This window comes from Salimicrobium humidisoli (assembly GCF_002295105.1).
GTDB classification, from domain to species: Bacteria; Bacillota; Bacilli; order Bacillales; family Halobacillaceae; genus Salimicrobium; species Salimicrobium humidisoli.
Map to the genome: position 1 here is coordinate 1 of NZ_NSGH01000013.1, position 57,671 is coordinate 57,671.

The 57,671-nt window shown below is 47.3% G+C and carries 50 protein-coding genes, 16 tRNA genes and 2 rRNA genes (1 of these 68 running past the window's edge); 57 read left to right on the forward strand and 11 right to left on the reverse strand.

Annotated features, from left to right (window positions below; genetic code table 11):
• From CKW00_RS08965 to CKW00_RS09075, 23 genes are all read left to right on the forward strand, one after another.
• A 23S ribosomal RNA gene (locus CKW00_RS08965) occupies nt 1–90 on the forward strand; the annotation flags it as partial.
• 100 nt (nt 91–190) lie between these two features.
• Nucleotides 191–305 (forward strand): 5S ribosomal RNA (gene rrf, locus CKW00_RS08970).
• Between the two features lie 11 nt (nt 306–316).
• Nucleotides 317–391: transfer RNA gene (locus CKW00_RS08975), tRNA-Asn, on the forward strand.
• 5 nt (nt 392–396) lie between these two features.
• Nucleotides 397–488: transfer RNA gene (locus CKW00_RS08980), tRNA-Ser, on the forward strand.
• A gap of 1 nt (nt 489) precedes the next feature.
• Nucleotides 490–564, forward strand: a tRNA-Glu gene (locus CKW00_RS08985).
• 10 nt (nt 565–574) lie between these two features.
• Nucleotides 575–650 (forward strand) — tRNA-Val (locus CKW00_RS08990).
• 20 nt (nt 651–670) lie between these two features.
• Nucleotides 671–747 (forward strand) — tRNA-Met (locus CKW00_RS08995).
• A gap of 6 nt (nt 748–753) precedes the next feature.
• Nucleotides 754–830, forward strand: a tRNA-Asp gene (locus tag CKW00_RS09000).
• 15 nt (nt 831–845) lie between these two features.
• Nucleotides 846–921, forward strand: a tRNA-Phe gene (locus CKW00_RS09005).
• A gap of 5 nt (nt 922–926) precedes the next feature.
• A tRNA-Thr gene (locus tag CKW00_RS09010) sits at nt 927–1,002 on the forward strand.
• 18 nt (nt 1,003–1,020) lie between these two features.
• Nucleotides 1,021–1,106: transfer RNA gene (locus tag CKW00_RS09015), tRNA-Tyr, on the forward strand.
• Between the two features lie 5 nt (nt 1,107–1,111).
• A tRNA-Trp gene (locus CKW00_RS09020) sits at nt 1,112–1,182 on the forward strand.
• A gap of 15 nt (nt 1,183–1,197) precedes the next feature.
• Nucleotides 1,198–1,273: transfer RNA gene (locus tag CKW00_RS09025), tRNA-His, on the forward strand.
• Nucleotides 1,274–1,284: 11 nt separating this feature from the next.
• Nucleotides 1,285–1,359: transfer RNA gene (locus CKW00_RS09030), tRNA-Gln, on the forward strand.
• A 1-nt stretch (nt 1,360) separates the two neighbouring features.
• Nucleotides 1,361–1,432, forward strand: a tRNA-Gly gene (locus CKW00_RS09035).
• 12 nt (nt 1,433–1,444) lie between these two features.
• A tRNA-Cys gene (locus CKW00_RS09040) sits at nt 1,445–1,518 on the forward strand.
• Between the two features lie 20 nt (nt 1,519–1,538).
• Nucleotides 1,539–1,621: transfer RNA gene (locus CKW00_RS09045), tRNA-Leu, on the forward strand.
• Nucleotides 1,622–1,758: 137 nt separating this feature from the next.
• On the forward strand, nt 1,759–2,208 hold the full coding sequence (locus tag CKW00_RS09050; protein ID WP_095822308.1) for a hemerythrin domain-containing protein: 450 nt from the start codon (nt 1,759–1,761) through the stop codon (nt 2,206–2,208).
• Nucleotides 2,209–2,310: 102 nt separating this feature from the next.
• Nucleotides 2,311–2,384, forward strand: a tRNA-Gly gene (locus CKW00_RS09055).
• A 139-nt stretch (nt 2,385–2,523) separates the two neighbouring features.
• Nucleotides 2,524–4,230, forward strand: a complete 1,707-nt coding sequence (locus CKW00_RS09060; RefSeq protein ID WP_095822309.1) for an ABC-ATPase domain-containing protein — start codon at nt 2,524–2,526, stop codon at nt 4,228–4,230.
• Between the two features lie 21 nt (nt 4,231–4,251).
• Entirely contained in the window at nt 4,252–5,385 is a 1,134-nt protein-coding gene (gene queG, locus CKW00_RS09065) for a tRNA epoxyqueuosine(34) reductase QueG (RefSeq protein WP_095822310.1), read from the forward strand.
• A 17-nt stretch (nt 5,386–5,402) separates the two neighbouring features.
• Nucleotides 5,403–5,921 (forward strand): methylated-DNA--[protein]-cysteine S-methyltransferase, encoded by a 519-nt coding sequence (locus CKW00_RS09070; RefSeq protein WP_233129759.1) that lies wholly within the window; start codon nt 5,403–5,405, stop codon nt 5,919–5,921.
• 142 nt (nt 5,922–6,063) lie between these two features.
• Nucleotides 6,064–6,540, forward strand: a complete 477-nt coding sequence (locus CKW00_RS09075; RefSeq protein WP_095822311.1) for a tRNA (cytidine(34)-2'-O)-methyltransferase — start codon at nt 6,064–6,066, stop codon at nt 6,538–6,540.
• 243 nt (nt 6,541–6,783) lie between these two features.
• On the opposite strand, the gene lipA is transcribed toward CKW00_RS09075, so the two are convergent.
• Both lipA and CKW00_RS09085 read right to left on the reverse strand, forming a co-directional pair.
• On the reverse strand, nt 6,784–7,731 hold the full coding sequence (lipA, locus tag CKW00_RS09080) for a lipoyl synthase (RefSeq protein WP_095822312.1): 948 nt from the start codon (nt 7,729–7,731) through the stop codon (nt 6,784–6,786).
• Nucleotides 7,732–7,746: 15 nt separating this feature from the next.
• On the reverse strand, nt 7,747–8,565 hold the full coding sequence (locus tag CKW00_RS09085) for a lipoate--protein ligase family protein (protein WP_158221304.1): 819 nt from the start codon (nt 8,563–8,565) through the stop codon (nt 7,747–7,749).
• 496 nt (nt 8,566–9,061) lie between these two features.
• On the opposite strand from CKW00_RS09085, the gene CKW00_RS09090 reads away from it, so the two are divergent.
• From CKW00_RS09090 to CKW00_RS09160, 15 genes are all read left to right on the forward strand, one after another.
• A complete protein-coding gene (locus tag CKW00_RS09090; RefSeq protein ID WP_233129761.1) occupies nt 9,062–11,872 on the forward strand; it encodes a 2-oxoglutarate dehydrogenase E1 component in 2,811 nt (936 codons plus the stop codon).
• Nucleotides 11,869–13,173 (forward strand): 2-oxoglutarate dehydrogenase complex dihydrolipoyllysine-residue succinyltransferase, encoded by a 1,305-nt coding sequence (odhB, locus tag CKW00_RS09095; RefSeq protein ID WP_095822315.1) that lies wholly within the window; start codon nt 11,869–11,871, stop codon nt 13,171–13,173. Before CKW00_RS09090 ends, odhB begins: the two co-directional genes overlap by 4 nt.
• Nucleotides 13,174–13,326: 153 nt before the next feature.
• Complete coding sequence (locus tag CKW00_RS09100) at nt 13,327–14,805, forward strand: potassium/proton antiporter (protein WP_095822316.1); 1,479 nt, start codon at nt 13,327–13,329, stop codon at nt 14,803–14,805.
• Nucleotides 14,806–15,020: 215 nt separating this feature from the next.
• Nucleotides 15,021–15,830: a pyrroline-5-carboxylate reductase gene (gene proC, locus CKW00_RS09105; protein ID WP_040609862.1), complete on the forward strand. Its 810-nt coding sequence runs from the start codon at nt 15,021–15,023 to the stop codon at nt 15,828–15,830.
• A gap of 172 nt (nt 15,831–16,002) precedes the next feature.
• On the forward strand, nt 16,003–16,941 hold the full coding sequence (locus tag CKW00_RS09110; RefSeq protein ID WP_095822317.1) for an ABC transporter substrate-binding protein: 939 nt from the start codon (nt 16,003–16,005) through the stop codon (nt 16,939–16,941).
• Nucleotides 16,942–17,131: 190 nt separating this feature from the next.
• Nucleotides 17,132–18,127, forward strand: a complete 996-nt coding sequence (locus CKW00_RS09115; RefSeq protein ID WP_095822318.1) for a FecCD family ABC transporter permease — start codon at nt 17,132–17,134, stop codon at nt 18,125–18,127.
• Nucleotides 18,124–19,089 (forward strand): FecCD family ABC transporter permease, encoded by a 966-nt coding sequence (locus tag CKW00_RS09120; RefSeq protein WP_095822319.1) that lies wholly within the window; start codon nt 18,124–18,126, stop codon nt 19,087–19,089. Before CKW00_RS09115 ends, CKW00_RS09120 begins: the two co-directional genes overlap by 4 nt.
• Nucleotides 19,090–19,221: 132 nt before the next feature.
• Nucleotides 19,222–20,415 (forward strand): NupC/NupG family nucleoside CNT transporter, encoded by a 1,194-nt coding sequence (locus CKW00_RS09125; protein ID WP_095822320.1) that lies wholly within the window; start codon nt 19,222–19,224, stop codon nt 20,413–20,415.
• Between the two features lie 134 nt (nt 20,416–20,549).
• Nucleotides 20,550–21,980 (forward strand): aldehyde dehydrogenase family protein, encoded by a 1,431-nt coding sequence (locus CKW00_RS09130; protein ID WP_095822321.1) that lies wholly within the window; start codon nt 20,550–20,552, stop codon nt 21,978–21,980.
• 188 nt (nt 21,981–22,168) lie between these two features.
• Nucleotides 22,169–23,242, forward strand: a complete 1,074-nt coding sequence (locus CKW00_RS09135) for an undecaprenyldiphospho-muramoylpentapeptide beta-N-acetylglucosaminyltransferase (RefSeq protein WP_095822322.1) — start codon at nt 22,169–22,171, stop codon at nt 23,240–23,242.
• Between the two features lie 3 nt (nt 23,243–23,245).
• Complete coding sequence (locus CKW00_RS09140) at nt 23,246–23,590, forward strand: hypothetical protein (RefSeq protein WP_095822323.1); 345 nt, start codon at nt 23,246–23,248, stop codon at nt 23,588–23,590.
• 15 nt (nt 23,591–23,605) lie between these two features.
• Nucleotides 23,606–24,430: an aldo/keto reductase gene (locus CKW00_RS09145; protein ID WP_095822324.1), complete on the forward strand. Its 825-nt coding sequence runs from the start codon at nt 23,606–23,608 to the stop codon at nt 24,428–24,430.
• 165 nt (nt 24,431–24,595) lie between these two features.
• Entirely contained in the window at nt 24,596–25,396 is an 801-nt protein-coding gene (locus tag CKW00_RS09150; RefSeq protein ID WP_332889061.1) for a S1C family serine protease, read from the forward strand.
• Between the two features lie 234 nt (nt 25,397–25,630).
• Nucleotides 25,631–26,350, forward strand: a complete 720-nt coding sequence (gene sigI / locus CKW00_RS09155; RefSeq protein WP_233129760.1) for an RNA polymerase sigma-I factor — start codon at nt 25,631–25,633, stop codon at nt 26,348–26,350.
• Nucleotides 26,347–27,057: an anti-sigma factor domain-containing protein gene (locus tag CKW00_RS09160; RefSeq protein ID WP_158221303.1), complete on the forward strand. Its 711-nt coding sequence runs from the start codon at nt 26,347–26,349 to the stop codon at nt 27,055–27,057. Before sigI ends, CKW00_RS09160 begins: the two co-directional genes overlap by 4 nt.
• A gap of 154 nt (nt 27,058–27,211) precedes the next feature.
• Here CKW00_RS09160 and CKW00_RS09165 read toward each other — a convergent pair whose 3' ends face one another.
• Entirely contained in the window at nt 27,212–27,934 is a 723-nt protein-coding gene (locus tag CKW00_RS09165) for an SDR family oxidoreductase (protein ID WP_008592202.1), read from the reverse strand.
• Nucleotides 27,935–28,217: 283 nt separating this feature from the next.
• Between CKW00_RS09165 and CKW00_RS09170 the strand changes: the two genes are divergently transcribed.
• The 6 genes from CKW00_RS09170 to CKW00_RS09195 all read left to right on the forward strand — a co-directional run bounded on the left by CKW00_RS09170 (nt 28,218) and on the right by CKW00_RS09195 (nt 33,985).
• Nucleotides 28,218–28,682, forward strand: a complete 465-nt coding sequence (locus CKW00_RS09170) for a hypothetical protein (protein WP_095822327.1) — start codon at nt 28,218–28,220, stop codon at nt 28,680–28,682.
• 79 nt (nt 28,683–28,761) lie between these two features.
• Nucleotides 28,762–29,640, forward strand: a complete 879-nt coding sequence (gene dat, locus CKW00_RS09175; protein ID WP_095822328.1) for a D-amino-acid transaminase — start codon at nt 28,762–28,764, stop codon at nt 29,638–29,640.
• Nucleotides 29,641–29,665: 25 nt separating this feature from the next.
• Nucleotides 29,666–30,109 (forward strand): hypothetical protein, encoded by a 444-nt coding sequence (locus CKW00_RS09180; protein WP_143544242.1) that lies wholly within the window; start codon nt 29,666–29,668, stop codon nt 30,107–30,109.
• A gap of 186 nt (nt 30,110–30,295) precedes the next feature.
• A complete protein-coding gene (locus CKW00_RS09185; protein ID WP_095822330.1) occupies nt 30,296–31,285 on the forward strand; it encodes a TAXI family TRAP transporter solute-binding subunit in 990 nt (329 codons plus the stop codon).
• Nucleotides 31,286–31,379: 94 nt separating this feature from the next.
• Nucleotides 31,380–31,889: a DUF1850 domain-containing protein gene (locus CKW00_RS09190; protein ID WP_095822331.1), complete on the forward strand. Its 510-nt coding sequence runs from the start codon at nt 31,380–31,382 to the stop codon at nt 31,887–31,889.
• Nucleotides 31,886–33,985, forward strand: a complete 2,100-nt coding sequence (locus CKW00_RS09195) for a TRAP transporter permease (RefSeq protein ID WP_095822332.1) — start codon at nt 31,886–31,888, stop codon at nt 33,983–33,985. Before CKW00_RS09190 ends, CKW00_RS09195 begins: the two co-directional genes overlap by 4 nt.
• A 46-nt stretch (nt 33,986–34,031) precedes the next feature.
• Here the strand turns inward: CKW00_RS09195 and CKW00_RS09200 are convergent, their stop codons facing one another.
• Nucleotides 34,032–34,664 carry a YczE/YyaS/YitT family protein gene (locus CKW00_RS09200; protein WP_095822333.1) on the reverse strand — a complete coding sequence of 211 codons (633 nt, stop codon included), beginning with the start codon at nt 34,662–34,664 and terminating at the stop codon, nt 34,032–34,034.
• Between the two features lie 75 nt (nt 34,665–34,739).
• Here CKW00_RS09200 and CKW00_RS09205 point away from each other — a divergent pair, with 75 nt between their 5' ends.
• Nucleotides 34,740–35,498 carry an SDR family NAD(P)-dependent oxidoreductase gene (locus CKW00_RS09205; protein WP_095822334.1) on the forward strand — a complete coding sequence of 253 codons (759 nt, stop codon included), beginning with the start codon at nt 34,740–34,742 and terminating at the stop codon, nt 35,496–35,498.
• Nucleotides 35,499–35,629: 131 nt separating this feature from the next.
• On the opposite strand, the gene CKW00_RS09210 is transcribed toward CKW00_RS09205, so the two are convergent.
• The 3 genes from CKW00_RS09210 to CKW00_RS09220 form a co-directional block, all read right to left on the reverse strand.
• Nucleotides 35,630–36,529, reverse strand: a complete 900-nt coding sequence (locus tag CKW00_RS09210; protein ID WP_095822335.1) for a DMT family transporter — start codon at nt 36,527–36,529, stop codon at nt 35,630–35,632.
• A 97-nt stretch (nt 36,530–36,626) separates the two neighbouring features.
• Nucleotides 36,627–38,252: a putative ABC transporter permease subunit gene (locus tag CKW00_RS09215; protein WP_095822336.1), complete on the reverse strand. Its 1,626-nt coding sequence runs from the start codon at nt 38,250–38,252 to the stop codon at nt 36,627–36,629.
• Entirely contained in the window at nt 38,245–38,967 is a 723-nt protein-coding gene (locus tag CKW00_RS09220) for an ABC transporter ATP-binding protein (protein WP_095822337.1), read from the reverse strand. The genes CKW00_RS09215 and CKW00_RS09220 overlap by 8 nt, the downstream gene beginning before the upstream one ends.
• Before the next feature lie 141 nt (nt 38,968–39,108).
• On the opposite strand from CKW00_RS09220, the gene map reads away from it, so the two are divergent.
• Nucleotides 39,109–39,864 (forward strand): type I methionyl aminopeptidase, encoded by a 756-nt coding sequence (map, locus tag CKW00_RS09225; protein ID WP_095822358.1) that lies wholly within the window; start codon nt 39,109–39,111, stop codon nt 39,862–39,864.
• Between the two features lie 92 nt (nt 39,865–39,956).
• Here the strand turns inward: map and CKW00_RS09230 are convergent, their stop codons facing one another.
• Nucleotides 39,957–40,157 carry a cold-shock protein gene (locus CKW00_RS09230; RefSeq protein WP_008592224.1) on the reverse strand — a complete coding sequence of 67 codons (201 nt, stop codon included), beginning with the start codon at nt 40,155–40,157 and terminating at the stop codon, nt 39,957–39,959.
• A 111-nt stretch (nt 40,158–40,268) separates the two neighbouring features.
• A complete protein-coding gene (gene nhaC / locus CKW00_RS09235; RefSeq protein WP_095822338.1) occupies nt 40,269–41,663 on the reverse strand; it encodes a Na+/H+ antiporter NhaC in 1,395 nt (464 codons plus the stop codon).
• A gap of 202 nt (nt 41,664–41,865) precedes the next feature.
• Here nhaC and CKW00_RS09240 point away from each other — a divergent pair, with 202 nt between their 5' ends.
• Nucleotides 41,866–42,603: an AzlC family ABC transporter permease gene (locus tag CKW00_RS09240; RefSeq protein ID WP_095822339.1), complete on the forward strand. Its 738-nt coding sequence runs from the start codon at nt 41,866–41,868 to the stop codon at nt 42,601–42,603.
• The gene (locus tag CKW00_RS09245) at nt 42,600–42,896 is read left to right on the forward strand and encodes an AzlD domain-containing protein (protein WP_095822340.1); all 297 of its coding nucleotides are present in this window, start codon (nt 42,600–42,602) and stop codon (nt 42,894–42,896) included. The genes CKW00_RS09240 and CKW00_RS09245 overlap by 4 nt, the downstream gene beginning before the upstream one ends.
• Here the strand turns inward: CKW00_RS09245 and CKW00_RS09250 are convergent.
• Complete coding sequence (locus CKW00_RS09250) at nt 42,893–43,759, reverse strand: cation diffusion facilitator family transporter (RefSeq protein ID WP_095822341.1); 867 nt, start codon at nt 43,757–43,759, stop codon at nt 42,893–42,895. The two genes, CKW00_RS09245 and CKW00_RS09250, sit on opposite strands and share 4 nt — an antisense overlap.
• A 271-nt stretch (nt 43,760–44,030) precedes the next feature.
• Between CKW00_RS09250 and wrbA the strand changes: the two genes are divergently transcribed.
• The 3 genes from wrbA to CKW00_RS09265 all read left to right on the forward strand — a co-directional run bounded on the left by wrbA (nt 44,031) and on the right by CKW00_RS09265 (nt 46,043).
• On the forward strand, nt 44,031–44,633 hold the full coding sequence (wrbA, locus tag CKW00_RS09255) for an NAD(P)H:quinone oxidoreductase (protein WP_076569035.1): 603 nt from the start codon (nt 44,031–44,033) through the stop codon (nt 44,631–44,633).
• Between the two features lie 155 nt (nt 44,634–44,788).
• Nucleotides 44,789–45,031 carry an IDEAL domain-containing protein gene (locus tag CKW00_RS09260; RefSeq protein ID WP_076569037.1) on the forward strand — a complete coding sequence of 81 codons (243 nt, stop codon included), beginning with the start codon at nt 44,789–44,791 and terminating at the stop codon, nt 45,029–45,031.
• A gap of 139 nt (nt 45,032–45,170) precedes the next feature.
• Entirely contained in the window at nt 45,171–46,043 is an 873-nt protein-coding gene (locus CKW00_RS09265; RefSeq protein ID WP_095822342.1) for a M15 family metallopeptidase, read from the forward strand.
• Nucleotides 46,044–46,097: 54 nt separating this feature from the next.
• On the opposite strand, the gene CKW00_RS09270 is transcribed toward CKW00_RS09265, so the two are convergent.
• On the reverse strand, nt 46,098–46,718 hold the full coding sequence (locus CKW00_RS09270; RefSeq protein WP_095822343.1) for an NAD(P)-dependent oxidoreductase: 621 nt from the start codon (nt 46,716–46,718) through the stop codon (nt 46,098–46,100).
• A 148-nt stretch (nt 46,719–46,866) separates the two neighbouring features.
• Here CKW00_RS09270 and fumC point away from each other — a divergent pair, with 148 nt between their 5' ends.
• The 6 genes from fumC to argB form a co-directional block, all read left to right on the forward strand.
• Nucleotides 46,867–48,258 (forward strand): class II fumarate hydratase, encoded by a 1,392-nt coding sequence (gene fumC / locus CKW00_RS09275; RefSeq protein ID WP_095822344.1) that lies wholly within the window; start codon nt 46,867–46,869, stop codon nt 48,256–48,258.
• Between the two features lie 326 nt (nt 48,259–48,584).
• Complete coding sequence (gltB, locus tag CKW00_RS09280) at nt 48,585–53,228, forward strand: glutamate synthase large subunit (protein WP_095822345.1); 4,644 nt, start codon at nt 48,585–48,587, stop codon at nt 53,226–53,228.
• Entirely contained in the window at nt 53,197–54,684 is a 1,488-nt protein-coding gene (locus CKW00_RS09285) for a glutamate synthase subunit beta (protein WP_095822346.1), read from the forward strand. The genes gltB and CKW00_RS09285 overlap by 32 nt, the downstream gene beginning before the upstream one ends.
• 237 nt (nt 54,685–54,921) lie before the next feature.
• Nucleotides 54,922–55,956 carry an N-acetyl-gamma-glutamyl-phosphate reductase gene (argC, locus tag CKW00_RS09290; protein WP_095822347.1) on the forward strand — a complete coding sequence of 345 codons (1,035 nt, stop codon included), beginning with the start codon at nt 54,922–54,924 and terminating at the stop codon, nt 55,954–55,956.
• A 26-nt stretch (nt 55,957–55,982) separates the two neighbouring features.
• The gene (argJ, locus tag CKW00_RS09295) at nt 55,983–57,200 is read left to right on the forward strand and encodes a bifunctional glutamate N-acetyltransferase/amino-acid acetyltransferase ArgJ (RefSeq protein ID WP_008592242.1); all 1,218 of its coding nucleotides are present in this window, start codon (nt 55,983–55,985) and stop codon (nt 57,198–57,200) included.
• A protein-coding gene (gene argB / locus CKW00_RS09300; protein ID WP_095822348.1) for an acetylglutamate kinase crosses the window boundary here: on the forward strand, nt 57,163–57,671 show its 5' portion. It continues 298 nt past the right edge of the window; 509 of the gene's 807 nt are visible here — the first part of the coding sequence; its start codon is at nt 57,163–57,165; the stop codon falls past the right edge of the window. The genes argJ and argB overlap by 38 nt, the downstream gene beginning before the upstream one ends.

Here is a 57,671-nt window from a genome sequence, read left to right on the forward strand (position 1 = left end):
GCCTCTGAGACGAAGAGGTTGATAGGTCCGGTGTGGAAGCGTGGCGACACGTGCAGCAGACGGATACTAATCCATCGAGATCTTCTCTATACGTTGGTCGTATGTTTCTTATCCAGTTTTGAAGGTTTTTCAAAAAACCTCTTGAAATTTGTTCGAAAGAACAATATAATAATCTTTGTCCTTGAAAAGGTTTGGTGGCAATAGCGAAGAGGTCACACCTGTTCCCATGCCGAACACAGAAGTTAAGTTCTTCCGCGCCGATGGTAGTCGGGGTTACCCCCCGCAAGAGTAGGGCGCTGCCAGGTCGTTTCAATATTCCACCGTAGCTCAGTGGTAGAGCAATCGGCTGTTAACCGATTTGTCGTAGGTTCGAATCCTACCGGTGGAGCCATTTCTGGAGAGATGTCCGAGTCTGGCTTAAGGAGCACGATTGGAACTCGTGTAGGCCCTTTCGGGTCTCGAGGGTTCGAATCCCTCTCTCTCCGCCATGGCCCGTTGGTCAAGTGGTTAAGACACCGCCCTTTCACGGCGGTAACACGGGTTCGAATCCCGTACGGGTCACCACTATTTTACTGGAGGATTAGCTCAGCTGGGAGAGCACTTGCCTTACAAGCAAGGGGTCGCAGGTTCGAGCCCTGCATCCTCCACCATAGAAGTTATACTTCAACATCGCGGGGTGGAGCAGTCTGGCAGCTCGTCGGGCTCATAACCCGGAGGTCGCAGGTTCAAATCCTGCCCCCGCAACCAATTTTTGGTCCGGTAGTTCAGTTGGTTAGAATGCCTGCCTGTCACGCAGGAGGTCGCGGGTTCGAGTCCCGTCCGGACCGCCATTAATACATAAAAGTGGCTCGGTAGCTCAGTCGGTAGAGCAACGGACTGAAAATCCGTGTGTCGGCGGTTCGATTCCGTCCCGAGCCACCACTTTTGCCGGCCTAGCTCAATTGGTAGAGCAACTGATTTGTAATCAGTAGGTTGGGGGTTCAAGTCCTCTGGCCGGCACCAGATACTTTAATAAAAAATGGAGGGATAGCGAAGTTGGCCAAACGCGGCGGACTGTAAATCCGCTCCCATCGGGTTCGCAGGTTCGAGTCCTGCTCCCTCCACCATTTTTAGGGGTATAGTTCAAAGGCAGAACAGCGGTCTCCAAAACCGCCGATGTGGGTTCGAGTCCTACTACCCCTGTTTTTTCAATCTATGGCGACTGTGGCGAAGTGGTTAACGCACCGGATTGTGGCTCCGGCATTCGTGGGTTCGATTCCCATCAGTCGCCCCATTTTTTATTGTTGGGCTATGGCCAAGCGGTAAGGCAACGGTTTTTGGTACCGTCATGCGCTGGTTCGAATCCAGCTAGCCCAGCCATGCGAGAGTAGTTCAGTGGTAGAACACCACCTTGCCAAGGTGGGGGTCGCGGGTTCGAATCCCGTCTCTCGCTCTTTGAGGTTATGGCGGCATAGCCAAGTGGCAAGGCAGAGGACTGCAACTCCTTTATCACCGGTTCGAATCCGGTTGCCGCCTCCAAAAATAAACATAAAAATCGTGGCGAAGTGGTGGAACTGGCAGACACGCAGCACTCAAAATGCTGTGCCTTCTGGGCGTGTGGGTTCGAATCCCACCTTCGCTATATATAATGAAAACTACCAGGATCCTGGTAGTTTTTTTGTAATGAATGCATAAAGTCAGCTCTCTCCTCCCAGAAGACGGAAGCATAGATGATTTATTACCCCGATGTGTGGTATAAAGAGGGTAGGAGGGATGAAAATGAAACGACACGAAGCGTTAGTTCCTTTGTCTCATCACCATCACCATGGCCTTGTACTTGCTCAGAAGTTACAAAAAACAGAAGAAAAAGACAAGTTCAGAGAGATTATGAAGGATATTGAAGATTTCTGGGAAAACGATGGGGAAGCACACTTCAGGGAAGAAGAGGAAATCCTTCTCCCGCTGTACGCCTGCTATGCAGAGATAGAAGATGATGAAGATATAGAGAAAATGCTTATCGATCATACAGTGATACGTGGACTTATCGTTAAACTGCGTAAGCTGGAAAGATTCGATTATAAAGTGTTTCAGGAACTGGGAGAGAAGCTTCATGATCACATTAGAATGGAAGAAAGGGCTATCTTTCCGAAAATAGAAAGTGCAGTTCCTGATAAAGAACTATATAAAGTGGAAGGCAAGTTTCACATCGACAGTTACAGTGGTAAGTAACGCAACTTTTCAAGTTGCGTTTTTTTAAATAAAAAGGTTGAAACCCTTCCTGGTCGTTGTTACAATGTAAACTATCCCTTGAAGTTGTCCTGACCTCTTCGGGCGGGTGTAGTTTAGTGGTAAAACCTCAGCCTTCCAAGCTGATGACGGGAGTTCGATTCTCCTCACCCGCTCCACTAGTGTTTGAAATTATGTTTTCATACCACGTGCCAACGCAGTGTTTCGTTAATGAATAACGAAGCATTGCGTTTTTTCATGAATGAAAATGGATACATACATATAGATGAGACAGATTCAATGAAAGGAAGTGCTACCATGCAACAGCTGAAAAAATATTTAAAAGAAATAGATGGGAAAAGTTATAAGGGATATAAACAGATCCAGGGGACTTATTCTTTCCGGGATTACAAACTTCACATCGATTATGTGCAGGGAGACCCTTTTGCGGCCCCTTCCAAAATAAGAATAAGAGTTCCGGAAGCGACCCGCTCCATTAAAAAGGAATGGACGACCTCCAGATCACGAAGAATTTATACGGAAGACACACTCACCCGACACGTTTCAGAAACGGTGAAGAAGCATAAATCGAACGTGAAAGGTTCGGGAAAAAGTGGAGATGTAGGAATGGATCAGCCGGGCCAAGAAGTTCTTGAACGTACCGCGGTCATGATAGAGCAGGGTTCTACAGTGCTCTGTTTCACGGTAGGCCTGCCGGCGAATGGACGCCGTATTAACGGAAAGGAAGCTGAAAAACTTTTTTTCGAAGTCCTTCCTGCGATAGTGGAGCAGTCGATTATGTCTATAAAAGACGAGGAGATCGAACAGGCATGTGAACTTGCCGATCAGTACGATGCAATCCGTGAGGAAATGGATAAAAATGACTGGGAAGCGTTCATAGCTGACGGGTCCATTCTCCCGAGGGAGAGCGGGATCAGCCAGCGACCGATGAAAAACGCAGTACCTTTTGAAAGTCCGGAAGAGAACCGGGTTTCCATCTCCCTGCCGCATCGCACAGAACCGCTCACAGGTATGGCGATCAAAAAAGGTATCACGCTGATAGTAGGTGGCGGCTATCACGGAAAAAGTACCCTGCTGCAGGCCATCGAGAGAGGGGTATACCCTCATAAACAGGGAGATGGACGTGAATATGTCATCACTGCTCCGGACGCCGTTAAAGTGAGGGCGGAAGATGGAAGGAAAGTTACAAACGTCGATATCTCCTCTTTCATTAAGAATTTACCGCACGGCACCGATACCTCCACTTTTACAACGGAGGATGCGAGCGGAAGTACATCGCAGGCTGCGAATGTGGTCGAGGCGCTTGAGACAGGTGCCGGAGCTCTATTGATAGACGAAGACACCAGTGCCACGAACTTTATGATCCGGGATGAACGTATGCAGGAGCTTGTGGCGAAAGAGAAAGAACCGATCACTCCTTTCATCGATAAAATCGAGCAGATGAGGGATGAGCTCGATGTCTCGACGATCCTCGTCATGGGCGGATCCGGTGAATATTTCCACGCTGCCGATCACGTTATTATGATGGACCAGTACGTTCCGCATGATGTGACGGCCAGGGCCAGGGAAATAGCTTCCCGTTACCCGAGCGAACGTAAGAAAGAGGAAACTTCTTTCGGTTCCCTGCCGGCGCGGTCTTTTCTTCCATCTACCATTCAGGCTCAGCGCGGGAAGAAGGAGAAAGTGCAGGCTAAGGGGCTGTATCATATAATTATGGGAAGGCACGACATACGCATGGAAGGACTTGAGCAGCTCGTTGATGCTTCTCAGACGAGGTTCATCGCTGATTTGATTACCCATATGAATAAACAGGGGATGCTGAAGAAAAAAGAGACGCTGAAAGAACTGGTAGATGCGATTGATAAACAGATTGATGCAGAAGGACTTTCCTTCGCGGCACCTTTCAGGAATCAGCATCCCGGAGAACTGGCCAGACCGAGAAAGTTTGAAATTGCAGCAACCTTAAACAGAATCCGTACCGCAAAAGTGGAGGATTTAAGGTAAGGGAGAAGGAGGAGCGAACGTATGGATGCCGAACAGTTAAAGAAGGAAACGATTGCCTACAGCAAAGAAATAGGAATCGATAAAATAGGTTTTGCCAGCGCAGACGTATTCGGCGAATTGAAATCCCGGCTGATACGACAGGAACAGCTGGGATACCACTCGGGGTTCGAAAAGGGGAGTCCGGAAGAACGTACGGAACCTGAACGTCTCCTTCCCTCTTCCCAATCTATCATTTCTATCGCGCTCGCCTATCCTTCAAAAATGGAAAATCCCCCAAAAAATGAGAAAGGGGCGCGACGCGGACAGTTCGCCCGTGCTTCGTGGGGGGAGGATTACCACACGGTATTACGCGAAAAACTGCAGCTGCTCGGTTCTTTTCTCCGTGAAAAGGTTCCGGAAGTTGAGTTGAAGCTGATGGTAGATACAGGAGAGCTGTCAGACCGTGCCGTAGCCGAGAGGGCAGGGATAGGATTCAGCGGAAAAAACTGTGCGATAATTACCCCCGAGTTCGGCTCCTACGTTTATCTCGGCGAACTGGTGACGAATCTTCCGTTCGCTCCGGATGAACCGATCCAGGAAGGGTGCGGCGACTGTAATATTTGCGTAGATTCGTGTCCGACGGATGCTCTTGTCCAGGGCGGCCAGCTGAATGCCGGTCGATGCATCGCTTTTCTGACGCAGACAAAAGGTTTTCTCGAAGATGAGTACCGTACGAAAATAGGGAACAGAGTCTACGGTTGTGACACATGTCAGACAGTTTGCCCGTTCAACCGCAAGAAAGATTTCCATCTTCACGAAGAATTCGAGCCGGACCCGGAGAAAGTCAAACCTGTACTCCGCCCTATTCTTCGCATATCCAACCGGGAGTTCAAAGAAAAGTTCGGCAGAATGGCAGGATCGTGGCGCGGGAAGAAACCGATTCAGCGTAATGCTATTCTGGCTCTCGGGCATTACCGGGAAACAGAGGCGGTAGAGGACCTTGTATATCTTATGAAGAACGACCCCCGTCCTGTAATCAGGGGTACGGCTGCGTACAGTCTCGGAAAAATCGGAACGCCGGAATGTTTCGAGGAACTCGAGGTGGCCAGAGGGCACGAGACTGATGAAAAAGTGAAAGAAGAAATGGAAAAAGGTTTAGCTTTTCAGATGAATTGAAAAGGAGAAGTGAAGAAATGATATTTTATCAGAAGGAAATGAGCACTCCGCTCGGTCCTATGCTCGCAACGGCCGATGAGGAGCGGCTGATCCGCCTGGACTACGGGTCCCTCTCCGAAAAAGGGGAACTTCATAAGAACCACATCCACTCCTTTATCGATAAATCTCCTGAGTTGATAGAAAAAGAAACAAAGCTGCTGCAGGAAACGGAGAGGCAGCTAAAGGAGTATTTTAACAGGGAAAGGTACTTGTTCAGCCTTCCTTATAAATTTTACGGCACCTCCTTTCAAAAGAATATTTGGGAAGCGCTCGCGATGGAAGTTCCGTACGGGGAGACGATCACTTATAAAGGTCTGGCGGAGAGCGCCGGTAACCGAAAAGCCGTACGTGCCGTAGGAGGAGCCATGAACAAAAACCCTTTCTCTATCGTGGTGCCGTGCCACCGCGTGGTAGGTCAGAACGGAAAAATGACCGGGTATGGCGGGGGTGTCGATAAAAAAGTGTATCTGTTGAATCTCGAAAACACCCGTAGCTAAAGGGTGGTTTTACTGTGCAGAAATTTTTCCGGGACCTTCCTGTTGTTACGGCTGCGTGGTTCGTTACGGTCTCTTTAAGATAAATACACTTTTATGTGATATAATATCCGGGTTGACTAAAATAATTTCAGAGGTGAAACGAATGCCTAATCACGTGGTATTATTTCAGCCGGAAATCCCTGCAAACACCGGAAATATAGCCAGGACCTGTCTTGCTACGGACACCACTCTGCACCTCATACACCCGCTCGGATTTTCCACGGAAGACCGCATGGTGAAACGAGCAGGACTTGATTACTGGTATGACGTAACTATTTATCATTATGATTCCCTCGAGGAACTCTACGGAAAGTTTCCGGAAGGCGAGTATTATTATGTCGAGAACTTCGGAGGCAGTTCATTCGTGGAGATGGACTATACGGATACGGCGAAAGATCAGCTGTTCGTATTTGGAAGGGAAAGCGACGGAATTCCGCATGAACTGCTGGAAGGAATGGAAGACAGGTGCGTGCGCATACCTATGACAGATAAAGTGAGGTCACTGAATCTTGCGAATACTGTTTCTATTATGCTTTTCCACGTATTGCACGAGCAGGGGTTTCCCGGTCTTATAAAATAAAGGAAGAACAGGAGGCACTCGACCTCTTTCTTCCAAACAAAAAAAGATCGCCTTTTAAGGGCGATCTCTTTAGTATATTACTTCGGCGCACCTGGCTTTTCGTCGCGTCCCGCGGCGAAAATAGATGTAAGAAAAGAAATGCTCACCATCATGATCAATGTCATTTTCATGTGTAATTCCTCCTTCATATTCCGTTCAGGCTATTTTCATTATACATGAGTGAAATTCCAAAGGAAATACCATTTAGAAGTTTGTATTCGTTAACGGTTCCCCGGAGCTTTCTTCGTACCCTTTAGCATATTCCAATCTTCTTTGCACGGTCGTTTTGTTTACCTGTTCGTCTGCGTGATAGGAGGAACGCACCAGTGGTCCCGCTTCACAGTGACTGAACCCTTTTTCTAAAGCTATTTGTTTTAACTCTTCGAACTCATCCGGATGGTAATATCTCTCTACGTTCAGGTGTTTTTTCGTTGGCTGCAGATACTGGCCGAGTGTGAGGATGTCCACGTTGTTCGCCCGTAAATCATCCATTGCTTCAATAAGTTCTTCCTTTGTTTCTCCAAGTCCGACCATAATACTTGATTTCGTAGGAGTGTTTGGCCGCATTTCCTTCACTCGACGAAGCAATTCGAGAGAACGGTCGTACATAGCAATAGCACGGACGCGTTTCGTGAGCCGACGCACTGTTTCGATATTATGGTTAAAGATGTCCGGTTCCCCTGCGAGCAGAGTAGACAGGCTTTCGTAGTCGCCTTTCATATCAGAAGGGAGGATTTCCACGGAACATCCTGGAACTCTTTTTCGGATAGCACGTACTGTTTCCCCGAAAACAGCTGCACCTCCATCTTTCAGGTCGTCACGTGCCACGGAAGTGACGACTACGTGTTTTAATCCCATGATTTCTACCGATTCTGCCACCCGCTCGGGTTCTCCCCAATCGAGTTCATTCGGGAGTCCGGTTTTGACGGCACAAAAACGGCACCCGCGCGTACATGTATCCCCCAGAATCATGAAAGTAGCGGTTTTCCGTTCGCTCCAGCACTCATGAATATTCGGACATCTCGCTTCTTCACAGACGGTATTCAGTTTTTTATCTTTCATCAGTTTTTTCAGTTTCATATAGGACTGGTTGGTGTTCAGCTTAATTTTCAGCCATTCGGGTTTTTTGATGTGCTCATAATTTTTACTCATAGCTCCACTCCTCTTTTAACGTTTAAGGTTCCATTCTTCACTCATGTATTTGGTTTCTGCTAAAATTTCAACTTCCTTCCAGTCTTCTTTCGACAGGTTCAAAGATTCGAATGTTACATCCAATCCTTCGCGGAACCCCTGGAGAAAGGCCTCGTGTACGTGTTTTACAGTTACACGTTCATTTAGGGCTGCCTCAATACTGACAGCCTTGTTATGAAAACTTTTTTTAGCTCTCTGTTTCATTCTTTCACTAGGGTAAATGAACATATCAAAGAGTTTTTCTTCATCCGTACGGATCGGTATAGACCCGTGCTGAAGAAGAATCCCTTTTTGTCGGACCTGTGCACTTCCGGCAGCTTTTTTCCCTTCTACGATCAGTTCATACCATGATGATTCTTCGAAGCATACTGCTGAAGGCTCGTTCATCCGTTTCTCCGGAATGGCATATTCCGCTTTTATACCAAGTATCGAGTAGCCTTTCATGAGCCCCTTCGATAAGACGAGGCAGGCTTCTTTGACCGTCTTTGGAATTCCGGGGTAACGTTCGTCTACGATGATGCTATATGTAAGTTCGTTATCATGGAGCACAGCCCGTCCGCCCGTGAGTCGCCTTACTATTTCGACTTTGTGCTTATTTATACCTTCTTCGCTCACTTTGTTCAGTGTTTTTTGGAAATGGCCTACAGAAAGACCGGCAGGACTCCAAGTGTAAAAGCGCAGTACAGGCGGGAATCTTTTCTCGCGATGCCATTCCATCAATTTCTCGTCCAGAGCCATGTTCATCGCAGGTGTCAAATCAGGAGTATAAAGAAACTTCCATGTTCCCAACCTAATTACCTCCCTTCATTTAAGGTATTAAACGATTTGAGTGTAGCAGGGCATGGAATATTTGTCAAAAGAAGGGAAAAAATCAAAGAACGTATAAATTCATTTACTATGTAAACTGTTTTTTAAAATGTACAGACATATATTCAGAAATTCGGTTTGAAAATTGACACCGTAGTTTTTTGAAGTGTTTATTTCTATATAAAATCCTCATTCATTCAAAAGGAAAAAGAATGTTGTTAAATAGTAGAGGATAATTACTCAATTCGTGTGCATATCCATCTTTTCTTGTTATAATGATAGATGGAATAAAAGAGTATGTATGAAAGTCAGAAAAAAAGAAAATGTTTACAGCTATTGAACGTTACCATGTACAGTTCTATAATAGAGTTTGAATTTGCAAACGTTTACGTTTCATACATCATCGAAGACTAATTTGGGGGTAATTTTCGTGTCGAATACAGAATCCAAAGTATCTTTTTGGTCGAACTTCCATGGTCCCAACATGGGATACATAGAAGAGCAATATGAACGTTATCAGGAAGATGAAAATGCAGTCGACGCTTCTCTGAAGGAACTTTTTGAAAAGCACGGGGCTCCGGTAGAATCAGAGCGCCCTGCTGCCGAATCTGCCGGCGGCAGCGCCCCTTCTGCCCAGGACATAAGTAAAATTGCTGCTGCCTTAAAACTGGTGGAAGCAACCCGTCGTGATGGTCATCTTGCTGCCGATATTTATGCGGTAGGTGGGTTTGACCGCCCTGACACCGAATTACTCGAACCGGAAACGTACGGCACTTCCAAGGAAGAGCTCGAACAACTCCCGGCCGAGTGGGTTTGGCCTGAGGCTAACGTTAAGCTCAATAATGCGTGGCAGGCGATTGAGACGCTGAAAGAAAGGTACGCAGGCACGCTTTCTTTCGAATATGAACACGTGCATAACGAAAGGGAAAGATCCTGGTTAAGGGAAAGAATCGAATCCGGTTCCTACACTGTCAACCTGTCCACGGAAGAACGGAAGCAACTTTTGTATCGGCTGATAGAAGTCGAGAATTTCGAACAGTTTCTCGGGAAGACATTCGTGGCTCAGAAGAGATTTTCCATCGAAGGCATGGATGCCATGGTACCTATGCTGGATAAAATCGTCCAGTCAGCGGCAGTCGACCATATTCAGCACGTTATGCTTGGAATGGCGCACCGCGGCCGTCTGAACGTACTGGCTCACGTACTTGGAAAGCCTTATGAAAAAATCTTTTCGGAATTTAATCACTCCCCGGAAAAGGAACTCATGCCTTCGGAAGGATCACAGGGAATCAACTACGGATGGACCGGAGATGTGAAATATCATTTCGGTGCCAAACGGGAAGTGAAAAACGGGGATGACAGTCACGCCACGCGCGTAACGTTAAGCCATAACCCTTCTCACCTTGAGTTTGTAAATCCGGTAGTGCAGGGCTTCACAAGAGCCGCTCAGGATTACCGGGAAGAGCGCGGTAATTCAGTAATTGATGAAGATGCTGCTCTCGGCGTGCTCATTCACGGAGATGCCGCTTTTATAGGGGAAGGTGTCGTAGCTGAAACCTTAAACTTGAGTGACCTTGAAGGGTACCGTTCTGGAGGGACGGTGCATATTATTGCGAATAACCTTGTCGGCTTCACTACGAACCGGAAAGACGGAAGGTCCACCCGCTATGCCAGTGACCTGGCCAAAGGGTTTGAAATTCCTATCATGCACGTGAATGCTGACGATCCGGAAGCGTGCCTCTCGGCGATTGCTCTTGCATACGAATATCGCCAGACTTTTCATAAGGACGTATTAATCGATCTTGTCGGTTACCGGCGTTATGGTCATAACGAAATAGACGAGCCACGTGCTACCCAGCCCCGTCTTTACAGTGAAATAGATGAACATCCTACCATCGCCAATGTGTACGGGGAGAATCTATTGAATCAGGGGGTTATCCAGGACGGAGAGCTTGATGAGTATAAAGAAAAAGCGACTTCGAACCTGAGAGACATTTATAACAGTATGAAAGAAGAACAGACAGAGGAACCGGACGTCCAGGGTCGCCCGCAGGGAGTGGAACGGTCACTCGAGGAGTTTGAAACTGTGGTGGACCTTGATCGTCTGAAAACGCTCAACAAACAGATGCTTGAGCGTCCTGAAGGCTTCAACGGGTTCAAGAAGCTCGAAAAAATCCTGAACAAACGTGAGAATATGTTGGAAGAAGGGAATAAAGTTGACTGGGCTACAGCGGAAGCACTGGCGTTCGCTTCTATCCTTGAAGAAGGTCAGCCGATCCGGGTCACCGGTCAGGACACGGAACGTGGGACATTTGCTCACCGGCACATGGTTCTTCATGATGTGGAAACCGGAGAAACTTATTGCCCGCTGCACGGTATTGAACAGGCGAAAGCTTCGTTTGATATATTCAACAGTCCACTGTCGGAAGCCGGAGTGCTCGGTTTTGAATACGGGTACAGCGTACACTCCCAGGAAACCCTTGTCGTATGGGAAGCGCAGTTCGGTGACTTCGCGAACGCGGCTCAGGTTGTTTTCGATCAGTTCGTTTCTTCTGGACGCGCGAAGTGGAACGAACAGTCGAATATGGTATTTCTGCTTCCGCACGGTTATGAAGGACAGGGGCCTGAACACTCCAGTGCCCGTCTGGAACGTTTCCTGCAGATGTCAGCTGAAAACAACTGGACAGTGGCAAACGTGACGTCAGCCGCCCAATACTTCCATCTTCTCAGAAGGCAGTCAGCCATCAGCTGTAAAGAGGAAGAAAGGCCACTTGTGCTGATGACGCCGAAGAGTCTGTTGCGTAATCAGCGTGTAGCTTCAGAAGCGAAAGAATTTACGGACAGCGGCTTCCATCCTCTTGTTCGTCAGCCCGGCCTGACGAAAACGAAGAAAAAAGACAAATCTAAAGTGAAAACACTGCTTCTCGGCAGCGGTAAAATCATGGTGGATATCGAAGATCGTACTGAACAGGAAGAAAGTTCTTTTGAAACAATTGATGCGGTCCGCGTTGAACAGATTTATCCGTTCCCGGATCAGAAACTGAAAGAGATTATGAAGGAATATCCTAACTTGAAAGAACTCGTATGGGTACAGGAAGAACCGCAAAATATGGGAAGCTGGTATTTTGTCGAAGGCATTCTTTACAACCTGCTCGAGGAAGGTCAGATATACCGTTACGTGGGACGCCCTCATCGTGCATCGCCTTCTGTCGGGGAACCTAACATTCATAAAACCGAACAGAACCGCATAATCAAGGAAGCTCTTCAAATCTCTAAAGGAGGCAACTCACAATGAAGGAAATAAAAGTACCAGAACTGGCAGAATCAATTACGGAGGGGACTATAGCCGAATGGCTCGTGAATAAAGGAGACCAGGTGGAAAAAGGCGACCCTGTTCTCGAGCTTGAAACCGACAAAGTCAACGTCGAGGTGAACGCGGATACCGGCGGTGTCATTACCGAACTCCTGAAAGAAGCAGGGGAAGACGTAGAAGTCGGGGACGTAATTGCGAAAGTTGACGAAACCGGGGAAGCCTCCGGAAACGAAGATGATTCTTCCGGAGAAGATGCTTCCGAAGAGAAACCGGACGAAGGCGAACAGGAAGCGAAAGAGGAGAAAACAGAAGATAAGAAAGAAGAAAAAGAAGATAAGAAAGAAAAATCTTCCGATGATGATTCGAAGAAAGAAGATGTCATCGCTACTCCGGCTGCCCGCAAACGGGCCAGAGAACTCGGTATCGATTTAAGCGAAATCTCTGCACGTGACCCTTACGGCCGCGTACGTCCGGAAGACGTGGACGAACATGCAAATGGCGGTTCGAAAGAGGAGAAGAAACAGACTTCCGGCGCTTCGTCTTCCGATAAAAAAGAAGAAGAATCGAAAGAAGAGTTCAGTAAGCCGGTAGAGCGCGAGAAAATGTCCCGCCGCCGTCAGACTATCGCAAAACGTCTGGTGGAAGTCCAGCAGGAATCTGCGATGCTCACCACTTTCAACGAAGTGGATATGACCAATATCATGAACTTGCGTAAAGAACGGAAAGAGGCGTTCCAGGATAAACACGGAGTAAAACTTGGATTTATGTCCTTCTTTACGAAAGCTGCAGTCGGTGCCCTCAAAGAATTCCCGCTGCTTAATGCGGAAATCCAGGGCAAAGAAGTAGTGAAAAAGAAATTCTATGATATCGGAATGGCTGTTTCCACAGATGAAGGTCTGGTCGTACCTGTCGTACGTGATGCGGATCGCATCGGTTTCGCAGGCATCGAAAGCGAAATCATCCGTTTGGCTGAGATGGCCCGTAATAAAGAACTTGGTCTTGATGATCTTCAGGGCGGGTCTTTCACGATCACAAACGGCGGTATCTTCGGTTCCATGCTTTCCACGCCTATTCTGAACTCCCCTCAGGTAGGGATTCTCGGGCTTCACAATATTGAAAAGCGTCCGAAAGTAATGCCGGACGATTCCATTGAAGCCAGACCAATGATGTATATTGCACTTTCCTACGACCATCGTATCGTTGATGGTAAAGAAGCGGTGCAATTCCTTCGTCGAATTAAAGAAATGATTGAAGACCCATACGATCTTCTGCTCGAAGGTTAATAAAAAGAGAACTACAAAAAGGCGGCCGGTTTCAAAAGGCCGCCTTTTTGTATCTGAGAAACTTCCGTAAAGGAAGAAAAGTGAGCGTCCTGCGAACGATACCAAAGAAAAATTGGTATAATTAAAAATACAAAATCTCTGGAGGCTCCATAAATGATACAGGAAATTTTAGAATCCAATCAGTTTCTTCTATTGGTAGCACTGCTTCTGATTGTCAGTGTGATAGTTACGAAATTCTCAAGTCGCCTCGGCGTGCCTTCACTGGTTTTATTTATAGCTGTAGGAATGATCGTTGGAAGCGATGGTCTCCAACTCGTGTATTTCAATAATGCTGAAGTTGCCCAGTTAATCGGGGTAATGGCTCTTGTAATTATTTTGTTTGAGGGTGGTATGCAGACGGAGTGGCGGGAAATCAAACCGGTAGCTGCGCCGTCTGTCATGCTTGCTACAATCGGGGTGCTGATGACCACTGCCATTGTAGCCGTAACGGCGAAATACATTATCGATTTACCGTGGCTCGAAGCATTTCTGTTAGGGTCCATCGTAGGTTCCACAGATGCTGCAGCCGTATTCGCCGTGCTGAAAGGAAAAAATATTAAGGATAAAGTTTCCTCCACGCTTGAAGCGGAATCAGGGACTAACGATCCGATGGCCGTTTTCCTGACGGTCACGTTCATACAGCTGCTTTCTCTCGAGGAGTCCAATATATGGATAGCTGTCGGTTCTTTCTTCTGGCAGATGGGTGCCGGTCTTCTCGCAGGAATCATTATCGGGTACGTGGCGAGCATATCCCTGAATAAAATCAACCTTGATTCAAGTGGACTGTATCCGCTGTTTGCTCTGGGTTTTGCCTTTCTTGCCTACAGTACAAGCTCACTCATTGAATCAAGTGGATTGCTGGCGGTCTATGTAAGTGCTGTTGTAATCGGCCACGGGGAGCTCGCCTATCGATACTCCATTCTCCGTTTCCATGAAGGGTTCGGCTGGATGGCGCAGATTTTGATGTTCGTCCTGCTTGGGCTGTTTGTTTCCCCTTCCGAGGTGTTTACGGGCAGCGTTATGTGGAGCGGAGTGCTTACAGCATTCGTACTGATATTCATCGCCCGCCCTGCCGCTGTGTTTTCGATGCTCGGTTTCTTCAAATTCTCGACCAAAGAAATGCTGTTCCTGTCCTGGGCGGGACTAAGAGGAGCTGTACCAATTGTTCTGGCAATATTCCCTATGCTCGCAGGCATCGGTCACAGCCAGACTATTTTTAACATCGTTTTCTTCATTGTTCTGATTTCAGCTCTGCTGCAGGGTTCGACTATTATGCAGGTGGCAGAGAAATTCAAATTGGTTTCAGAGAGGAGAATCAATCCTATCCATTCTCTCGAGGTGATATCTATGGGGAAAGCGAACGTGGAGATGCTGGAGTTTGAAGTAACGGACCAGAACCAGATCGCCGGGGAGACGCTTGAAGATTTATCTTTGCCTGACAGGGCTTTGATTAACGCTATTATAAGAGATGGGGATATGATCACCCCTTACGGTCAGACAACCATTAAACCGGGAGACACGCTGTACATTCTCGTAGCCCGGAAAGTGAAGAAACAGCTGAAGACACGTCTGCAGGCTTTAAAAGAAAATTGAACATAAGTAAGAGCCAGGTGTAGAAGGGTACCTGGCTCGATTGCAGTGGTTATGATATTTGGGGTGAAGCGTTATGATATGATTACGTATTTTATTATAAAGCAGGTCTTAAGCTTTGTAAACCCTTTCTCAGGAAATATAACCTTTTTCGTTAATGAGATTGTGAACGTGCACAGATTTCGTTAAAATGAAAACCATTAAAGGAGGCGATTGATTTGGTAAAGAACATTGGTTTTATAGGATGTGGCAGCATGGGTCAGGCAATGATCCAGGGGATGATCCGTTCCGGAAGTGTCTCTATCGATCAGATTTCTGCGACTGCAATAACCGAGGAGACTATCGATTTCGTAAGCGGGGAAATCGGTATCCGGATCTCTGATGACAACAAACGTCTGGCCGCGGACAGTGATATCCTGTTCCTGGCTGTGAAACCTTATGTTTATCAGGGGGTAATCGAACAGATCAAATCGGAACTTTCTGAAGATACTATTATAGTTACAATCGCCCCCGGCATAAACCTGGAAACGATGAGGAAGTATCTTGGCAAAAACGTCAAGGTGATCCGCTCCATGCCTAACACACCTTCTTTAGTAGGGGAAGGGATGAGTGTGTTGTGCCCGAATGAACTGGTGACAGAGACGGAACTGAATGCTGTTCTCGATCTTTATGAGAGTTTCGGGAAGGCGGAGGTCATTAAAGAAAATCTCATGGATGCTGTACCTGCCGTAAGCGGGTCTTCTCCTGCATTTGTCTATATGTTCATTGAAGCTATGGCCGATACTGCGGTACAACAGGGTTTTCCAAGAGATAAGGCGTATAAAATGGCTGCTCAGTCCGTGAGCGGCGCGGCAAAAATGATCCTTGAAACAGGAGAGCACCCGGGCAAGCTGAAAGACGATGTGTGTACGCCCGGGGGAGTCACCATCGAAGGCGTCACCGCTCTTGAGAAACACGGCCTTCGCAAGGCTGTAATCGAAGCGATGAATGCTACGACAGAACGTTCGGGATACTTATCGAAACAGTAAATCCTGTTTACGCCCCCGGCAGAAAACAGATTCCTCTGCTTTAAATAAACATTATAATTACTGTCTGAATTATAGTTACTGTTTATTAAAGTGAAAAATATCTTTACAACAGGGGGTGGAGCACATAAGATAATAGTGATAATGATTTTCAATTAAGGTCAGGAGTGAAGTAATGAAACGTTATGCAATACTTATAAGCATGTTTGCTTTTGTTATATTTTTAGCGGCCTGTGGAGGAAATGAAGAGGATTCTTCCGGGGAATCGCAGGAGGATAAGGAAGAAGCGCGTACAATTAAACATGAAATGGGCGAAACCGAAATTACAGGAACGCCGGAGAAAGTAGTGGCTCTGGAGTTTTCCTTTGTGGATAACCTTGCTTCTCTCGGTATCACCCCGGCGGGGATTGCAGATGATGAGGATCCGGAACGTATCATAGATCCCGTTAAAGAGAAAATAGGAGACTATACTTCGGTAGGTACGAGAAAGCAGCCGTCCCTCGAAGTGATCAGTTCTCTTCAGCCGGATTTGATCATAGCCGATTATGAAAGACATCAGGATATTTATGATCAGCTTTCGGAAATTGCACCGACGATTGTCCTGCCTTCTCTTTCAGCCGATTATGAAGGCATTATCGACAGTTTCGAAACGGTGGCAAAAGCTGTAGGGAAAGAGCAGAAAGGGGAGGAAGTTCTGAAGGAGCACAAAAACAGAATGGAAGAACTCCGCTCTCAGGTCCCGGAAGACGAATCGAGGACAGTGTTACCTGCCGTAGTGGCCGACAGCGGCTATTTCGCTCACAATTTCGAATCATATACCGGCTCCCTTCTTGAATCCATCGGCCTCGAAAACGCGATTCAGAGTGGAGACGACAGATATAATAAAATAAACCTCGAACAAATCGTAGAAGTCGACCCGGATGTGATGTTCCATATGGTGACCGGAGACAAGACGGTAGTGGACGAATGGAAAGAAAATGATCTGTACGGAAAAGTAAGTGCAGTAAAAGAAGATCAGGTGTACGAAGTGGACCGTAATATGTGGTCAAGATTCCGTGGATTAATCTCCTCCGAGAAAATTCTGGAAGACGCTATCAACCACTTATATGAGTGATTTCTGAAAGAACGGACGTCATAATCCGTTCTTTCTTGTTTTACATTAATTTACCTGCTCCGGTTAAACCGGAGTATAGCAAAGGAATCGAAACAGCCCGGCTCCTTTGCTATACTCGTATGCAGAGGTGCCTGTGTTTTAAATCGGCGTATGTTTGAATTCCATGTCTTCTCGAATAGGAAGGGTAGTTATGAAGAAGTCCAATCGTAAAATTATCATTACCGTACTTGCGGGTCTGCTGCTATTGACGGCTTCTGTTTATTTCAGTCTCAGTATAGGAGCTTACACCGTGTCCATGACGGATTTAATAGGAGGGGTTACGGGAGGATCATCGACCGAAGCTGCAGAAGTCGTACGAACATTAAGGCTTCCGAGGGCTCTCGTAGCTGTACTGATAGGAGCGGGACTTGCAGTAGCCGGGGCCATCATGCAGGCGATGACGAATAATCCTTTGGCCTCCCCCCAGATTTTCGGGGTGAATGCCGGAGGGTCTCTGCTCGTCGTACTCGCCGTCGTGCTGTTCCCTGACTTCTCCCCTTCCGAAATCGTTTATTTTGCTTTCATCGGTGCAGCCCTCGGAGGGGGTCTTGTATTTTTTACAGCTTCCTCGGGAGGTATGACCCCCGTCAAACTGGCTCTTGCCGGAATTACTATTCATATGTTTCTTACATCCCTGATTGAATCCGTAGTGATTTTTAACGAAACCTCCACTGAAGATGTATTATTCTGGCTGGCAGGAGGAGTGGATGGTACTGATTGGGGGGATGTACAGCTGCTCCTCGTATGGGTGGGAGCAGGCCTGGCAGCAGCCATGCTGTTATCTCCTTCCTTTACGATTATGAGTCTCGGCGAAGAAGTGGCAAGAGGGCTTGGACAGCGGGTGGTATGGATGAGAATGGCCGCTTCACTCATTGTAGTACTTCTTGCGGGTGCAGCAGTTTCTATTGCAGGTCCTATAGGGTTTGTCGGTCTCATTATTCCTCACATCGCCCGGAAGCTCGTGGGTACCGATTACAAAATTGTGCTGCCGGTCTGTGCGCTGTTCGGGGGTATCCTTCTGTCTGTTTCGGACGTTCTGTCGAGGTTTATCGCCTTTCCGGCCGAATCCCCTGTAGGAATCGTCACGGCATTGATTGGTGCTCCCTTCTTCTTATATTTGGCACAAAAAGGAGGGCAGACAACATGAAAAACAGATCTCCTTTTCTTATCATCAGTGTACTGGCTGTGGGTGTTCTCGTTGCCGGTATCCTCTCCGCAGGAGTAGGAGCCGTTTATGTCTCACCTGCTACCATCCTTAGCGGGGAGCAGTCATTTCTGTTCATGAACTTCAGACTCCCCCGCCTTGTTATAGCACTGCTTGTCGGTGCCGGCCTGGGCATATCCGGCGCGATTTTACAGGCAGTTATCCGTAATCCGCTTGCTTCTCCGGACGTCATCGGTATTACGAAAGGGGCAGGCTTTGCAGCAGCGTCCACCATCATAATCTTTCCCGGTCTCCCTCCACAGGCGGTACCGGTTGCGGCGTTTCTCGGTGCGGGGATCGTGACGGCAGGTCTTTACCTGTTCGCTTTTCGGCAGCGGGTGCAGCCGGCAACGCTTGCGCTTGTGGGGATAGCTCTGGGGGCCATTTTTCAGGCCGGAATCCAGTTTTTGACCGTACGATATCCGGTAGAGACGAATGCGGCTCTCGTATGGCTGACCGGAAGTCTGTGGGGGAAAGACTGGAGCGATATATGGATGCTCCTTCCCTGGATAATTGTATTCACCGGGATAGCGATGTTCCTTACCCGGAAAATGGACATTTTACAACTGGGGGATGACGTGGCTGAGGGCCTCGGGGAAAGTGTAAAAGCAGCACGCATTGTTCTTCTTCTTGTGTCCGTTGTGCTTGCAGGTGTGTCAGTAGCTATTGTAGGGACGCTCGGTTTTGTAGGGCTGGTAGCACCGCACATAGCGAGACAGCTGGTGGGGAACAAACATATCATACTGTTGCCTGCCTCTGCACTGACGGGAATGGTTCTTCTTCTGATCGCCGACGGGCTCGGAAGGGGACTGGTACCTCCAACGGAGATTCCTGCAGGGATTTTCACGGCTGTTATAGGGGCTCCATACTTTCTGTATCTTTTAAGAAAAATGCAGAAAGCGTAAGTGAAATTAGAATATTTTTTCTATTTGCAGGATTCTTGCATGACGTCTGACGACCTGTTACAATCCATATGTAAGCGTTATATGAAAATGTTTTCACTGCTTTTTTTATAAAATATTAAGGGGGACGCATCTGTGGTCAGTTTTCTTCTGAGCTTAGCATCCATCGCTGTCGTGATCGGCATTGCTTTTTTAATGTCCAATGATAAGAAAAACATTAATTTCATCGGTGTCGGTACAATGCTTCTGGCTCAACTAGTTACTACGTTTTTCATGTTCCAGACTCCGTGGGGAGAAGCGCTCATCAAGGGAATTTCGGCGGTTTTCAACAAACTGATAGAGTTCGGAACAGAAGGGGTCAATTTCATTCTCGGAGGAGTGGCAGTCGAAGAAGGCGGTTCCGTATTTTTCTTCAACGTACTTCTGCTTATTGTATTTTTCTCGACTCTCCTTTCCGTTTTGACACATCTGAAAATTCTTCCGTTTATCATCAAATATCTCGGCTTGGGTCTTTCGTTTATTACACGTCTCCCGAAAGTGGAGTCGTTCAACGCAGTAAACAGTATTTTCTTCGGCCAGTCGGAAGCGATTATTGCAATCAAATCCCAGTTTCAGCGACTGAACAATAACCGCCTTTATATTGTCAGTGCTTCAGCGATGGGATCTGTTTCGGCTTCGATCGTCGGAGCTTATCTGAACATACTTCCCGAGCAGTTCGTACTCGTCGCTCTGCCGCTAAACATGTTCAGCGCATTGATTGTAGCTTCTATTATCGCACCGGTGAAAGTGTCGAAAGAAGAGGACGAGGTGGACATCCAGGATGTTTCCCAGTCCAAAAGTATTTTTGAAGCGATGGGTAACGGGGCGCTCGATGGCGGAAAGATCGCACTTATCGTCGGGGCCATGCTTATCGCCTTCATCGCTTCCCTCGAACTTGTGAACTACGCTATATCTGCCATATTCGCAGGCGTTACGTTACAGGAGATTCTTGGTTATATATTTGCTCCTATCGGTTTCCTTATGGGTATCCCAGCCTCTGAAACCGTACAATCGGGTGCGATTATGGGTACGAAGATCATTACAAACGAATTCGTCGCTATGCTTCAGTTCGAACAGATGCTTGGTGAAGTCTCCGATAAAACAGTGGGAGTCGTCACCGTCTTCCTTACCAGTTTCGCTAACTTCTCCTCCATCGGTATCATTGCAGGTACAGTGCAGGGAATTGATGCTAAAAAAGGTGCGGAAGTTTCCAGTTTCGGTATGAAACTCCTTATCGGTGCCACACTCGGCTCCATTCTTTCCGGTACGATGGCCGGTATATTCCTTTAAAACGAAGGACCTGACTGCTTCATTCAGCAGTCAGGTTTTTTTGTGTGCAACTTTGCTTCGCCGGTAAATTGTTTATTATGAAAAAAATAAGGTAATACCGTGAGAAAGACTTAGTTAGGAAAAGGAGTGGAAATATGGAGGACTTCAAGCTTTATATTGATGGACAATGGGTGGATACGGAAGAAAAAGCGGAAGTACTGGATAAATATTCGATGGAGCCGTATGCAAGTGTGCCACAGGCTTCTGAAAAAGAAGTCGATCAGGCTGTGAAAGCGGCGGAGGATGCCTATAATGAAGGCCCGCTCCCGCCTTATGAACGCTTCAAAATATTGAAGAAGGTAAGCGAATTGATGCAGGAAAACAAAGAAGATCTGGCCCTGACGATCACAAAGGAAGCCGGGAAGCCCCTGAAACAGGCCCGGACAGAAATTGACCGTGCGACGCAGACGGTGGAATTATCTGCCGAAGAAGCGAAGCGTATCAGCGGAGAAGGTGTACCGGTGGAAGCATCTCCCGGGTCCGAAAATCGCATGGCTTTTACAATCAGAGTGCCGGTCGGGGTCGTAGGTGCGATAAGTCCTTTCAACTTCCCGATGAACCTCGTCTGTCACAAAATAGCTCCGGCGATTGCTGCAGGTAATGCGGTAGTACTCAAACCGGCCAGTAAAACCCCGGTGACCGCTCTTAAACTCGCCTCCCTGTTCCACGAGGCAGGCCTCAGGAAAGGCTTATTCAACGTTGTTATCGGGTCGGGATCAACTGTAGGGAATCAGATGATGCAGGATGAGAGAATCTCCCTTTACACATTCACCGGAAGTTCCAAAGTCGGTCTGAAGCTGAAACAGAATACAGGGATGAATAAACTTATTCTTGAACTCGGGAACAACTCTCCTGTAATTATAGACAAGCACGCAGATATAGATAAAGCGGCTGAGAATACCGCAGCTAAAAGTTATGCTTTCGCAGGTCAGACGTGTATTTCCGTTCAGCGTCTGTATGTGCACGAAGAAGTGAAAAAAGAGTTTGAAAATAAATTTATCGAAGCTCTCAGGAAATTGAAAGTCGGAGATCCGAATGATCCGGATACCGATGTGGGCCCTATGATAGGCGAGAAGGAAGCCGAGGCAGCGGTAGAATGGATAGAAGAGGCGAAATCGGGTGGAGCGACTGTTCTGCATGGAGGTACAAGAAAAGGAGCACTTCTTGAACCTACCGTGCTTACTGATGTTGACGAGTCGATGAAGGTTGTAAGTGAGGAAGTTTTTGCTCCGGTCGTAAGTATTTTGCCCTTCTCCAACCTTAAAGAAGGTGTGAAAGAGGTCAATAAATCGAAATACGGCCTGCAGGGAGGAATCTTTACCCAAAATGTCGACAATGCTTTCTATGCTGCAAGAAACGTGCAGGTAGGCGGGTTTATGGTGAATGATTCTTCCCAGTACCGCGTCGATCTGATGCCTTATGGCGGCGTGAAAGAAAGCGGCTGGGGTAAAGAAGGTCCTAAATATACTATCGAAGATATGACGGAAGAGCGTCTGGTAGTAATGAATCTTGATGACCCTTCCTAAAATGTTTTATCGAAAGCTGCCCTGCCCCGGGCAGCTTTTTTGTGTGGGAAATCGATGAATGACGTTCGTCTGTCGACTGTAATTTCTTTTTTGTATACGGTAAGATATGATTAAATGAGGGTGGCAGTGATGCGAGAGTCAATCAGCAGTGCTGGACTACGATTTTTACAAAGAAGGGGAAGATACATATGAAAAAAATGCTGTTCACAGGCGGGGGGACCGCCGGGCACGTAATAGTGAATACGGCACTGATTCCTGCCGTACAGAAAAAAGGATACGACATTGATTATATAGGTTCGTACAATGGAATAGAGAAAGAACTGATAACGCCTATGGAAGGAGTAGAGTACCACAGTATTTCGACAGGCAAGCTGAGAAGGTACATGTCGAAAGAGAATTTTAAAGATCCGTTCAAAGTGGCGAAGGGGACTTTCCAGGCGTTGTCAGTTATAAAAAGAAAGAAACCGGGAGTCATTTTCTCGAAAGGCGGATTTGTCAGCGTACCCGTAGTACTTGCTGCCAAGCTCGCGCGAGTGCCGGTTTTGATTCATGAATCGGACTACACCCCCGGACTTGCCAATAAATTGTCTTTTCCTTTTGCGGACAGAATTCTTACGACATTCCCGGAAACGATGAAGCATGTACCGGAGAAGAAGTCGGAATATATCGGCGCGATTATCCGGGAGGAACTTTTTCTCGGGGACGCCGATGTCGCCAGGGAGATGACCGGTTTCTCCGACGATAAACCTGTGCTTCTCGTAATGGGAGGGAGTACCGGATCCGAGACGATAAACACGGCTATACGGGACAACCTCGATCAGCTTCTTCTGAATTACAACATCATTCATCTGTGCGGAAAGGGGCACAGGGAGGAAGCTTATAACGTAAAAGGTTATATACAGTATGAGTATGTCAAAGATGAACTGAAGGATTTACTGAAACTGGCTGACCTCGTCGTCTCCCGCGCCGGGGCTAATGCGATTTTTGAATTCGTGGCATTGAAAAAACCTATGCTTCTCATCCCTCTCTCCCGCAAGGTGAGCCGGGGAGATCAGATTCTGAATGCCCAATCTTTTGAACGTCAGGGGTTTGCTCACAGTCTTGAAGAGGAACAGGTTACGAAGAAAAGCTTTCTGGAAGCCGTAAGAAAGCTGGACGAAGATCAGGAACAGTTGAAAACACATATGGAAAAATATGAGGTGGAAAAATCGAAGGAGCATGTCATCGAGCTGCTGGAGCAGTATGAGAAAAGAAAGGGGTAAGTTATGACACATGCCTGTCGGTACTGCCAAAAACCGATCCGTGACCGGGACGAGCTCGTTACCGCCGCAAAATGGTTCAGTATACGTCCGTACCACTACCTCTGTTACGATCAGGCGGCCCGGGAAGTAGAAAGGATCGGCGACAACGAAAAACCATTGAACAATATGCCGAACACTATTATTTCGATCCTTATGCTGGCGGTCAGTATATTTTTTCTTGCCGGTTCAGCTCTTGGTTCCATCGGTGATCTGCTCGGAGTGCTGACCCTGTATCCACCATTGATGAGAATTCTTTCCTATGTGAGATATGAACATCCGCTTCCGGTATTTTTGGAAAACAAACGTTAGAAGGAGGAAGAAATGATGAATTTGGAATCCACGGTTACATTATCAAATGGAGTGAAAATCCCTCAGCTGGGTCTGGGTGTTTACAAAGTGGAGCAGGAAGATGCGAAAGAAACTGTTTCCACAGCTCTTGACCTCGGATATCGCCATATCGACACTGCCTCTTTTTATGGAAATGAAAGGGAAGTGGGGAGTGCTATCGCAGAGTCGGACATACCGAGAGAAGAAATTTTTGTAACGACGAAGGTGTGGAACGATGAGCAGGGTTACGCAGAAACGATTAAAGCTTTTGAGCGCAGCCTTGATAAATTACAGACGGATTATGTCGATTTATACCTCATTCACTGGCCGGTTCCCGGTAAATTTCAGGATACGTGGAAAGCTCTTGAAGACCTTTATAACCAGGGACGTGCGAGAGCGATAGGCGTCTGTAATTTTCAGGAACATCACCTGGAAAAACTGCTGGAGACAGCGGAAGTAATGCCGGTCGTCGACCAGGTGGAATTCCACCCGCGCCTTTACCAGAAAGGCCTGCTTGACTTCTGTTCTGAAAAAGATATAAAGCTGGAAGCATGGGCTCCTCTCGGTAGAGCCAGATATTTGGATTCTCCCGTACTGCAATCACTGGCGGAGAAGCATAATAAAACGCCTGCTCAGATTATTATCCGCTGGGGGCTTCAGCACGGAATCATCACTATTCCGAAGTCCACCAGACGCAAACGTCAAAAAGAGAACGCCGACGTTTTCGATTTTGAACTAAGTCCCGAAGATATAAATGAAATTGACGAAATGGACCGGAATGAACGTCAGGGGAAACATCCGGATGAATTTCCATATGACTGACGTTCCCTGAACCACATAGCGGTTATACAGGACGCGTGGATCGAGATGAAATCGATCTGCGCGTCTGTTTTTGTAGCAAAAGACGAAAAATTTCCCGGGGAATATCCGGAAATGTTCAAAAGATGACTTCAGTGATAAAATTAACGTAAGAATCGAGGTGAGCCCGTGAGCTGGAGAGACGACGAGCAGATGGATGAAGATCTGAAAGAGGACCTGGATGAAGAAGAAATGGCAGAACTGATGGAAGAAGAAAATTCCTACCCCCGCAGGGACCGTACAGAAAAAAGGAAAAAAAGGAACCCTTTCTCGAAGTGGCTGATTATATTGATAGCTTTTTTCATGTTTTTAAGTGTAATCAGTGCCATCCCCCGTACGTTTTCCATCCCGGCTATAGACTTCCTTATTACTTCGGCCAAGTTATACACTGATGAAGACGTTCGTCAATACAAAGAATCTGTGGTAGTGGTGGAAGCGGGGGAAAAGAAAGGAACGGGCTTCTCTTACACGTCCGACGGGGAAATACTTACTAATCATCACGTCATAGAAGGGGAAAAAAGAATCTCGGTTTCCTTTGAAGAAGAAGGTCTTTATTCAGCGGAGGTCGTAGAAAAATATGAAAAAATAGACCTCGCTGTTTTGAAAGTATCAGGTAAGAGCCTGCCTCATCTCGAACTTGCGGACCGGGCCCAGTTTCAGGGGAACCCGCCTATCCGATTTATCGGAAACCCGCTGCGGTTCATAAGGATTGCGAATGAAGGGGAAATCATAGGGATGAAAGAACTTGAGGGGTGGGAAGAGAAAGTGCTGGTGCTGGATGCCCCTGTATACCGGGGGAATTCCGGGAGCCCGGTTATCAATGAGGAAGGGAAAGTCACAGGAATCGTATTTGCAACGTTGCAGACGGACGACCATGGGAAAGTGGGCCTGGCAGTCCCGGTGGATCATTTTCATGAAGTGAACAGATAATAATCATTATTGTCTGCAACAAAATTTTAAAAAAATGTAATCAGTGTGTTCTCGCTTACACCCCCGTCGTTTAGTAAAATAGTTTCATCAAGTTGTGAATCGCACGACTTAGTAACGAATATATGTTTGTTAAATTGATGAAACAATTCTAATAAAAATGCTGCCACTGTATTGGTGGTTGTAATGAAAACATTTAACAGCCGGGGGTGAAGAAGGTTGAGCGTACATCTGTTTATGAATAAAGAGTCTGCCCTGGAGACACAGGTGACTGCGGCCCAGTTCGGGGATGAGGAGATGAGACACGAATTAATCTCCAAATATCAACCTTTCGTTGCTAAATGTGTCTCGGAAGTATGCAAGAAATATATCAGTCCTTCCCGGGACGATGAATTCAGCATAGGGCTTATAGCATTCAATGATGCAATCGATTCCTATGTCATAGATAAAGGTGCTGCTTTCCTTTCCTTTGCAAAGCTGGTCATCAAACGGAGGGTAATCGATTACATCCGTCAGCAGACCTCCCCTATAATTATGACTTCTATAAATAATCTGAATGACCAGGAAGAAAAAACGGAAAGCCCTGCTGAAGTTCAGATTTCCAGAGAGAAATTCGAAGTGGAAACGGAAGCGTGGTACCGGAGAACGGAAATCGAAGAATTTCAGCAGCAGCTCCGTCATTTCCGCCTGTCTTTTAAGGAACTGACAGAAGCTGCCCCAAGGCACAGAGATGCAAGAGAATCTGCCCTCAAAGTAGCGCATATAGTTTTTCATAACGAGGAGTTACGTACTAAAGTATTAAGTAAAGGTCGTTTGCCGATCAAAGAATTGAGTGACAAAGTCACTGTAAGTAAAAAGACGTTAGAGCGGAATCGCAAGTATATTATTTCTCTTGTGCTTATACTGTCAGGTGACTACGTATATCTGAAAGATTATCTGAAGGGGGTAGATGTGTGAAGAAGGGAGTAGTCCTTGAACATAAAGTACGTTCGACTATTGTGCTCACCAGCGAAGGTGAGTTTGTAAAAGCCCGGAAAATCCCTGATGCAGAAGTAGGAGAAGAAGCTTTTTACGAAAAGAAGCCCGGCTTTTCATTCAACTGGATGCCTCCTAAAAAGTTCAGTGCTTTTGCGATTGTTCTGGCCTTTCTTCTCGCTTTCGTACCTGCTTATTTATGGTATGGAAATGATAAAACCTACGCTTACGTGAATATAGACATTAATCCGAGTTTCGAGGCGAAGATAAATCGGGAGCTTGAGGTTATCTCGTTGGAAGCTGCTGATGACGAAGCTCGGGTCATCATAAAAAACATGGAAGAATGGGAAGGAAAGAAACTGGCTGCCGTAACTTCAGAGTTATGTGAAGCTGTCAATGGTGACGGTACTTCCGAAGAAGAAAATGTACTTTTAGGTATTTCTTATTTAGCGGGGAAGGAAGAGCTGGATATCAGTAAAAAAGTAAAGCAATTTCTCGCTCAGGAAGAGGAAGCTTACGAGGCTGCTGTTTATACTGTTCCGTACAAGTGGAAGGAAGAAGCCGAAAAAGTCGGGAAGACTGTGAATTCTTTAGTTAATGAACGAATTACCGCAAGTGAAGAGGTTACTGAGATTGAAGATGATGTGAAAGATTTGATTCGGGTGTTTTTCGAGTCGAAGAAAGATTAAGCAGCTGTAGAGATGTTTCTCTGGAAGACGATTCGTATCGATGCATTAATACGTTCGTTATAATAGGAAAGAAGTAAAGAAGCAGCCAATAGAAGCAGTGTAATACTGCTTCTGCTGACTGCTTCTTTTGTTTAAGGACCGGATGCATATACACTTACGGTCTTGGATAGTCCTGGGCTAATGGATGGATATGCATTTCGTCCACCTGCATATGTTTCGGGGCAGAAGCCATGTGCAGTAGTCCTGCAGCTACATCATCAGCTTTCAACCAGTCTTTTTTCTCCGGATCACCTTCTGTACCTCCGGCAAAATTCGTGTCCGTCATGCCGGGGTTAATCGTCCCGACCCGTATACCAAAAGGTTTTAATTCCTGAGCGACGGATCCCATAAAGCCCTGCACGGCATATTTGGTGGCAGTATACAATGACCCGTTCTCCGGTATCGAATAACGGGAGACATCGGAAGCTACAGTCAGAATGGTACCTGATTGCTGTTTCTTCATTTGTGGGATGACAGATTTAGTAGCGAGGAATACGCCCTGTACGTTCACCTCGAACATTTTTTTCCATTCTTCGAGCGTGATATCCTCCAGAGCCTGAAATTTTCCCACACCGGCATTGTTGATGAGGACGTCTACACGACCATACGTATTGATGGTGGAGTGGATGATCTGTTCCATCGCACCTTCCCTGGTGACATCGCTTACGAGAGCAATTACGTCATTGAAGCCGGCCTCTTCAAGAGATTTCTTCGTATCATATATATCTTCGGAGCTTCCGGTTACAGTGAGCCGCGCTCCGGCTTTGGCGAAATGGAAAGCTGCGGCCCGGCCTATACCGCGTGAAGCACCAGTGATTACAACGATTTCATTCTTCATATAAAGCTCCTCCTCTGCAGGTTGTAAGTTTGGATAGATGATGACCAGTTGAAGTGTCGCTTCACCTGGTTACGCTACTATTATTTTCGTCATTTTCCGGAAAAGAATCAACCCCTGACTGCTCCCCCGGTAAAAGAGGGGATTCTTCCCTCCTATTTAACAGAATATCATATGATTGGAAATAACATGTTCAATTTCTTGAAAGAATAGCGTTCAGGTAAAGAAAGTTTTTTTCCTCCTGTGCTATAATGAATAAAGTTTGAACTGTAGGGAGAGATTCGCTTTGGCTATGAAAGAGAGGACCTGGTTAAGGCTGACGGTCGGTGGCATTTTTTTATTGGCATTTTTAATATTGCTGAGTATCGTCACTATGGAAACGGCTTCTGTGCAGAGAGTGTATGTTACCTTAAGTGAAGTGACGGGGGTAATGACTCTTGTTACGGCAGTTACTGCTGTAACAAAAGATGAGCGGAGAAAATGGATATTCATAGGAACTGCTTCTTTTCTTGTCACCTGGGCAATGCTTGCTGTTGCGTATGAAATCGGTCTTGGTGAAGATTCATCCGCCGGCTGGCTGTGGTTTTTTCTGTATTACGTAATAGCCCTGGTTACTATAATTATTCTGAAAAAAAGTGTACGGGAAACGCCGGGGAAAGAGCTGCTTTTCCCTGTTACTTTGCTTTTCTTTGCAGGAATCCAGCTTGTGTACGTTTTTACTGTACATATCTTTTGGAATCTTCCCTTCTGAGCAGGGGAACAACGAACAGATAAGACGATATGGACGGGTCCTCGTGGATCGTCCCTAAAGATTGACAGGAGGTTTATATATGAGTTTATACGATTGGATTCTGACAGGAAAAGAGTTCGTGGATAAGAATGACCTGAGTTATCCCTTCGAAGAAAGAGGCCTTCAGTTCGGTGATGGAGTGTACGAAGTTATCCGGATTTATGAGGGGGAATACTATCTTATCGACGAGCATGTTGAACGTCTTTACCGTTCTGCAGCAGCAATCAAAATAGACGTACCTTTTCAGAAACAGGAATTATACGCTCACTTGCATGAACTTCTGAATAAAAACAGTGTACGTAATGATGCAACGATGTATCTCCAGCTTACGAGAGGTTCAGCACCGAGGGACCACGCATTCCCCCTTAACACCGAAGCTAATCTGTATGCGTACGTGAAAGATTTCGCCCGCGACACTGACTCGCTGGAAGAAGGCGCCTCTGCCATTACCATGGAAGATATACGGTGGGAATGGTGTTATATAAAAAGCCTGAATCTGCTTCCGAACGTTCTCGCCAAGCAGAACGCCAAGGAACTGGGCGCAAAAGAAGCGATTCTTCATAAAGACGGAATGGTGACGGAAGGAAGTTCCTCAAATATTTACCTGGTGCGGGAAGGGAAGGTATATACCCACCCCGCAACGAAACGGATCCTGGGCGGATGCGTGCGCATGAAAATAGAGGAATTCTGCAAGGAAGCGGACATTCCGTTTATAGAAGAAGCTTTCCGGATAGAAGACTTCAAAGGCGCGGACGAGGTATTTATGACGAGCAGTACTTCGGAGGTGCAGCCCCTGACTAAGGTTGATGAGGTGACGATCGGCGATGGCCGGCCTGGTCCGGTAACGAGGAAGCTGCAGGCATCTTATGAAAAAGATGCGGGAATTACGGGAACGGCAGCGATTTTTTCAGGAGAATAATACTTTCAGAAAAGGCGGGAACACAATGAGTTATCATTCTATAGAAGTTTCAAAGGAACAGCTTCGGACAATGGTGGCTTCCATGTTTCTTTCCACATGGATAGTCAATTATCCGAGACAGGAACTGAACGAAGAGTTCGAAGATGTACGGAATCTTGTGCTGGCTGAATACTACAAAGATTCCATGCAGGAAGAAGTGGAATACCAGCCCCATGCGGACGTTTATGAACTGAATCAGGAAACGGAAAATACGTGGATGGAACGCTACGTGCAGGAATACGATGAACATAGTTTCTGGGATCAGCTTATTGAAAAACTGAGCCAGAAAGAAATGATCGATGCCTTTGGGGAGGAGATTATGAATCGCCCGCTGAAGGAAGAAGAAGTGGAAAAACAATTAGAAATAGAAGCGAAAGTGGAAGAGAAACTGGAGAAGAACGGGTTGTGGGCTTTAACGTGGGAAGATTGATGACATAAAGTCCGACGAAGCGGGTGACAAAGATGTGAAAAAATTCTTTTTACCCGCCCTACTTTCGTGTAGAATATATTTTGGTCCCGAATCTTATTTTTGCTGCAACGCACTGAAAGAACGGTTTCAAACTTATCGTACGAAAGATGAATAAGTTCACATACTATAATTACAGGAGGTAATTTTATGAAAAAAGGATTTTTATTATTCCTATTGATGGGAACGCTTTCTCTTGTACTGGCTGCTTGTGGCGGCGGTACTTCGAGTAACGACGAAGGAAGTTCCGATAACGGTGAAGGCGGCGAAGGCGGAGATACAGAGTTCGTGCAGATCCTCACAGGCGGAACGCAGGGTACATATTACCCGCTTGGAGGAGCATTTGCGAATATCCTGACCAGTGAAATAGATAATCTGGAAGCGAACGCTACGTCTACAGGAGCTTCTGTAGAAAATATGAAATCCATGCGTGACGGCGACGGCCAGCTCGCCTTCACTCAGACAGACATCGCTTCTTACGCAAAGAACGGAGAAGTTATGTTTGATGAAAAGATTGAAAATCTTCAGGCAATCGGAACTCTTTACCCTGAAACTATCCAAATCGTAACGACGGCTGATACAGGAATAGAATCAGTGGAAGACCTTGAAGGCAAAGTGGTTTCCGTAGGGGCGGTCGGATCCGGAACGCATGCGAACGCAGAGAACATTCTGGACATTCACGGTCTTTCGATTGAAGACGATATCGAAGCCCGCGACCTTGCTTTCGACGACTCTACGTCCGGAATCCAGGATGGGACGATTGACGCGGCATTCATTACATCCGGTACACCGACGGGTGCCGTAGAGAGTCTGGCGGCTACTTCCGATGTCAACATCGTTCCTGTGGAAGAAGATAAAGTCAAAGAACTGATTGACGAGTACGGATACTATGCTCAGGACGAAATTCCTGAAGGTACTTACGGACTTGAAAAAGCGGTAAGTACGGTAGCCGTTCAGGCTATGCTTGTAACTGATTCCAACTTAAGCGAAGATCTCGTCTATAATATGACGAAAGCTATTTTCGAAAACACGGATCAGGTTCAGCATGCCAAAGGGGAGCAGATTACTGCCGAGAGTGCTCAGGAAGGTGTAGGTATCGATCTTCACCCCGGAGCGAAAAAATATTTTGATGAACAGTAAGAAAAGCCTATAGCAGAGAAAAGGAAAGGGACTGTCAGACAGGATACTGTCCGGTACAGTCCCTTTTCGTCTCTGACAAGAGGACTGGGATACTATGAAAAAATGGATAGTCGCAGTGCTGACTGTCTTGGCAGTCGGTATCCTGCTGGCCTGGATATTCATTCCTTGCCGCTACGTGCTTACTGTAACTACGATGCCCGGGGAAGAAAGAGTATATTTTTTGCCTGTATCCGAAAACGATCATTTTCAGCTTCAATTCATCCACTCTGTTCACTTGTCCAGGGTGGTGGAAGAGTATGAAATGAAAGGCCGTTCTTTAAAGCCTGTCCGGCTTATATATGAGGACACGGCGGTCGGCATGCCTTCCAATGCAGGGGAGGGGGAGTCGTTTGAAATGAAGAACGGGAAATATTACATCACAAATCTTCAGGGTTCGCATTCCAGTTTAGACCTGAACATAGGTCAGGTGAAGGCGGAACATACTATTAACTATCATGATAATTCTTATTTACTTAAAGATTCCATTGAGGCTGGGAGCTGGGTGCGTATCGCCCCTGCATATGTCTCTAATCTGGAATTGTGGAGAGGAGTGAAGCTGCAATGAGTGAAACTAACGAATCAGTGGAAAAACAGAAAGAAGTTATGGAGAAATATGACCCCGAGTCCGGCGTCCGGGAACTCACCGGAAAGATAGCTAAAATAGTATTTATTTTACTGCTTTCTTTTTCCGTATTTCAGTTGCTTACATCGACCGTCTACCAGGTCCAGGCTCAGATTCTCCGTTCCGTACACGTAGGCTTCGGTCTTGTACTGATTTTTCTATTATATCCCGCTACTAAGAAGAACAGAAATAAAGGTAAAATTGCGTGGTACGATATAGGTCTCGCCATTCTCGGAGGCGGAGTAGGTTTATACTGGCCGCTGTTTTATGAAGATATCGTCCTCCGGGCCGGCGACATGACCCAGCTTGATTTTTACGTGGGAGCTTTGGCGATAGTGCTCGTACTTGAAGCTACAAGGAGAGCCGTAGGTATACCAATTACGGTTATCGCGGCACTTTTCCTCGCTTACGCGTACTGGGGTCGCCAGATGCCGAGTTTTCTCGTACACAGGGGCGTGGACCTCGATAATCTCGTGCAGTCCATGTTCTTTACTACCGAGGGGATTCTCGGTACACCAATCGCCGTCTCCTCCACGTTCATCTTTCTGTTCCTGTTGTTCGGGGCTTTCCTCGTCAAGACGGGAGTGGGGCAGTATTTCAATGACCTGGCTGTTGCTCTGGCAGGTAAAAGAACGGGGGGACCTGCGAAAGTTGCGATTTTCTCCAGTGCCCTCCAGGGGACAATAAGCGGAAGTTCCGTTGCGAACGTGGTTACGTCCGGGTCTTTCACTATCCCGATGATGAAAAAACTCGGATACCGCCGGGAATTTGCCGGGGGAGTGGAAGCGGCAGCTTCTACAGGGGGACAGCTCATGCCTCCGATTATGGGTGCAGCGGCTTTCCTTATGATCGAATTTATCGGAATCGACTACTGGTCGATTGCCAAAGCGGCTCTCATACCAGCGATTCTGTATTTTACCGGTATCTGGATTATGACCCACTTCGAAGCTAAAAGAACGGGTCTGAGCGGTTTGCCGGATGAAGATATTCCGGATAAAAAAGAAGTTCTGAAAAAACTTTACCTGCTACTGCCGATTGTGGCTATCGTCGTCTTTCTGGCAAGCGGGGTAAGTGTTATGCGTTCCGCCCTTTACGGCATACTGACTGTCATACTGGTAGGTCTGCTGCGGGAGGAGAAATTCAGGAAGGTGTACGTCGCTACCTTTGCCGCAGGCTTTGTCGGTTTCGGCATTTACGGCCTTCTGCAGGGCGGATTCTCCGTCCTTGACTCCATTATTGCCGGCACGCTCGTAACGATTATAGTGAGCTACCTTTTCGACGGGAATCTTATGGATACGATTGAGGCTCTCGTAAGTGGTGCCAGAACGGCTCTTGGGGTCGTGGCAGCTACGGCGGCGGCAGGTATTATCGTAGGAGTGGTAACGAAGACGGGACTTGGGCTGAAGCTCGCCAACAGCCTTGTCGCTCTTGCGGACGGTCAGATTCTGATTACGCTTTTCTTTACGATGATTGCCGCCATTATACTCGGTATGGGCTCGCCGACGACGGCTAACTATGTCATCACCTCCACGATTGCAGCTCCGGCTGTCATTCTTCTCGGGGTGCAGGATCTGGCAGCTCACCTGTTCGTTTTCTACTTCGGCATTATAGCGGATATCACTCCGCCTGTAGCGCTTGCGGCGTTCGCAGCTTCCGGTGTTGCGTCTTCCGAACCGATACGAACCGGGCTGAACGCGGCGAAACTTGCCATCGCCGCCTTCATCATCCCGTACATGTTCGTACTTTCACCGGAACTGTTGATGATCGATACGAACGTCGGGGAAGTCTCATGGATTCTGTTCACAGCCATAACCGGAATGATGGCTATAGGCGCCGGACTGGTCGGATACTGGTTCAGAAAAGTGGAATGGTATGAACGGATACCGGCAGTTCTCGGAGGACTCACACTCATTTACCCGGAACTTTGGAGCGACATTATCGGATTGAGCATATTTGCTATCCTCCTTGCTCTTCAATTCCTGGTTAAAAAAGACGGACTTGGCGTACCGGTTGTGAAAACGACCCGTCAGGACGCTTGAACGTAAGCAGGTGAAATGAAACAGAAAAAGCAAGAGGCGACAGAAATTATTCTGCGTTTCTTGCTTTTTGTGCATCGGACCATAGAAAAGCGACGGGTCGTGCCAGAGGGAAAGTCCATTGGATAAGAGGACCGAGCAGGAAGACGACCATTACAGTGCCGATTCCGACCGGGCCGCCGAGTAAATATCCGGTGAGGGCCATAGCCCCTTCCATCAGATTACGAACGACCCCTTTGGACTGGTTCGTTCGATTGTTCATCACCATCATGAAATGGTCCAGCGGGATTCTCGGAAACGGTGTGCGTAAGTAAAAGGAGATTCCTACGGCCGTGGCAAGGATACCAAGTGCAAAGATACCGGCCTGCGAGTACCAGGCGTCGGGGTTTACGTTTTCCAAAGTTCCATAAAGGAAAAAGTCCAGTGTGCGTCCACGGATAATACTCGGTATCAGGGACTCATATTGAGGACGTTTCTTTTCCAGAATCGCATTGACGATGAGCAGAATTGTGAATGCGATAATCATAAACGTTCCAACAGTGACGGGGGTATGATACGATAAACCTACAGCTATGCTGTCGCCGGGACCGGCCCCGAGATTCGATTTAATTATGAGGGCAAGACCGAGACTCGAGACGAGCAGACCGGCCGAATATATGAGAGCTAAAAACAAGTAGACCATAGAAGACTCCTTTAACATAAGCTGATAATAGCATACTTATTTGAAGGAAGATTGTAAAGAAAAGAGGGAAAAACTGTGAAATTCATTATTATTACAGGGGACTCGAAAGGCCTTGGAGAAGCAGTGGCAAAACGGTGGATGGAAGACGGGGTGTCGGTGATCGGCATTTCACGTACGTATAACGGAACGTTAAAAGAAACCGCCGACAGTTGCGGTGTCTCTTATCGTCATTACGAATGTGATCTTACAGATGAAGCGGCTACGAATAATACGCTTGCAGCAGTCCACAATTATCTGCAGAGAGAGGATGTGGAAACACTTACGCTTCTTAATAATGCAGGGATGGTGGGGCCGATTGAAAAAGTCGGAGCCCTCGATATACCGGCCGTAGATCGTCATATACGTTTGAATGTCTCCGTACCTGTTCTGCTTGCCAATTATATTCTCGGATTAGCGAACGAGTGGGAAGTGCCTCTGACACTGGTGAACATCACCTCAGGGGCTGCCGGAAAGACGACGGAAGGCTGGAGCGTGTACAGTGCCGGAAAAGCCGCTATTGATCGTTTTACTGCCGTTACGGCCAAAGAACAGGAACAGAAGAGTCATATGATCCTCGCCTACAGTCCCGGAGTAATGGATACGGATATGCAGGAAGAAATACGTTCTGCATCCGAGGACTCATTTAAAGATGTAGAAAAGTTCCGGGAACTGAAAGAAAAGGGGGAGTTGACTTCTCCGGAACGGGTGGCTGAAGTTCTCCGCAATCTCCTTAGGGAGGAAACGGTACAAAACGGCGAAGTCTATAAACTGTATGATTACATTGATAAATATTAAAATGAGTTCAAAGAAATAATAAAACAGAGACAAAAGACCGGACACTGGATTGTCCGGTCTTTTGTCTCTGTTACTTCCGCAATGATAAAAGAACATGGTACAGCTTCTCCGACACTCACAGCCTGCCGGGATCAGGAAGACCTGAATGCTTTCTTTTCTTCCTGCCGGGCGAGCTGTTTTTTATCTATATGGTTATTTTTCAGGAACATATAGAACGAAGCGCTGAATATAATGACGTAGCCGATGACGCTCCACAATGTAGGAATCTGTCCGAACAGTACAATGCTGAGCAGGGCGGAATATACCACAGTGGAATAGAAGAATATAGAAATTTCACTGGCCGGGGCGAATTTGTAGGCCAGCGTAACTCCGAATTGGCCTACCGTTGCGAATGCGCCGGCAAGTAAAAGAAAAATCCACTGTTGTACACTCATCGGTTCGTAAAAGAATATTGTAAAAGGGAGAAGCAGCACGGTAGTAAAGAAGGAGAAGTAGAAGACTACCGTATAATGTTTCTCCTTATTTCCGAGTACCCGCAGCATAGTATAAGCTCCGGCAGCAAAAACCGCTCCCAGCACCCCGATAATGTAAGGAAGGACCTGGACAGAAAACTCCGGCTGGATGATGAACAGCGTTCCCAGAAAAGCGATGATAATAGAAACAATCTGATACCTCCGTGCATGTTCCTTAAGAAAGATGCCGGAGAAAATAATAAGAATGAACGGACTCAGTTTGTTCAGCATTTCCGCATCGGAAAGGACGAGATTATCGATAGCGTAGAAATTCATTACAATCCCTACTGCTCCAAGTGAGGAGCGGGAAAGAAGCAGTTTCTGGTTCTCCCGCTTTCCGAAAATCCTGTCTTTGTGCTTGAGCACGAATCCAAGTGTTATGGCAGCTGCCACTATATTTCGGAAGAAAGCTTTCTGCACAGTGGGGAGGTCCCCGGACAGTTTAACGAAAGCCCCCATCATAGAAAAACCGAGCGCTGATATAAGCAGTAACAATATCCCTTTATTCCGGTCAGACATAACTCTTCCTCCTCTTTCCTTAACCCTTTCCAAAAAATTCACTTTCCCTATCCTATTATAAATAGAAGAGGAAAGGAAGAGATTTGCTTTAAGGATGTCAGTCTCTGTTTACGAAAGAAGGAAGGACTTTATGCTTCATTATTTTCCAACCTGCCAAGGCATACACAACGAAGCTCAGCAACCCGAAAAGAAAGGCTATTACGGGGTTCTGCATTACCGGTACCTTCCACATGAGGAGAAGTACCGGAATGGTAAATACTGCTGTCAGTATCAGCAGAAGCAGGTTGGTGAACCGGTGCTGAAATACTTCTTCTTCACTCTCCCATGCGAGTTTCGGTTCGTTCATGTCCAGAGCTGTAGCGATAATGGATATTGATAAGATCAGCACATAGGAAAGAACCAGCCAACCGGACCAGAGCGGCAAAGGTAAAGAGAACACAAATCCGATGGTCAAAGCGAACAGAGTGAATGCTGAGGCAGGAATAATGAAAGCCACCAGCAGTTTACTTTTTAAAAGTTCGGTGAACGGGATCGGAAAAGACCGTAACTCATAAAGAGTTCTTCCTTCCCTTGAGAAAGAACTGGTACCTGCTGTACCCGAAGCTCCGATAAGAGCCGAAAAAGCGAGCAGGAGAGGCAGGATGACGTTGGTCTCCAGTCCGGTTGCCCCTTCTGTCCAGGAGGAAAAAGAACTGCCGCCGTCGACAAATGGAAAGACGAGCAATAATAGTGGAGCAAAGAACTGATGACCGAGAATCTGGGTAACGTAAACAGGAGTACGCACAATCGTTTTGATGTCTCTGCGTGCGAGTGAGTGGAACATACTTTTCCTTCGGGCAACATTTCGTTTGGAAGAAGAGGAACGCACCCCTCCACTCAGGCCGCGAACCCCTTTAAAATAGAGCGTATCACTGAAATAAAGAAATAAGAACGTCCCTGAAGCCGTCATGATAAGGAGGCCGGTAAGAGCAAGAATGCCGCTTACGCTGAAGGGGGAAGCGAGTGCCATGGCGGCAAGCTTTGCGTTCGGTACCCAGCCCGTCAGTGTGGCAAGGAGTTCACCGTCACCGATTACGGCAGGAAAACTGTTGCCGTCGTCCCCTGGAGCATCCTGTCTGACAAGCACGTTAACGGCCAGAATGAGTACAAAAGAAAGCAGACCTCCGATCGCTTTAGCCCGGTCCTTATATCTCGATATGTTAATGAAACGCATGACGAACATGAGTAAAGAGCTCACGAGCAGAAACGGGAGGATCGGAAATATCATCCATATAATAAAAGCGTAAAGGAAAAACAGAAGACCACTTTCTGCCTGCAGCATGTACATAAGCAGAAAAGGACCAGTTATGACAGTATTCCATACATAACCCCGCAGCAGTGGGGAAGCGGATTTCCCTATAATAATTTGAGAAGGCCTCAACGGCAATGAGAGGTATCCCTCTATGCTGTCTGAAAGATAAAATGTATTTATCGCCGGTACGAAAGTGGCGATAATAAGGAGGCCGGTGGCAACGAGGAAAATCAGCCCCAGCAGTGCCGGCTCATTCCCGGAGACGGAAAGGATTGAGAACGCCTCCTTAAACAGAGTGTACGAAAGGTTGTAAATGAGTACAGCTATCGGTATAGCAAGTACGAAAAGGAGCACTTGGAGAGCACTGCCCTTTTCTTTTCGAAAGAATTCCATTTTAACGATGATATTCATAAGGAGATAAGCTTTATGCATCGTTCGTCAGCTCCAGAAATAGACTTTCCAGGTTTCTTCCTTCCTGGAATTCCTGCCTCATATCACTCATTTCCCCCTGAAAGCGCAGGCTCCCCTCATCGATGATGGCCACTTCGTCACACAGCTGTTCCACGACTTCGAGTACGTGAGAGGAGAAAAAGACGATTTTTCCTGCATCCGCCTGTTCTCTCATAAGCTCTTTCAGGACATTCGCCGATTTCGGATCCAGTCCTGTGAGCGGCTCATCAAGAATCCATACATCCGGCTGGTGAATAAGCACTCCTAGCAGCACAATCTTCTGTCTCATTCCATGGGAATAAGTGTGGAGCTTATCCTCCAGAGCCTCGTTCAGCTGAAGGAGCGAGGCATAGCGGGCGAGTCGCTCTTCCCTTACTTCTTCCGGGACATCATAAATGTCGGCTATGAATTCCAGGTACTCTCTTCCTTTTAACCGCAGAAAGGAGTCGGACGTATCCGGGACGTAACCGAATTCCCGCTTAGCTTCGAGCGCGTCTTTCTCAATATCTTTTCCGTTTATGGAAATACTCCCCGCGTCTACAGGAAGTATCCCGGTGATCATTTTAATCGTGGTGGATTTGCCGGCCCCGTTCGGTCCGAGGAACCCGAAGATCTTCCCTGGAGTCACCTTTAAATCGAGATTATGTACAGCCGTTTTCCCGGCATATCGTTTAGTTACATTGTGTAATTCAAGCACGGAAAGCTCCTTTCTTTTTTACTGTAATACGAATTCAGGGTGTGACGGTTTCAATTCGAGTGCTGATATTATAATATAAGTAATGGAATAATTGTTCAAAACATAAAATGACGGATCGATACAGGAGAAAGGATGGAAAAGATGATTAAACGGAAAAGTAAAAGAGAAATCGAAAAGATGAAAGAAGCAGGAGAGCTTCTCGCTTCTGTCCACAAAGAATTGCGCTCCTTCATCAAACCGGGTGTAACTACGATGGAAATCGAGCAGTTTGTGGAACGCTACCTGGAAAAGCATGGAGCCACCGGAGAACAAAAAGGCTACCAGGGTTATGAGTACACGACCTGTGCAAGTATCAATGACGAAATTTGTCACGGTTTTCCCAGAAAGGAAAAACTGGAAGAAGGGGACATCGTTACGGTGGACATGGTTGTCAAACTGAACGGATTCCTCGCTGACTCGGCGTGGACTCATCCCGTAGGCGAAATCAGCGAGGAAGCACGGAAACTTATGGATGTATCCAAAACGTCCCTGTATAAAGGGATAGAAGCGGCCCAGGTCGGCAACCGCGTCGGAGATATCGGCCACGCTATCCAGTCTTATGCGGAAGGGGAAGGATATTCCGTAGTCCGGGAGTTTACGGGCCACGGTATCGGAGAAACTATACACGAAGATCCTTATATACCGCACTTCGGTGAAGCGGGTAAAGGAGCCCGTCTGAAAGATGGTATGGTGATTACCATTGAACCGATGATCAACGTCGGCGACTGGCAGAGCAAAATGGATGATAACCAGTGGACCGCAAGAACGGTCGACGGGTCACTATCGGCGCAATATGAACACACTATCGCCATTACAAAAGAAGGACCGGTCATTCTTACGGCCCAGGAAGATGAGTAGTTCCCGGGTTCGGGGGGAGACACAAAGCGTACAGGGAGGACCTGTACGCTTTTATTATTCCAATAAAAAAAAGAAAACTGCTTCAGCAGCAGTTATTTTTGGACCCTGGAGGCCTGAGGGCCCCGGCGTCCTTCCTCTATTTCGAATGTAACCGGCTGTCCCTGCTTCAACGTTTTATACCCTTCTTCGTCAATCGCAGAAAAATGGACAAAAACCTCTTCGTTCCCGTCTTCAGTTTCGATAAAACCGAACCCTCTGTCATCGCTGAACCACTTTACGCGTCCTTTGATCATGACAAGCCCCCTTTATTCCGCTGAATTGTATTCAGTTTACCACTTTATGAGTATAAAAGGAATGCGGCCTTTCATTATTTTACAAAAACATAAAAAACGGAAGCCCCCCTGTCAGGAGACTTCCATTTTTGCTTCAGACTTTTTTGACAGGGTTTTGCCGGTGAAACCCGAAATAATTGTAAGAAGCGGGGAGAGGAGACAGAAAAAAGCGAACGGCAGATACTCAAGGACCGGTACGCCAAGCACCCCGGCCATAAATACTCCGCAGACACTCCAGGGAACGAGAGGATTGATCACCGTACCGGCGTCCTCCAGGGTACGGGATAGATTCTTTCTGGCAAGGCCGACTCTGTCATACACGTCCTGAAACGCTTCTCCGGTCAGCAGAATCGAAAGGTACTGTTCTCCGACCGTAACGTTGATTCCGATAGCTGTAAAAGCAGTGGCGATCGTAGCTGAACGCACGGACTGCAGCCCTTTCTGCGCACTTTGGAGAATGCTCGGTATTATCCCCGTAGTGAAGAGAAGACCGCCCAGAGCAAGGGCAAGGATGACGATGGAGATGGTGAAGAACATCCCGTTCATGCCGCCTCTTGAGAGCATATCCGTCAGCCCTTCGTTCTGTGTTTCAATCTCAAAACCGCTAAACCAGGAACTGAGTACTGCCCCCCACTCCATCGTTCCCCGTAAGCCTGCAATGATGGTGGCTGTAATACTCGTAACCGAAAGAGAAACGAAAGCCGGACGTTTGGTAACAGTGAACAGAACGAGCACAGCGAGAGGAATCCAGGAACTCCAGTGGATCAGGCCGGTACTTAACAGACCTTCTTCAAACGGAGATAAAGTGGTTCCGCGGCTGCTTCCCGGAGAAAGAAAAGCAAAAAGGATAAAAGTGATGATGAACGCCGGTACAGTAGTCCACATCATGTTTTTTATGTGATCGAACAGATCGACTTTCACTACGGTGGAGGACAGGTTGGTCGTATCGGACAGGGGAGACATCTTGTCTCCGAAAAATGCCCCCGAGACGATGGCACCGGCCATAACTGCCAAAGAAAGGTCAGTGGTCTGTGCAGCTCCCATAAACGCTACTCCGACCGTAGCGGCTGTAGTGAACGAGCTGCCGAGAGCCACTCCTGTAAAGGCGGTGATGGTAAATACTAAAGCGTAGATGAACGGACCGCCTGTCAAAGAGAAGGCGACACTCATTAGAGCAGGAATAGTTCCGCTCGCCATCCAGCTGGCTATCAAAATCCCGATAACGAAAAAGAGCAATACAGCCGGCATTCCGGATTGGGCTCCCTGTACCATCCCATGCTGTAATTGATCGAAGCGGAATTTTCTCATTGTACCGTAGGCTAAAAGAATAAGAATCCCTATGAGAATGGGAGTGTGTGGAGTACTTTCCAGACTTATAATGAAAAAACTGATGACTGAAATTATAAAAAGAAGGACAATGACGGACTCGGTCAGACCCGGTAATTTTTTAGGCTGTAAGTATAACACTGAAAAAACCTCCTGATGATTGATCGTTTGCTTTTATGCTTAGACGCTTTTGTGTATTGAAGTGTATGAATTTACTATAGAGCAGGTGCGAAGCTGTGTCAACGAAGGAGGAAGAAAATGAGGGAAAGCAAGAATCACTCTAACTATTCACCCCGGATATAATGTATAATATTAGAAAATATTACTGAAATGGAGGGATGATGTGGCGGAGGTTAGTGAAAGAATCAACATTTCCGGCAGAGGAAAAATGTTCAGAAAAGGTTTCGTCGCCGGATCACCGATCATTTTTGGATACATACCTATTGCCCTTACTTACGGGGTGCTTGCTTATCAGTCGGGCCTTACTCTTTTTGAACTGACGTTCATGAGCGCGGCTGTGTTTGCCGGAGCTGCGCAATTTCTCGGAGTTTCGATGGTAGCTGCGGGGGTAAGCGCTGCAGAAATTATTATAGCCGTGTTCGTATTGAACTTCCGCCATTTTGTTATGAGTCTTTCTTTTGTAAACCAGATGAAAGCTCATGCGAAGAAGCGGAAACTTCCCCTTACATTATTTTTGACCGATGAAACATTTGCTCTTTCTTCCATTCATAAGAAAGAGGCGAAAGAACCTCACGCGTTCTGGTTTTACGGTGGAGTAATGATGGCTGCGTACAGCGCCTGGGTACTTGGTTCCCTCGCCGGGGGTCTTCTCGGCAATGTCATGCCGAAAGCACTCAGTGACAGCATGGGAATCGCTCTTTACGCTATGTTTATCGGGCTCCTCGTACCTTCATTGAAGACATCCATAGCCGTCGGAGGTATAGCCGGGGCAGCCATGATTATCAACAGTACAGCTCAGTGGGCAGGGCTCACTGCCGGGTGGTCCATCGTCATAGGGACGATTCTTGGAGGACTGCTCGGTGTATTTCTCCTGCCTGATGAAGAGGAGGAAGAAGAATGATCCTTTGGATGATTTTAGGAATGAGTGTCGTTACCCTGGTGCCAAGGTTCGCTCCGGTATTCATCATGGATAGACTTGACCTGCCTCCGTGGGGGAGAAGATGGCTTGCAGCTATACCCTACGCAGCCCTCGGAGCACTTATTATCCCTGGAATATTCACGGTGATAGACGGCAAGCCCTGGGCAGGCATGGCCGGCGGGGCGGCAGCTGTTCTTGCAGCCTGGCTGCGTGCCCCTATAATGGTCACGGTGCTGATTGCAATTATAACGGTACTTTTAATCAGCCATCTTTAAACGTGATATGGTTCCGTATGAATATGAGCGTAAGAAATGTGATGATTCTTTTCGAGAAGTATTTCTATCTCATCCGTAATATCATGGGCTTTCTGGACGGTGATGTCCGGAGATACGAGAATGATTACGTCGACGAGCGTTTCGTTACCCTGGAGCCGGGCTTTCACGTCAGCCACCTTCTTCACTTCGGGGTGGGACGAGATAGTCGATTTGATTTCATGAAGCTCATCTTCATCGAACCCGTCCGTTAACAGGTGCGTGGCGTCCGTGAAAATATCCCACGACGTTTTTAAAATAACGACGCCGACGATGACAGCTGCAGCTGGATCCATCCAGAGCATGCCGGACATCGTACCGAAAATACCAACTGCGGCTCCGATACTCACAAGAGCGTCCGACCGGTTGTCCTGGGCTGCGGCGTATAAAGCCCGGCTGCTCACCTGACGTGACAGTCGGAGGTTAAAACGGTACACACCGTACATAATGACCGCGCCTGCGACCGCTGTCCACCCTGTAAGCAGGGACGGCTCTCCAAACTGACGATTGACGATCGTTTCACCTGCCCCGAAAAGTACTTGAATACCGATAGTAGCCATAATGAAGGCAGCAATCAGTGAAGAAATGGTTTCAGCCCTGGAGTGGCCGTAGTGGTGATCGCTGTCCGGAGGTTTCCGGGAGATGCGCAGGCCGATCAGCACAGCCAATGAGGCGATGATGTCCGTTGTATTATTTAATCCGTCTGCCCGTAAGGCATCGGACGATCCGATCTGTGCTATGATCAGTTTCGATATCGATAATACGATATACGCGATAATGCTGACCCAGGCACCTGTTTCTCCTTTTTTCCACTGGTTGTTTTCCATCGATTATCTCTCTCCTTACCATCCTTCTATCATAGCAAATATACCATATGCAGGCGAACAGTATTAAAGAAAGAAGAAGAGACGAAATTGAAGCAATATTGCCAACAGGATAGAATTTCTGGAAGAAAAGCAGTGTGTGATGAAAAGGCTTTTCGTCTAAATAGTTTTAAATTGAGATAATCCGGTTATTGTAAGTAGTGTGGTCGGAACAGTGCGTGGCCCGTCCACGGTACTGACACCGACGAAAATATTGCTGGGAGGTATTATTTTTATGGCAATTAAGCTGGCTGTTATTTACTACAGTTCCACAGGTACAAACTATCAGATGGCTAAGTGGGCGAAGGAGGAAGCTGAGAAAGAAGGAGCGGAAGTTAAGCTCGTGCGTGCTCCTGAACTTGCTCCTATGGCTGCTATTGAAAAGAACCCTGCCTGGAAAGAACATTACGAAGCTACGAAAGATGTAGTCCCTGAAGCGAAAGTGGAAGATCTGGAATGGGCAGATGCGTTTGTTTTCAGTTCACCGACACGTTTCGGAAGCGTACCTGCACAACTGAAACAATTCTTTGATATGGCAGGTGGCCTATGGGCTCAAGGAAAACTTGTCAACAAAGTGGCGACAGCCATGTCTTCCGCTCAAAACCCTCACGGAGGTCAGGAAGCGACCATTCTGAACATTTATACCACTATGTATCACTGGGGAGCCATCGTCGTACCTACAGGTTACTCGGACGATACGATTTTCGCCGCAGGCGGAAACCCGTATGGAACAAGTGTAAGTGTAGACGGCGAAGGCAATATGAAAGAAGATGTTGAAGGAGCAGTACGCCACCAGGCTAAACGTACCGTGCAGATTGCAGAAAAAATAAAACAGTAAAATAACCAGACAGGGCCGGCAGGAAAAAATTTCTGCCGGCCTTTTTATGTTTCAAAATAGAGGAAGCGGGTATATTATAATTAAATATTCAGAAAATTGTTGCTAAATCATCTTTTATCTTGCATAATGGAAAAAAGGATTGAGGGGGTAATCTCATGAGGAAGCAAAAGAGTGTATACGTTCTTCGACGGTTCCCGGCATACAAAGGAAAAAATATTACTGCAAAACGAGAGTTGTCCTACGGTATTAAGCTGGCTTCCCGGTTATTTCTGGACCAGATGGTATATGAATTCAACAAAAACCGCCTGGATGCCGCTATAAACGAAGCTATCGACAATGATGACAGAGCTGCTTTCGAGCGACTATCCGTACATTATCAGCCCTACACCTGGGAATAACATAAGTTCGGTCAACGAAAAGTGTACCTGCAACGAGTGGGTACGCTTTTTGTTATGTTTCGGAAGCTGTTATACAGGCGAATGGTTTCATGATATAGTAGGTAAGGATATTTTTTACAAAAAGGCGGGTACATATAATATGAAAAAATCTGTAGTGGCGGCAATTATAGCCCTGGGACTTCTGCTTGCCGGTTGTGCCGGTGAGAATACTGCGGAAGAGAACGGGGCTGAACCGGAGAAGTCCGGAGAGGAACAGACGAGCAGTAAAGGAAGTACAGACCAAAAGGACAGTAGTGGCGATAGTCAGTCCGGAAACGGTAATAAAGAGGAGTCGGGTCAGGACGATAGCGATGAAAATGAAAGCGGCGGAAACAAAGAGACAAATAAGAGCCGGAAAACCTCAGAAGATGGCAGTATGATCGAAGTAGAGGAGCCTGAAAGAATTGATGTAATAGTTAATAAGCAGAGAAAGCTGCCGGAAGGGTACGAAACTCCGAACCTGACCGTGCCGGATGTTCCGTTCTCTTTTGAAGAGTTTCATCCGAAAAAGCAGATGAGGAAAGTTGCAGCTGAGGCTCTCGAAGAGTTGTTCCAGGCAGCAGAAGAGGACGGTTTGGAACCTGTCGCTGCTTCCGGCTACCGTTCTTATGAGCGACAGAAAGCGATTTACGAAAACTCCGTAGCGGAGAATGGGAGAGAATATGCGAATCGTTATTCCGCCAAGCCGGGAACGAGCGAGCACCAGACCGGGCTTGCCATGGACGTAACGTCTGCTGAAATGGGTTTTGGACTTGATGAGTCTTTCGTAAACACGGAAGAAGGTCAGTGGCTGAAGGAAAACGCGCACCGTTTCGGCTTCGTCATCCGTTATCCCGAGGGCAAGTCGGATATCACCGGATACGCCTATGAACCCTGGCACCTGCGTTTTGTAGGAAAAGAGCTGGCGGGTAAAGTGCACGCGGAAAATGTGACGCTTGAAGAATATTTTGGGCTGTATCCTGCGAATCAGTGAAAATATGGATTTAAAAACTCCCGGGTTTCTCCAGTCCGGGAGTTTTGATGTGGGTCAGAGTGCCAGTCCGACACGCTTATTTTTATAGTCGGGAGAAATTATTTCGCGGACGGCGACCTCCGCTACATCAGGAACCGGAGCTCTTTTCCCGTTTTCGGGTAAAAAGTCAGCTTCTTCACGGAGAGGCCCCCCCGATTCTTCTTCCGGCAGATAAGTCGGACAAAGAATCGTCCAGATCCTGTCACTGTTTTCAAATTCCCGGTAAACTTTCTCGTGTTCTTTTGCAGCGAACGTAATTCTCCGTTTCGACTCGTCTGTCTGATATCTCAGCTTGCCTTCTTCCGTCCGGCTTTTCAGAATGCCCGCCGTACCAATCGTAACTATGCGAGGAATATTGTATTCCTTCATTATTTCGAGGCAGGTCGGAGTGAACTCCGATAACGTCGTCGTTTTATCGGTTCCAAGAGCACTGAAAACCACGTCTGCATGTTCCAGAGTTTTCCGGAGGACCTCCGGGTCCAGTACGTCCCCCTCTATACGGTTTATGTCGTCATTGAGAAGACCGGAAGCTTTCCTGCTGTCTCTGACGAGAGCGGAGACGGTGTGCTGCTCAGCAAGTTTGTTTGCAACTCTGTGGCCTACTCTCCCTGTCGCTCCTAGTATTGCTATGTGCATATGTATTCCTCCTTCTTGTGCTATCATTCCCGATCTACATGCAAATTAAGCGGTGTTCCAAGTTTTTGCGGAGTTTGCCTCAAAAAGGTGATAGTTCGATTGAAAGTTGATACAATTAAATGGAACCATTTTAAGGAGGGATCATCAAGTGGAATATCGTATTGAAAAAGACACATTAGGGGAAATGAAAGTACCGAAAGATAAATACTGGGCGGCCCAGACGCAACGGAGTAAAGAAAATTTTCCGATCGGTGACGAAAAAATGCCGAAAGAAATCATTGAAGGATTCGCTATCCTGAAAAAGAGTGCAGCACGTGCAAACGAAGAACTCGGTCTTCTGGAGAAAGACAAAGCGGATGCTATCGCTTACGCGGCAGATAAAATTACGGCAGGCGAACTGGACGACCACTTTCCTCTCGTCGTATGGCAGACCGGAAGCGGAACCCAGTCCAACATGAACGTAAACGAAGTCATCGCTTACGTCGGCAGTGAATGGCTTGAAAAAGAAGGGAAAGAAACCCGTCTTCATCCGAATGACGACGTGAATAAATCCCAGAGTTCCAACGACACGTATCCTACAGCGATGCACATTGCAGCTGTACGTAAAGTGGAAGATGTACTGCTTCCGTCTTCGGAACAGTTGAAGAAGACATTGAAAGAAAAAATGGAAGCGTTTAACGACATCGTTAAAATCGGCCGGACTCACCTTCAGGATGCCACACCTCTGACCCTTGGCCAGGAGATAAGTGGATGGCACAGAATGCTTGAGAAAACGGAAAAGATGCTGGCTGAAAGCATTACATACGTAAAAGAACTGGCCATCGGGGGAACAGCGGTCGGCACAGGTCTGAACGCTCACGTGGACTTTTCCGAAAAAGTTGTAACCTACATCAACAAGGATACGGGTAAAGATTTTATTTCGGCACCTAATAAATTTCATTCCCTTACTTCTCATGATGAACTAGTACATGCGCACGGTGCTGTGAAAGCACTGGCAGCGGATATGATGAAGATCGCCAATGACGTTCGCTGGCTCGGCAGTGGACCGCGTTCGGGGATCGGGGAAATTACGATTCCGGCTAACGAGCCGGGGAGTTCCATAATGCCCGGAAAAGTCAACCCGACTCAAAGTGAGGCGGTCACGATGGTTGCAGCTCAGGTTATGGGAAATGATGCGACTATCGGTTTTGCAGCAAGCCAGGGTAACTTCGAGCTGAACGTCTTCAAACCTGTAATTGCCTATAACTTCCTGCAGTCGTCCCAAATTCTTGCAGACAGTATAAAGAGTTTCGACGAACGCTGTGTACAGGGACTGGAACCGAATATGGAGAAAATCGAAGAATATCTTCGCGATTCGCTCATGCTTGTAACAGCTCTTAACCCGCACATCGGATATGAAAATGCTGCGAAAATAGCGAAAACCGCTTTCGAAAAGAATCAGAATCTGAAAGAAACGGCAGTAGAGCTCGATTTACTGACTGAAGAGCAGTTTGAGGAATATGTTAAACCTGAAGAAATGACGAAACCGAACGCAAAATAGACGGGGTAACAGAGAATTACAGAAGCCTGAGAGGGGAGCGGTCCCTTCTCAGGTTTTTTTAATTGAATAGTTTATATCTTTTTGAATAAACATTAATGATTGTGGATAATTATTTCTCTTAATTATTAAAGGAAACAGGTAGTTTATAATTTTTTAAAATAAAATGTCAACGTTTACAATGTTGTCGTAACAACGATCCATTAATTGGATAAAAATTAACCCGCGTGCAAAATTCCGTTTTTTATACTATAATTATGCAACACTACGAGAAACAGAATTTTCTCAATTTTATAAATAAACAATCGTTCATCAGGAGGTTTTAAAACATGGAAAAAAGAGGCTACCCTGCTGCCCAGGGATTGTACCATCCGGATTTTGAACACGAAGCCTGCGGTATTGGAATGATAGCGAACATAAATGGTTCGAAATCCCACGATATCGTAAAAAATGCCGTTACTATTCTTTGCAACCTGGAACACCGCGGGGGTCAGGGAGCGGATGTCAGTACAGGGGACGGGGCAGGAATTATGACCCAGATCCCCCATTCTTTCTTCGAGAAACAATGCGAAAAAGAGGATATATACTTACCGGAAGCCGGAAAATACGGAGTCGGGATGGTTTTTCTTCCGAAAGACCGTAATTCCCGTCAGGAAGCCAAAAAAATTTTTGAAGGACTGGTAAAGAAAGAAGGACAGAAGTTCCTGGGATGGAGGTCTGTGCCGATTAATGCTTCTTTCGTCGGTGATAACGCTAAAACGACCATGCCTTACATTTCACAACTGTTTATTGAACCGGATGAAAACATTGAAAGCCGTGTAGAATTTGAAAGAAAGCTTTACGTCATTCGGAAGCAGGCATTGAAAGCTTTGGAGAAAAACGATAAGTTCAAAGAATTCTATATGTGCAGCCTCTCCACGACCACTATTGTCTACAAAGGTATGTTGATTCCTGAACAGCTTGACTCTTTCTATATCGATTTGAATCATCCCACATTCAAAACTGCTTTCGCTATGGTCCACTCACGTTTCAGTACCAATACTTTCCCCTCGTGGAAAAGATCTCATCCCAATCGCTATACTATTCATAACGGGGAGTTCAATACGCTGCGCGGAAACGTAAACTGGATGCGTGCCCGCGAAAAAATGTCTCAGTCGGAAGCATTCAACGATGAAGAATTGAAAAAAGTTTTGCCCGTCATCGATGAGGACGGGAGCGACTCCTCGATGTTCGATAATGCCCTTGAATTTATGTACTTATCAGGAAGATCACTGGCGCACTCTGCCATGATGATGATTCCTGAACCGTGGGCTAATGATGAGACGATCCACCCGAAGAAACGGGATTTTTATGAATACCACAGTACTCTAATGGAACCATGGGACGGTCCGGCGGCCGTCTGTTATACAGACGGCAGACAGATCGGTGCCTGTCTCGACCGGAACGGACTTAGGCCGGCGAGATATTACGTTACGAAGGACGGGATGATCGTACTTGGTTCCGAAGTGGGGGCGCTGGATATCTTTGCTGATGATATCGAATACAAAGGTCGTCTTCACCCCGGCAAGATGCTTCTCGTTGACCTCGAGGAAGGACGGATTATTCCGGATGAGGAGATTAAATTAGGTATAGCTGAAGAGGAACCGTACGGAAAGTGGCTCAAAGAGAATAAATACGATTTATCCGATTTTCCGGAAGTCGAAGCCGACGCGCCGCAAATTACCGGAGATGATCTGATCTCCTGGCAGCTGGCTTTCGGTTACACGACGGAAGAGCTCAATAAAATCATCAAGCCTCTGGTCCTTGACCGGAAAGACCCTGTAGGTTCGATGGGGTATGATTCTCCTCTCGCTGTCCTTTCGAAAAAACCACAGCTGCTTTACAACTATTTCAAACAACTCTTCGCCCAGGTGACCAACCCGGCTATCGATGCAATAAGGGAGAAAGTTATTACGATGACGGAGACGACCATCGGGAAAGAAGGAAGTGTCGTGAATCCGAAGCCGGAAAGCTGTCGCCATCTGAAACTCGATACACCGGTATTGACCAATGAACAACTGGGGAAAATCGAAAACCAGAACATAGAAGGGTTTGAAAGCGGGAAGTTGTCCCTGCTTTTTGAAAAGGATGGCCGGGATCGCGAAATGGAAAAAGCCCTGGAACGGCTGTTCAAAGAAGCGGACAAAGAAGTGGAGAAAGGCACGACCTTTCTTATTTTGTCGGACAGGGGTGTGAACAGAGACTACGCAGCAATCCCGGCCCTGCTTGCCGTTTCAGGACTGCACCATCACCTCATTCGCGAGGGCGTCCGTACTAAAGTCAGTTTAATACTTGAATCGGCAGAACCGAGAGAAGTCCACCATTTCGCTACTCTGCTCGGGTACGGGGCGGAAGCTGTAAATCCTTATCTTTCTTATGAGACGCTCCGTGATCTGGTGGCTCGCGGGGAGATTCCGGATCGCAGCTATGACCGGAGCGTTCTCGACTACGTAAGCAGTGTTACGGATGGAATCGTCAAAGTACTTTCGAAAATAGGTATATCCACTATTCAGAGCTACCGCGGTGCTCAGATTTTCGAAGCGGTAGGCATCAGTCCGGACGTGATAGATAAGTATTTCACGAGAACTGCTTCCCGGCTCGGGGGCATCGGACTGGAAACTATAGAGCAGGAAGTGTGCATGCGTCACGACCGGGGGTTCGAAGCCGAGCGGTCCCAGACGAAGATGCTGGACCCGGGAGATGAATTCCAGTACAGAATGAACGGGGAAGATCATCAATACAACCCCCAGACCATTCATACCCTGCAACGGGCAGCCAGAACCAATGATTATAAACTGTTTAAGAAATACACGAAGATGCTCACGGACGAAACGAATAATCTGCAGTCCCTCCGCGGGCTCATCAAGTTCAAGGATCGTGCATCAGTTCCTCTCGATGAAGTGGAGCCGGTGGAAGAAATTGTGAAACGGTTCAAAACAGGAGCGATTTCCTACGGTTCCATTTCACAGGAGGCCCATGAAGCTCTGGCTGTAGCCATGAACAAACTGGGAGGTCGGAGCAATACAGGAGAAGGCGGAGAATCACCTGACCGGTTCCTCCCGGATAAAGACGGGACCTCAAGGCGCAGTGCCATTAAACAGGTGGCTTCCGGCCGTTTCGGAGTAACGAGTCACTACCTGGTGAATGCGGACGAAATTCAGATCAAAGTATCTCAGGGCGCAAAACCCGGAGAAGGGGGGCATTTGCCCGGGAAGAAAGTGTACCCGTGGATTGCGGAAGTGAGGGGGGCGACTCCCGGGGTGGAATTGATTTCTCCTCCTCCTCACCATGACATTTATTCGATCGAAGATTTAGCGGAACTGATCCATAACCTGAAAAACGCGAATCCGGAAGCACGCATCAGTGTCAAACTGGTATCGGCCGTAGGAGTAGGCACGATAGCTGCCGGTGTGGCCAAGGGCCGGGCTGACCTTGTACTGATCAGCGGCTATGACGGGGGCACAGGCGCCGCTCCCCGGACGAGTATCAAACATGCAGGGATGCCCTGGGAAATCGGAGTTGCAGAAACTCACCAGACTCTCCTTCTGGACGGACTCAGGGACCGGATTACAGTGGAGACGGACGGTAAATTGATGACGGGACGTGATGTCGTCACGGCCGCTCTTTTAGGAGCGGAAGAGTACGGATTTTCCACAGCACCTCTCGTAGTTCTCGGCTGTATTATGATGCGTGTCTGTCACCTGGATACCTGCCCGGTCGGAGTGGCCACCCAAAATCCGGAGCTACGGAAGAAGTTTATAGGGGATGCTGATCACGTCGCGAATTTCATGCGTTTCATAGCAGAAGAAGCAAGAGAAATTATGGCAGAGCTCGGTTTCCGGACGGTGAATGAAATGATCGGTCGTAATGACGTTCTCGAAAGGAAAGCGGATGTGGACCACTGGAAAGCCAAAGACGTGGACTTATCAGCTCTTCTTTATCGACCGGAAACAGGATCGAACGTCGGACATTATTCTCAGGTGGAGCAGGATCACGGACTCGAGAAGTCTCTTGATGTCCAGGAACTGATTCCTCTTTGTAAGGAAGCGATCGATAATGGAACACCGGTGAAAGGCACAGGATCGATACGTAACATCCACCGGGTGGCCGGAACGATACTCGGCAGTGAAATTTCGAAAAAGTATGGAGAAGAAGGTCTTCCGGAAGATACGATTCAGCTGAAATTCAAAGGCTCGGCCGGTCAGAGTTTCGGGGCCTTCATTCCGAGAGGACTTACGATGCGCCTGGTCGGAGATGCAAATGATTACGTCGGAAAAGGTCTCTCCGGCGGGAAAATCATCGCTCACCCTTCCCCGCGTTCTACGTTCAAAGCGGAAGATAACATTATAGCTGGAAACGTCTGCTTTTATGGCGCTTCCGGAGGCGAAGCATATATCAGCGGGAAGGCGGGAGAACGCTTTGCTGTGCGTAACAGTGGAGCCCATCTCGTAGTCGAAGGTGTGGGGGACCATGGCTGCGAATATATGACAGGAGGAAGAGTAGCCATCCTCGGAGAGACAGGGAGGAACTTTGCCGCAGGCATGTCCGGCGGAATCGCCTATGTACTGGATGAAGACGGGAGTTTCAGCAGGAAGCTGAATAAAGAGCTTGTGCTTTCGGAACAGATACAGGAAGAGGCGGAGAAGCAGGAACTTTATGAAATGATCGAAGCTCATGCAGGCTATACCCGGAGTGAGAAAGGGCAGCGGATTCTGGATAACTGGGAGGAAACGCTTCCCAAATTCAAACGCGTCGTACCAGTAGCATTTCTTGAAATGAGGAGCAGAATCGAAACATTCAGGAACGAAGGTAACGATAAATTCGAAGCGGAAATGAAAGCATTTGAAGCCAGCCAGAAAAAAGAAGAAGAACAGCTGGAGAATGAACAGGAGGAGGCTAAAGATGGGGAAACCGACAGGGTTTATGGAGTATGAGCGCCGGGGGCGCCCGGAGCGGGACCCGAAGGAAAGGGTGAAGGACTGGGAGGACTACACGCTTCCCATGCCGGATGAAGAAGCGCAACGGGAAGGGGCACGCTGCATGGACTGCGGTGTGCCTACCTGTCACACCGGTACGGAAATGGCCGGAGGAACCTCAGGATGCCCCGTCTATCACTACATTCCGGAATGGAACGATCTTGTGTACCGGGGGCAGTGGAAAGAGGCACTGATAAAAGCTCACGAGCAGAACAACTTCCCGGAATTCACCGGTATCGCGTGTCCGGCTCCGTGTGAAGGGGCGTGCGTGCTGGGTCTGAATGAGGACCCCGTAGCCATAAGGTCGGTGGAGAGATCCATCGTTGAAAAAGGTTTTGCAAACGGATGGATTACCGCGGAACCGCCCGAAAAGCGTAGCGGTAAGAAAGTGGCAGTTGTAGGGTCCGGACCGGCGGGGTTAACCGTCGCCGATCAGCTGAACAAAGCGGGACATACAGTTACAGTATACGAGCGTGACGATCGTCCCGGAGGCCTGCTTACGTACGGCATACCGGAGATGAAACTATCGTATGAAGTGGTACTGCGCCGTATAAAACTTATGGAAGAAGAAGGGGTGCGCTTTGTAACGAATGCGAATATAGGCAGAGACATCCCTTCCAGCCAGCTGGAAGAGGAAAATGACGCCGTTGTATTATGCGGTGGCGCAGCTAATCACAGAAATATTGACGTAGAAGGGCGTAACCTTGAAGGTGTTCATTTTGCGATGGACTTTCTTCATGCAAACACCAAAAGTCTGCTTGACTCACATCACGAGAACGGAGAATATATCTCCGCCGAAGGGAAGAATGTGATTGTAATCGGCGGTGGTGATACCGGAACCGACTGTATCGCCACGTCCATGAGACATAACTGCAAGTCACTCGTGCAGTTCGATATATACGATAAGAAACCCGGGAATAGAGATGAAGCGGTGAACCCGTGGCCTCAATATCCGGTGATTCATCGTATCGAATACGGGCAAAAAGAAGCGGAGGCAGTCTTCGGAGACGATCCGAGAGCTTACGCCGTCCAGACGAAGAAATTTGTCGGAGATGAACATGGTCGTATTAAAGAAGTGCATACTATCAACGTTAAACTTAAATTCGATGAACAGGGGAACAAATATCGTGAAGAAATTCCCGGCACCGAGAAGGTCTGGCGGGCAGATCTCGTATTGCTGGCTATCGGTTTTACAGGACCGGAACAGGAACTGGTGGAAGAAATGGGGATTGAAACGACCCGAAAGACGAATGTCAAAGCTGACCTTCACACGTACCTGACAAACAAAGAAGGAGTTTTTGCAGCAGGAGACATGCGGCGCGGGCAGAGTCTGATTGTCTGGGCCATCAATGAAGGAAGAGCTGCTGCAGATGCCTGTGATAAATATCTGATGGAGGTGCCGGAGACAGTATAAGCCGTTCTTTTATTATCACTCTTGTATAACAGCCCCTCCTGGAAAGCGGAGAACATCGTCCGGTTTCCAGGAGGGGCTTTTTTGTATATCTTCTGTACTATTTAAGGACTTATTCAGTATATTCTTTTTGCGCCAAAATTTTGATAACTATATTGACATTTTCATTAAAAAAGATATTATTGGTATAAATATACGTTATAATTAATAATTATTCATTAACGGAGGGGGAATTACAGCTTGGTACACGCAGGTATCGCCGGAGCTACCGGCTATGGTGGCGTAGAATTGTTCCGGCTTCTGGCCAATCATAAGGATATAAAAAACATAAGTCTTTATTCTTCTTCGGAAGCAGGTTCTCCGTACGCTTCTTTAATGCCTCAGCTGTCCGAATGGTTCAGTGATGAACTTAAACCTATAGAAACGGAACGGATGAAAGAGGAACTGGATGTACTGTTTCTCGCTACACCCGCAGGAGTATCGAGAGACCTTACCCCCTTGTTCCAGGGGAGCGGGGTAAAGGTGATTGATTTGTCGGGGGACTTACGTCTGCAGAACCCCGCGGATTATGAAAAGTGGTATAAAAAAACTCCTGCTCCCGGACAGTTACTGGACGAAGCTGTTTACGGTCTGCCGGAAACGAATGGCGAAAAGATAAGGGAGGCGGATATTCTCGCTAACCCCGGGTGCTATCCTACAGCGGTACTTCTTGGGCTCGCCCCTCTAGCCGATAGCGGGTTGCTGGAGAAAAAATCTCTCATTATAGATGCTAAATCCGGTATTTCGGGAGCAGGAAAGTCTCCGAACGATAAGACAATTTATACGAATACAGAAGAGAACTTCAGAGTTTACAAAGTGAATGAACACCAGCACATACCTGAAATTGAGCAGCAGCTTAAGAGATGGAGCGGAAGATCGGAGGCAGTTTCGTTTACTCCCCATCTCGTACCCATGACGAGAGGTATTATGGCGACGATGTATATCGATGTCTCATTACATGAACATCCGGAATCGTGGATGGATCTTTACAGAACTTTTTATGCAAACAGTCCTTTCGTTCGGGTCAGGGATGAATTCCCGGCCACGAAAGATGTATACGGCTCAAACTTCTGTGATATGCATGTGAAAGCAGACGAGAGGACGGGGCGGTTAACGATAGTGTCCGTTATAGATAACCTTGTTAAAGGAGCTTCGGGTCAGGCGATACAAAATATGAATATTATGCTCGGATTCGAAGAGACGAGAGGTTTGAAGTTGTTTCCTTTATATCCATAAATAAAAAATAGAAAGGAGTTGGGAGGTTGATCGATACAGCGTTAAACGTAGAAAAGATAGAAAATGGAACAGTAGCCACGCCGAAAGGGTTCACAGCCGGAGGAGCCCATACAGGTTTAAGAAAAACGAGAAAAGACATGGGGGTGATTGTCAGTGATGTGCCGGCTGTCAGTACCGCCGTTTATACCCGGAGTCACTTTCAGGCTGCGCCATTACAGGTGACGAGAGAAAGTCTGGAAGATGGCATGCTTCAGGCAGTAGTCGTGAACAGTGCAGTAGCGAACGCCTGTACAGGTGCCCGGGGAGTGGCCAATGCGTTTCAGATGAGACGGTGGCTGGCAGAACGTCACGGCCTTCCGGAATCTTCGGTAGCCGTCTCTTCCACCGGTGTCATCGGGAAACAGCTGCCTATGGATATTATTAAAAAGGGCTGTTTTGAAGTAGACCCGGATTCGGAAGGAGGGGAAGACTTCGCTTCCTCGATTCTCACTACTGATAAGAAGACGAAATCTGTCTGTTATCGGGTGAAAATCGGGGAAAGCGTAGTAACTGTAGCCGGGACCTCGAAAGGCTCCGGAATGATCCATCCGAATATGGCGACGATGCTCGGGTTTTTGACGACGGACGCAGCTGTCGATCCGGAAGATTTCGACCGGCTTTTAAAATCTACTGTCAATCACTCCTTCAATCAGATTACCGTGGACGGGGAAACTTCGACAAATGACATGGTGCTGGCCATGGCGAACGGAGCGGCTAATAATGAAATTCTTCACGAAGGTCATGAAGACTGGGAACTTTTCGCAGGAGTCTTTTCGGAAGTCTGCTGTGACCTTGCTAAAAAAATAGCAGCAGACGGAGAGGGGGCGACCAAACTGGTGGAGGTTACCGTGAACGGCGCGGCAAGTGTGGGAGAAGCAAGAGAAGTAGCTAAAAAAATCGTAGGTTCCAGTCTCGTCAAAACGGCCATATATGGAGAAGATGGAAATTGGGGGCGGATTATCGGTGCGATGGGCCACAGCAGGGCAAGTTTCGATTCCGGAAAGTGCACCGTGGCGGTCGGGTCCTGTACCGTTTTTGAAAATGGGGAAGGCGTCGACTTTTCAGAGGAAGAAGTAGCTTCCTATCTGTCCCGGGATGAAGTGAAGATCACTGTAGATCTTTGCGCCGGTGACGCTTCCGGAACAGCATGGGGGTGTGACCTGACGTATGACTATGTCAAAATCAATGCCAGTTACCGGACATAAACCTCTGCTTGTCCTGAAGATAGGCGGTAGTATGATCGATGAACTGGAAAGCATTTTTCTTAAGAGTGTAGAAGAACTCAGGGATCGGTATCAATTTGTAATCGTTCACGGCGCAGGCCCCTCTATCTCCTCCGAACTGAAGGAACGAAAAATCGACGCTCCTTTCATACACGGACTGAGGAGGACTACGAAACCGGCTATGGAAGTTGTGGAAACAGTATTGGGAGAAGTGAAAAACCGGGAACTGGCAGACAGGTTTACGGAGGAAGTGATGAAGGCAGTGGGGATAAGAGGTTGTGATGGTGTGATTTCTGCCGAATTTCTGGATTTCTCTTCCTACGGGTACGTAGGGGGGACGCCCCGGATCGAAACGGGACTTCTGAAGGAACCTCTAGAGAGGTCTTTCCTTCCTGTCGTTTCTCCTCTTGCGCGGACAGGAAACGGGGAAATTGTGAACGTGAATGCCGACAC

What these genes read in the sequence shown, in the direction of transcription:
- wrbA (WP_076569035.1), top strand. Translation starts at nt 44,031, where the DNA reads ATGGCAATTAAGCTGGCTGTTATTTACTACAGTTCCACAGGTACAAAC.
- CKW00_RS09135 (WP_095822322.1), top strand. Translation starts at nt 22,169, where the DNA reads ATGAAAAAAATGCTGTTCACAGGCGGGGGGACCGCCGGGCACGTAATA.
- CKW00_RS09195 (WP_095822332.1), top strand. Translation starts at nt 31,886, where the DNA reads ATGAGTGAAACTAACGAATCAGTGGAAAAACAGAAAGAAGTTATGGAG.
- CKW00_RS09200 (WP_095822333.1), bottom strand. Translation starts at nt 34,664, where the DNA reads ATGGTCTACTTGTTTTTAGCTCTCATATATTCGGCCGGTCTGCTCGTC.
- map (WP_095822358.1), top strand. Translation starts at nt 39,109, where the DNA reads ATGATTAAACGGAAAAGTAAAAGAGAAATCGAAAAGATGAAAGAAGCA.
- CKW00_RS09270 (WP_095822343.1), bottom strand. Translation starts at nt 46,718, where the DNA reads ATGCACATAGCAATACTAGGAGCGACAGGGAGAGTAGGCCACAGAGTT.
- CKW00_RS09250 (WP_095822341.1), bottom strand. Translation starts at nt 43,759, where the DNA reads ATGGAAAACAACCAGTGGAAAAAAGGAGAAACAGGTGCCTGGGTCAGC.
- CKW00_RS09215 (WP_095822336.1), bottom strand. Translation starts at nt 38,252, where the DNA reads ATGCATAAAGCTTATCTCCTTATGAATATCATCGTTAAAATGGAATTC.
- odhB (WP_095822315.1), top strand. Translation starts at nt 11,869, where the DNA reads ATGAAGGAAATAAAAGTACCAGAACTGGCAGAATCAATTACGGAGGGG.
- CKW00_RS09165 (WP_008592202.1), bottom strand. Translation starts at nt 27,934, where the DNA reads ATGAAGAATGAAATCGTTGTAATCACTGGTGCTTCACGCGGTATAGGC.
- CKW00_RS09100 (WP_095822316.1), top strand. Translation starts at nt 13,327, where the DNA reads ATGATACAGGAAATTTTAGAATCCAATCAGTTTCTTCTATTGGTAGCA.
- gltB (WP_095822345.1), top strand. Translation starts at nt 48,585, where the DNA reads ATGGAAAAAAGAGGCTACCCTGCTGCCCAGGGATTGTACCATCCGGAT.
- CKW00_RS09285 (WP_095822346.1), top strand. Translation starts at nt 53,197, where the DNA reads ATGGGGAAACCGACAGGGTTTATGGAGTATGAGCGCCGGGGGCGCCCG.
- CKW00_RS09145 (WP_095822324.1), top strand. Translation starts at nt 23,606, where the DNA reads ATGAATTTGGAATCCACGGTTACATTATCAAATGGAGTGAAAATCCCT.
- lipA (WP_095822312.1), bottom strand. Translation starts at nt 7,731, where the DNA reads ATGAGTAAAAATTATGAGCACATCAAAAAACCCGAATGGCTGAAAATT.
- CKW00_RS09185 (WP_095822330.1), top strand. Translation starts at nt 30,296, where the DNA reads ATGAAAAAAGGATTTTTATTATTCCTATTGATGGGAACGCTTTCTCTT.
- CKW00_RS09120 (WP_095822319.1), top strand. Translation starts at nt 18,124, where the DNA reads ATGAAAAACAGATCTCCTTTTCTTATCATCAGTGTACTGGCTGTGGGT.
- CKW00_RS09070 (WP_233129759.1), top strand. Translation starts at nt 5,403, where the DNA reads ATGATATTTTATCAGAAGGAAATGAGCACTCCGCTCGGTCCTATGCTC.
- CKW00_RS09230 (WP_008592224.1), bottom strand. Translation starts at nt 40,157, where the DNA reads ATGATCAAAGGACGCGTAAAGTGGTTCAGCGATGACAGAGGGTTCGGT.
- queG (WP_095822310.1), top strand. Translation starts at nt 4,252, where the DNA reads ATGGATGCCGAACAGTTAAAGAAGGAAACGATTGCCTACAGCAAAGAA.
- CKW00_RS09130 (WP_095822321.1), top strand. Translation starts at nt 20,550, where the DNA reads ATGGAGGACTTCAAGCTTTATATTGATGGACAATGGGTGGATACGGAA.
- CKW00_RS09260 (WP_076569037.1), top strand. Translation starts at nt 44,789, where the DNA reads ATGAGGAAGCAAAAGAGTGTATACGTTCTTCGACGGTTCCCGGCATAC.
- CKW00_RS09140 (WP_095822323.1), top strand. Translation starts at nt 23,246, where the DNA reads ATGACACATGCCTGTCGGTACTGCCAAAAACCGATCCGTGACCGGGAC.
- CKW00_RS09245 (WP_095822340.1), top strand. Translation starts at nt 42,600, where the DNA reads ATGATCCTTTGGATGATTTTAGGAATGAGTGTCGTTACCCTGGTGCCA.
- CKW00_RS09090 (WP_233129761.1), top strand. Translation starts at nt 9,062, where the DNA reads ATGGGATACATAGAAGAGCAATATGAACGTTATCAGGAAGATGAAAAT.
- CKW00_RS09060 (WP_095822309.1), top strand. Translation starts at nt 2,524, where the DNA reads ATGCAACAGCTGAAAAAATATTTAAAAGAAATAGATGGGAAAAGTTAT.
- CKW00_RS09190 (WP_095822331.1), top strand. Translation starts at nt 31,380, where the DNA reads ATGAAAAAATGGATAGTCGCAGTGCTGACTGTCTTGGCAGTCGGTATC.
- CKW00_RS09075 (WP_095822311.1), top strand. Translation starts at nt 6,064, where the DNA reads ATGCCTAATCACGTGGTATTATTTCAGCCGGAAATCCCTGCAAACACC.
- CKW00_RS09110 (WP_095822317.1), top strand. Translation starts at nt 16,003, where the DNA reads ATGAAACGTTATGCAATACTTATAAGCATGTTTGCTTTTGTTATATTT.
- CKW00_RS09115 (WP_095822318.1), top strand. Translation starts at nt 17,132, where the DNA reads ATGAAGAAGTCCAATCGTAAAATTATCATTACCGTACTTGCGGGTCTG.
- CKW00_RS09210 (WP_095822335.1), bottom strand. Translation starts at nt 36,529, where the DNA reads ATGTCTGACCGGAATAAAGGGATATTGTTACTGCTTATATCAGCGCTC.
- sigI (WP_233129760.1), top strand. Translation starts at nt 25,631, where the DNA reads ATGAATAAAGAGTCTGCCCTGGAGACACAGGTGACTGCGGCCCAGTTC.
- CKW00_RS09050 (WP_095822308.1), top strand. Translation starts at nt 1,759, where the DNA reads ATGAAACGACACGAAGCGTTAGTTCCTTTGTCTCATCACCATCACCAT.
- CKW00_RS09265 (WP_095822342.1), top strand. Translation starts at nt 45,171, where the DNA reads ATGAAAAAATCTGTAGTGGCGGCAATTATAGCCCTGGGACTTCTGCTT.
- dat (WP_095822328.1), top strand. Translation starts at nt 28,762, where the DNA reads ATGAGTTTATACGATTGGATTCTGACAGGAAAAGAGTTCGTGGATAAG.
- CKW00_RS09180 (WP_143544242.1), top strand. Translation starts at nt 29,666, where the DNA reads ATGAGTTATCATTCTATAGAAGTTTCAAAGGAACAGCTTCGGACAATG.